47 protein-coding genes, 1 tRNA gene and 1 other RNA gene (1 of these 49 running past the window's edge) are annotated in these 57,671 nt (G+C 60.5%); 10 read left to right on the top strand and 39 right to left on the bottom strand.

Annotated features, from left to right (window positions below):
• From ACTNDJ_RS06275 to ACTNDJ_RS06265, 3 genes are all read right to left on the bottom strand, one after another.
• Positions 1–177: the start of a phosphoglucomutase/phosphomannomutase family protein gene (locus ACTNDJ_RS06275; protein ID WP_441063907.1), read on the bottom strand. The gene continues 1,224 nt to the left of window position 1, outside the view; the window shows 177 of its 1,401 coding nt (coding positions 1–177); its start codon is at positions 175–177; its stop codon lies beyond the left edge, outside the window.
• 175 nt (positions 178–352) lie between these two features.
• The gene (locus ACTNDJ_RS06270) at positions 353–1,246 is read right to left on the bottom strand and encodes a homocysteine S-methyltransferase family protein (RefSeq protein WP_154518399.1); all 894 of its coding nucleotides are present in this window, start codon (positions 1,244–1,246) and stop codon (positions 353–355) included.
• 12 nt (positions 1,247–1,258) lie between these two features.
• On the bottom strand, positions 1,259–1,681 hold the full coding sequence (locus ACTNDJ_RS06265; protein ID WP_441063906.1) for a metal-dependent transcriptional regulator: 423 nt from the start codon (positions 1,679–1,681) through the stop codon (positions 1,259–1,261).
• A 120-nt stretch (positions 1,682–1,801) separates the two neighbouring features.
• On the opposite strand from ACTNDJ_RS06265, the gene pepT reads away from it, so the two are divergent.
• Entirely contained in the window at positions 1,802–3,049 is a 1,248-nt protein-coding gene (pepT, locus tag ACTNDJ_RS06260; RefSeq protein ID WP_154518393.1) for a peptidase T, read from the top strand.
• 259 nt (positions 3,050–3,308) lie between these two features.
• Here pepT and ACTNDJ_RS06255 read toward each other — a convergent pair whose 3' ends face one another.
• The 21 genes from ACTNDJ_RS06255 to ACTNDJ_RS06155 all read right to left on the bottom strand — a co-directional run bounded on the left by ACTNDJ_RS06255 (position 3,309) and on the right by ACTNDJ_RS06155 (position 24,035).
• Positions 3,309–4,544: an LCP family protein gene (locus ACTNDJ_RS06255; protein ID WP_441063905.1), complete on the bottom strand. Its 1,236-nt coding sequence runs from the start codon at positions 4,542–4,544 to the stop codon at positions 3,309–3,311.
• A gap of 12 nt (positions 4,545–4,556) precedes the next feature.
• Positions 4,557–5,840 carry a UDP-N-acetylglucosamine 1-carboxyvinyltransferase gene (murA, locus tag ACTNDJ_RS06250; RefSeq protein ID WP_154518387.1) on the bottom strand — a complete coding sequence of 428 codons (1,284 nt, stop codon included), beginning with the start codon at positions 5,838–5,840 and terminating at the stop codon, positions 4,557–4,559.
• An 88-nt stretch (positions 5,841–5,928) separates the two neighbouring features.
• Positions 5,929–6,321, bottom strand: coding sequence for an ATP synthase F1 subunit epsilon (gene atpC, locus ACTNDJ_RS06245; RefSeq protein ID WP_441063908.1), 393 nt, complete (start codon positions 6,319–6,321; stop codon positions 5,929–5,931).
• A 5-nt stretch (positions 6,322–6,326) separates the two neighbouring features.
• Complete coding sequence (atpD, locus tag ACTNDJ_RS06240; RefSeq protein ID WP_427727748.1) at positions 6,327–7,781, bottom strand: F0F1 ATP synthase subunit beta; 1,455 nt, start codon at positions 7,779–7,781, stop codon at positions 6,327–6,329.
• A complete protein-coding gene (gene atpG / locus ACTNDJ_RS06235; protein ID WP_441049241.1) occupies positions 7,781–8,689 on the bottom strand; it encodes an ATP synthase F1 subunit gamma in 909 nt (302 codons plus the stop codon). The genes atpD and atpG overlap by 1 nt, the downstream gene beginning before the upstream one ends.
• Positions 8,690–8,694: 5 nt before the next feature.
• A complete protein-coding gene (gene atpA, locus ACTNDJ_RS06230; RefSeq protein WP_441063903.1) occupies positions 8,695–10,302 on the bottom strand; it encodes a F0F1 ATP synthase subunit alpha in 1,608 nt (535 codons plus the stop codon).
• A gap of 2 nt (positions 10,303–10,304) precedes the next feature.
• Positions 10,305–10,781: a F0F1 ATP synthase subunit delta gene (locus ACTNDJ_RS06225; protein ID WP_441049237.1), complete on the bottom strand. Its 477-nt coding sequence runs from the start codon at positions 10,779–10,781 to the stop codon at positions 10,305–10,307.
• The gene (gene atpF / locus ACTNDJ_RS06220; RefSeq protein ID WP_427727741.1) at positions 10,774–11,370 is read right to left on the bottom strand and encodes a F0F1 ATP synthase subunit B; all 597 of its coding nucleotides are present in this window, start codon (positions 11,368–11,370) and stop codon (positions 10,774–10,776) included. The genes ACTNDJ_RS06225 and atpF overlap by 8 nt, the downstream gene beginning before the upstream one ends.
• 21 nt (positions 11,371–11,391) lie before the next feature.
• Entirely contained in the window at positions 11,392–11,583 is a 192-nt protein-coding gene (locus ACTNDJ_RS06215) for an ATP synthase F0 subunit C (protein ID WP_427727739.1), read from the bottom strand.
• A 98-nt stretch (positions 11,584–11,681) separates the two neighbouring features.
• A complete protein-coding gene (gene atpB, locus ACTNDJ_RS06210) occupies positions 11,682–12,479 on the bottom strand; it encodes a F0F1 ATP synthase subunit A (protein WP_441032000.1) in 798 nt (265 codons plus the stop codon).
• Between the two features lie 45 nt (positions 12,480–12,524).
• A complete protein-coding gene (locus tag ACTNDJ_RS06205; protein WP_441031998.1) occupies positions 12,525–12,818 on the bottom strand; it encodes a hypothetical protein in 294 nt (97 codons plus the stop codon).
• Between the two features lie 468 nt (positions 12,819–13,286).
• Positions 13,287–13,934: a uracil phosphoribosyltransferase gene (gene upp / locus ACTNDJ_RS06200; protein WP_040359658.1), complete on the bottom strand. Its 648-nt coding sequence runs from the start codon at positions 13,932–13,934 to the stop codon at positions 13,287–13,289.
• Positions 13,935–14,055: 121 nt separating this feature from the next.
• Entirely contained in the window at positions 14,056–15,597 is a 1,542-nt protein-coding gene (gene glpK / locus ACTNDJ_RS06195; RefSeq protein ID WP_154518372.1) for a glycerol kinase GlpK, read from the bottom strand.
• Positions 15,551–16,354: an L-threonylcarbamoyladenylate synthase gene (locus ACTNDJ_RS06190; protein ID WP_441063901.1), complete on the bottom strand. Its 804-nt coding sequence runs from the start codon at positions 16,352–16,354 to the stop codon at positions 15,551–15,553. The genes glpK and ACTNDJ_RS06190 overlap by 47 nt, the downstream gene beginning before the upstream one ends.
• Before the next feature lie 201 nt (positions 16,355–16,555).
• A complete protein-coding gene (locus tag ACTNDJ_RS06185) occupies positions 16,556–17,806 on the bottom strand; it encodes a N5-glutamine methyltransferase family protein (RefSeq protein WP_441063899.1) in 1,251 nt (416 codons plus the stop codon).
• 630 nt (positions 17,807–18,436) lie between these two features.
• Complete coding sequence (gene prfA, locus ACTNDJ_RS06180; RefSeq protein ID WP_154518366.1) at positions 18,437–19,504, bottom strand: peptide chain release factor 1; 1,068 nt, start codon at positions 19,502–19,504, stop codon at positions 18,437–18,439.
• Between the two features lie 388 nt (positions 19,505–19,892).
• A complete protein-coding gene (locus ACTNDJ_RS06175; RefSeq protein WP_441063898.1) occupies positions 19,893–20,786 on the bottom strand; it encodes an aldose 1-epimerase family protein in 894 nt (297 codons plus the stop codon).
• A 114-nt stretch (positions 20,787–20,900) separates the two neighbouring features.
• The gene (locus ACTNDJ_RS06170; RefSeq protein ID WP_441063896.1) at positions 20,901–21,767 is read right to left on the bottom strand and encodes a hypothetical protein; all 867 of its coding nucleotides are present in this window, start codon (positions 21,765–21,767) and stop codon (positions 20,901–20,903) included.
• A gap of 125 nt (positions 21,768–21,892) precedes the next feature.
• The gene (locus tag ACTNDJ_RS06165) at positions 21,893–23,209 is read right to left on the bottom strand and encodes an ATP-binding protein (protein ID WP_441083453.1); all 1,317 of its coding nucleotides are present in this window, start codon (positions 23,207–23,209) and stop codon (positions 21,893–21,895) included.
• Positions 23,210–23,307: 98 nt separating this feature from the next.
• Positions 23,308–23,493, bottom strand: a complete 186-nt coding sequence (locus ACTNDJ_RS06160) for a hypothetical protein (protein ID WP_441083452.1) — start codon at positions 23,491–23,493, stop codon at positions 23,308–23,310.
• Positions 23,490–24,035, bottom strand: a complete 546-nt coding sequence (locus tag ACTNDJ_RS06155; protein ID WP_441083451.1) for an anion permease — start codon at positions 24,033–24,035, stop codon at positions 23,490–23,492. The genes ACTNDJ_RS06160 and ACTNDJ_RS06155 overlap by 4 nt, the downstream gene beginning before the upstream one ends.
• Positions 24,036–24,649: 614 nt before the next feature.
• Between ACTNDJ_RS06155 and ACTNDJ_RS06150 the strand changes: the two genes are divergently transcribed.
• Complete coding sequence (locus ACTNDJ_RS06150) at positions 24,650–25,096, top strand: low molecular weight protein-tyrosine-phosphatase (RefSeq protein ID WP_441083450.1); 447 nt, start codon at positions 24,650–24,652, stop codon at positions 25,094–25,096.
• A gap of 154 nt (positions 25,097–25,250) precedes the next feature.
• Here ACTNDJ_RS06150 and ACTNDJ_RS06145 read toward each other — a convergent pair whose 3' ends face one another.
• From ACTNDJ_RS06145 to ACTNDJ_RS06135, 3 genes are all read right to left on the bottom strand, one after another.
• A complete protein-coding gene (locus tag ACTNDJ_RS06145; RefSeq protein ID WP_432317693.1) occupies positions 25,251–26,612 on the bottom strand; it encodes an ATP-binding protein in 1,362 nt (453 codons plus the stop codon).
• 183 nt (positions 26,613–26,795) lie between these two features.
• Positions 26,796–27,125: a TIGR04076 family protein gene (locus ACTNDJ_RS06140; protein WP_441063893.1), complete on the bottom strand. Its 330-nt coding sequence runs from the start codon at positions 27,123–27,125 to the stop codon at positions 26,796–26,798.
• Positions 27,118–27,942, bottom strand: a complete 825-nt coding sequence (locus ACTNDJ_RS06135; protein WP_441048922.1) for a PfkB family carbohydrate kinase — start codon at positions 27,940–27,942, stop codon at positions 27,118–27,120. The genes ACTNDJ_RS06140 and ACTNDJ_RS06135 overlap by 8 nt, the downstream gene beginning before the upstream one ends.
• 675 nt (positions 27,943–28,617) lie before the next feature.
• On the opposite strand from ACTNDJ_RS06135, the gene ACTNDJ_RS06130 reads away from it, so the two are divergent.
• The 4 genes from ACTNDJ_RS06130 to ACTNDJ_RS06115 all read left to right on the top strand — a co-directional run bounded on the left by ACTNDJ_RS06130 (position 28,618) and on the right by ACTNDJ_RS06115 (position 35,335).
• Positions 28,618–29,124, top strand: coding sequence for a MarR family winged helix-turn-helix transcriptional regulator (locus tag ACTNDJ_RS06130; protein ID WP_441048921.1), 507 nt, complete (start codon positions 28,618–28,620; stop codon positions 29,122–29,124).
• The gene (locus ACTNDJ_RS06125; protein WP_441063892.1) at positions 29,117–30,931 is read left to right on the top strand and encodes an ABC transporter ATP-binding protein; all 1,815 of its coding nucleotides are present in this window, start codon (positions 29,117–29,119) and stop codon (positions 30,929–30,931) included. The genes ACTNDJ_RS06130 and ACTNDJ_RS06125 overlap by 8 nt, the downstream gene beginning before the upstream one ends.
• Positions 30,924–32,843 (top strand): ABC transporter ATP-binding protein, encoded by a 1,920-nt coding sequence (locus ACTNDJ_RS06120; protein WP_441063891.1) that lies wholly within the window; start codon positions 30,924–30,926, stop codon positions 32,841–32,843. Before ACTNDJ_RS06125 ends, ACTNDJ_RS06120 begins: the two co-directional genes overlap by 8 nt.
• 344 nt (positions 32,844–33,187) lie before the next feature.
• Positions 33,188–35,335, top strand: a complete 2,148-nt coding sequence (locus ACTNDJ_RS06115) for a Tex family protein (RefSeq protein ID WP_441063890.1) — start codon at positions 33,188–33,190, stop codon at positions 35,333–35,335.
• Positions 35,336–35,559: 224 nt separating this feature from the next.
• On the opposite strand, the gene ACTNDJ_RS06110 is transcribed toward ACTNDJ_RS06115, so the two are convergent.
• Both ACTNDJ_RS06110 and ACTNDJ_RS06105 read right to left on the bottom strand, forming a co-directional pair.
• Positions 35,560–36,264, bottom strand: a complete 705-nt coding sequence (locus ACTNDJ_RS06110) for a transaldolase (RefSeq protein ID WP_441041423.1) — start codon at positions 36,262–36,264, stop codon at positions 35,560–35,562.
• Positions 36,265–36,457: 193 nt separating this feature from the next.
• Complete coding sequence (locus ACTNDJ_RS06105; RefSeq protein ID WP_441063888.1) at positions 36,458–37,285, bottom strand: HAD-IIB family hydrolase; 828 nt, start codon at positions 37,283–37,285, stop codon at positions 36,458–36,460.
• A gap of 75 nt (positions 37,286–37,360) precedes the next feature.
• Here ACTNDJ_RS06105 and rlmKL point away from each other — a divergent pair, with 75 nt between their 5' ends.
• Positions 37,361–39,928 carry a bifunctional 23S rRNA (guanine(2069)-N(7))-methyltransferase RlmK/23S rRNA (guanine(2445)-N(2))-methyltransferase RlmL gene (rlmKL, locus tag ACTNDJ_RS06100; protein WP_441063886.1) on the top strand — a complete coding sequence of 856 codons (2,568 nt, stop codon included), beginning with the start codon at positions 37,361–37,363 and terminating at the stop codon, positions 39,926–39,928.
• Positions 39,929–40,023: 95 nt separating this feature from the next.
• Here the strand turns inward: rlmKL and ACTNDJ_RS06095 are convergent, their stop codons facing one another.
• The 4 genes from ACTNDJ_RS06095 to ACTNDJ_RS06080 form a co-directional block, all read right to left on the bottom strand.
• Complete coding sequence (locus ACTNDJ_RS06095) at positions 40,024–40,737, bottom strand: response regulator (protein ID WP_441063885.1); 714 nt, start codon at positions 40,735–40,737, stop codon at positions 40,024–40,026.
• Between the two features lie 4 nt (positions 40,738–40,741).
• The gene (locus ACTNDJ_RS06090) at positions 40,742–42,367 is read right to left on the bottom strand and encodes a sensor histidine kinase (protein ID WP_441063883.1); all 1,626 of its coding nucleotides are present in this window, start codon (positions 42,365–42,367) and stop codon (positions 40,742–40,744) included.
• Between the two features lie 188 nt (positions 42,368–42,555).
• Positions 42,556–44,583, bottom strand: coding sequence for a KUP/HAK/KT family potassium transporter (locus ACTNDJ_RS06085; protein WP_441063882.1), 2,028 nt, complete (start codon positions 44,581–44,583; stop codon positions 42,556–42,558).
• A 158-nt stretch (positions 44,584–44,741) separates the two neighbouring features.
• Positions 44,742–45,611 carry a nitroreductase family protein gene (locus ACTNDJ_RS06080; protein ID WP_154517858.1) on the bottom strand — a complete coding sequence of 290 codons (870 nt, stop codon included), beginning with the start codon at positions 45,609–45,611 and terminating at the stop codon, positions 44,742–44,744.
• 213 nt (positions 45,612–45,824) lie between these two features.
• Here ACTNDJ_RS06080 and ACTNDJ_RS06075 point away from each other — a divergent pair, with 213 nt between their 5' ends.
• Positions 45,825–48,125: an LTA synthase family protein gene (locus ACTNDJ_RS06075; protein ID WP_441063880.1), complete on the top strand. Its 2,301-nt coding sequence runs from the start codon at positions 45,825–45,827 to the stop codon at positions 48,123–48,125.
• 690 nt (positions 48,126–48,815) lie between these two features.
• On the opposite strand, the gene bilS is transcribed toward ACTNDJ_RS06075, so the two are convergent.
• The 5 genes from bilS to tadA form a co-directional block, all read right to left on the bottom strand.
• Positions 48,816–49,367, bottom strand: a complete 552-nt coding sequence (bilS, locus tag ACTNDJ_RS06070; RefSeq protein WP_441083449.1) for a flavodoxin family protein BilS — start codon at positions 49,365–49,367, stop codon at positions 48,816–48,818.
• Positions 49,368–49,477: 110 nt separating this feature from the next.
• Entirely contained in the window at positions 49,478–51,337 is a 1,860-nt protein-coding gene (locus ACTNDJ_RS06065; RefSeq protein WP_441063877.1) for an ABC transporter ATP-binding protein, read from the bottom strand.
• Positions 51,338–53,221, bottom strand: coding sequence for an ABC transporter ATP-binding protein (locus ACTNDJ_RS06060; protein ID WP_441063876.1), 1,884 nt, complete (start codon positions 53,219–53,221; stop codon positions 51,338–51,340).
• A gap of 341 nt (positions 53,222–53,562) precedes the next feature.
• Positions 53,563–53,658, bottom strand: an RNA gene (gene ffs / locus ACTNDJ_RS06055) — signal recognition particle sRNA small type.
• 176 nt (positions 53,659–53,834) lie between these two features.
• On the bottom strand, positions 53,835–55,616 hold the full coding sequence (gene tadA, locus ACTNDJ_RS06050; RefSeq protein WP_441063874.1) for a tRNA adenosine(34) deaminase TadA: 1,782 nt from the start codon (positions 55,614–55,616) through the stop codon (positions 53,835–53,837).
• A 51-nt stretch (positions 55,617–55,667) separates the two neighbouring features.
• On the opposite strand from tadA, the gene ACTNDJ_RS06045 reads away from it, so the two are divergent.
• Positions 55,668–55,757: transfer RNA gene (locus ACTNDJ_RS06045), tRNA-Ser, on the top strand.
• Between the two features lie 2 nt (positions 55,758–55,759).
• Here the strand turns inward: ACTNDJ_RS06045 and ACTNDJ_RS06040 are convergent.
• On the bottom strand, positions 55,760–56,344 hold the full coding sequence (locus ACTNDJ_RS06040; RefSeq protein WP_195838605.1) for a TetR/AcrR family transcriptional regulator: 585 nt from the start codon (positions 56,342–56,344) through the stop codon (positions 55,760–55,762).
• A gap of 211 nt (positions 56,345–56,555) precedes the next feature.
• Between ACTNDJ_RS06040 and ACTNDJ_RS06035 the strand changes: the two genes are divergently transcribed.
• Complete coding sequence (locus ACTNDJ_RS06035) at positions 56,556–57,107, top strand: LemA family protein (protein WP_427719860.1); 552 nt, start codon at positions 56,556–56,558, stop codon at positions 57,105–57,107.
• The last annotated feature ends 564 nt before the right edge of the window (positions 57,108–57,671 follow it).

Genomic DNA, 57,671 nt, shown 5'->3' with positions numbered 1-57,671 from the left:
TGCAAACTCGCGCGCCCGGGGACGGGTGTCATACCCGATATATACCGTCTTGCCGGGATATGTCTTTTGCCAGAGCTCGCCAGCGGCATCAGCGATACGGGCAACATTGTCAGCGTTAAAATCCTCGCCGACGCGAGCGCGCCAGCCATCAGTTCCAAAATGAATTATCGCGCACACACGCAGACACCTCGCAGTGTTTGGATCATGGTACGCAGGTGGTATACCCGCAACGAGCGCCCGGCAAGCCGCCGGCGCACGCATTCACCGTTTAGGCAAAAGCCGTCGAGGGCGCATATAGACAAAAAAACCGCCCCGGTTGGGGCGGTAATTCGAATGTGCTTTTCTTAGGACTCTATATATCGAGCGCGTCTGCCATAGCAGCCGTCGTGATCGCCGTGGTTCCGCAACAGCCACCAACCATTGCGGCGCCAGCCCGCTTCCACTCGACGCATGCGCGCGCGAAAGCTTCGGGGTCCTCGTGCCACACGGGCCCATCTTGCGTTTGGACCGGATTTCCCGCATTGGGACGTACAGTAACGGGCGTCGTGGCTATCTTGACCATTCTTGGTACCGCAGCGGTAGCCGCTGTCAGGGTGCAGCAATTGACCCCAACCGAGCTCGCACCGTGCTTCTCGGCATACAAGATGGCACCTTCGATGTTTAGGCCATCACCCAGCAGGTCGCCCTTGTCATCAATAGCAAAGCTCACCAGAACGGGCATGCCATCAGCGGCATCATGGACACCGGCGAGCACGGGCTGCAGATTGCGGATAGACGTGATCGTCTCGACCAGAATCCCGTCGACGCCGGCGTTGAGCAGGGCGGACGCCTGCTCGCGAGCATTTGCGCGAATCTCTCGATACTCGGAAGAATCCTCGACAAACCACTCAATCGCAATAGGCCCCATGGACCCCAGCAATAGCTGGGGATTTGCCTGGCGGGCATCGTCGACCGCCCCGCGATTGACCTCTGCCATAGATGGAGCGATTTCATCGCGATCGAGCGCAAAACCCGATGCCTGGAACGTATTGGTAATAAGCACCTGTGCACCAGCGGCGGCATACAGTCGGTGGATGCGAGAAACCGTCTGTGGTTCGGCGAGGTTCCAAAATGCCGGCGGAATATCGGCGGCACCGTATTCACTCAGCAGCACGCTGCCCATCGGACCCTGTGCCAGCAGCGTCTCGCTGGCAAGTCGGCGCATAAGCTCCTCGCCGCCGAAGCGATTGTAATAACTCGTATCCATATATATGTTTCGCTATTCCTCGATGCTGATTCCCTGCTTTTCGAGATAGGCGAGCCAACGGACCATTGTGTCCTCGGAAAGCGCGTGCTCCATCATGCAGGCCTCGGCATCGGCGCGCTCAAAGTCGGCGCCGAGCTCCTGGACCAAAAATGTGCGAATCAGGCGATGGCGATACCAGATAGCCAAACCGACCTCGCGCCCACGGTTGGTCAGGATAACCTTGCCGTAGTGAGACTGCTCGACAAGTTCGGATGCCTTGAGAGCCGAAACCGCCTTGTTGACCGATGCCTTCGAAACGCCAAGGCGCTGTGCGATATCGACCGACCGCACGCCATTAGTCTCCCCATCCTCGCTTTCGATGCGAACCATGCACTCCAAGTAGTCTTCGTTCGCCACCGTTAGATGTAGCTCGCGCGAGCTATTTGTCGTATCCATGAACATCCGTCCCTTCTGCATTCAATGGCTGATTCTACCCCATCCAAGCGTCGCGGTATGCCGCGGCATACCGTGCTAGAGTTCTTGTTGCATACGACAACCAAGATTGGAGCGGTCTCTATGGAAAACACCACCACGAACCCCGACGTACTCGAGCGTTTTTTGCGCTACGTCCAGATCAACACACAGTCCGAGGATGCCAACTGTGACCAGGTTCCGTCGAGCACCGTCCAGTTTGATCTTGCCAATGTGCTTGCCGAGGAATTGCGCGAGCTTGGTGCAACCGATGCCCATGTAACCGAAAACGCCTATGTCTGCGCTCACATTCCCGCGAGCGCCGGCTCCGAGAATAAGCCCGCCCTGGGCCTGATCGCGCACCTCGACACCACCGAGGTCGCACCGGGCGCCGGCGTAGCGCCGCACATTGTGCACTACGAGGGCGGCGACCTGGTTTGCGGCATCGTCGACGGCAAGCCCGTATCCATGAGCACCGCCAAGCTCCCCGCCCTCAACAACCTTTTGGGCGAGGACCTGGTTTGCACCGACGGCACCACGCTGCTGGGCGCCGACGATAAGGCCGGTGTCGCCGAGATTATGGCGCTCGTCGCACGCATTGCACAGGACCCCAGCCTGCCCCACCCCACGCTTGGTATTTGTTTCTGCCCGGACGAGGAAATCGGCCACGGTGCCGAGCTGTTGGATATCGAGGACTTTGGCTGTAAGTATGCCTACACAGTCGACGGCGGTCCGGTTGGCGAGCTTGAGTGGGAGTGCTTCAACGCCGCCGAGGCTACCGTTAGCTTTGAGGGCCAGTCCATTCACCCCGGCGACGCCAAGGGCCGCATGGTTAACGCGGGCAATCTGTTCTGCGACTTCAATGCCCTGCTTCCCTACGTGCAGCGTCCGGAATACACCGAGGGCTACGAGGGCTTCTATCACCTCGAGGGCGTTTCTGCCACAGTCGACCATGCCACGGCGCGCTATATCGTCCGTGATCACGATGCCGCCAAGTTCCAGCAGAAGCTCGATCTGATGGATGCTGCCGCCGCGCTGCTCAACCAGCGTCTGGGCGAGGAGCGCGTAACGGTCGAGATCAAGCACCAGTACCGTAACATGGCCGAGATTGTCCGCGACTACCCAGAGCTGATCGAAGTCGCCAAGGAATCCTTCCTTGCCTGCGATGTTGAGCCCCAGGTGCTGCCGATTCGCGGCGGCACCGACGGCGCACAGCTGTCGTTCCGCGGCCTGCCCTGTCCCAACCTTTCGACGGGCGGCTACTGCTACCACGGCGTCAACGAGTTTGTCCCGGTCAGCTCGCTCGTTAAGATGACCGACGTCTTGCAGGAACTCGTCGCCCGCTTCGCATAAGGAACTCGAATAATCTAGGTAAGCAAAATCGCCCCGTCCTCAAAACCGAGAACGGGGCGATTTTTTGGTGCAAGGGGAGTAGTCGGCATCGCTGGTTGAATCAACGTCAGCGAGCGACGTCCAGAACGAACAAGTTGGCATGAAAAAGGCAGGACATTGATTCTGGTCATGCCCTGCCTTTTGAATGACAAATAGTCGCTCTGGGCGGCGCGCAGCGTCAAGCCGTTGCGCGGGGGCGGCCCCCCCCCCCCCCCCAACCCTAGTAGTTGGCTTCGTAACCGTTGCCGTCGCCAGTGGGCTCCTCGTAATAATATGAGCTGTAATCCGAATCGTCCGAATAGCTCGAATCGTCCGAGCTTTCCAACGAACCGGCCGTACCGTAGGCGTAATCGTCAGAAGTATGGTTGCTCAAATCACCGATTGTAGAGCTGGTTCCGTCGGATAGGCCCATGGTGTTTGGTCCCTTAGGATCCTTGCCGGCATCGACGCGCGCCATCATCTCCTTAAGCTCGTCCTCGTAGACAAAGACATAGCTCTGGCCGTCGATCATGGTGGTTTCATCTGCGTAGGAGGGCAGATTCGCCGAATAGATGCCATCGACATCCATGCCGCGCATAGCATTGACCGTAGACACGATGTCCTGAACGCTCATATCGGTCACAAGCATATCGGACAGCGAATTAACCAGGTCGAAGACCTTCGTAGCATCAAAGTTGTTGAGAATCTGGTTGGCAAGGGCACCAAGCACCTGGCGTTGGTGACGCATGCGCGTATAGTCGCCGTCGGCATAGGTATAGCGGCAACGGGCATAGGTGAGCGCGGTAGCACCGTCCATGTGCTGCTGGCCTGCCGTAATCTTAATGTCCAGATGCTCGGGGTCATCGACATCATCGGTGGCGTTGATGTCGATACCGCCCACAGAGTCAATCAATGATTGCATACCGTCAAAGCTAACCTCGGCATAGTGGGAAATCTGCACGCCGCACAGCTCATTGACCGCTTGAACCATGGCCTCGGCACCGCCATAGGTATGGCAGGCGTTGACCTTCATGGTTTCGCCGTTATAGACAACCTTGGTATCACGTGGAATGGATATAAGCGTAGCCTGCTTTTGCGTAGGGTCGATGCGCGCCAAGATAATTGAATCGGCGCGATACGTGTCCTCGCCCGGACGACCATCGGTACCCAAAAGAAGCACGTAGAACGGATCCTTGGCCTCATTGGTATCCACCAAGATATGGCGCAGATTGTCGGTAATGACATTGGAATCGCCAAGCTTGCCCATAATGTTGGCGAACCACAGCCCGGCGGCAGTCGTAGCGCTCAGCAGCACGCCAAGCACGGCGATAAGCGCAACGCGACGGATTGTCTGGCCGCGGCGGCGCTGACGAGCGCGCTCGGAGTAGCGTGCAACATTATCGCGACTGTAGATCTTGGCCTGTGCGCCGGTTGAAGGTCTTCGAGTATCCGCTAAGGGCTTCTTATTATTAAACATAGGCAACCTGCATTAGTAGATGACGGGATCGGGAACAGTGGCGTGCTCGACGTTTGCACCAAGTGCCTGCAGTTTTTCGACAAACTGCTCATAGCCACGTTTGATGTGATGAATGGCCGAGACCTCGGTAACGCCGTCGGCGATAAGGCCAGCAACGACGAGCGCGGCGCCGCCGCGCAGATCAGGCGAGGTAACCTGTGCACCCGAGAACCCCTTGACGCCATGAATCATGGCGTGATGGCTTTCGATGCGGATATCTGCGCCCATACGGACCAGCTCCGACGCGAACATGAAGCGGTTCTCGAAGATATTCTCGGTAATCACAGAGCTGCCATCAGCGAGAGCGGAAAGCACCATGATCTGCGCCTGCATGTCCGTCGGGAAGCCCGGGAACGGAAGTGTCTGAATATCGACCGGCCTGATGTGCTCGACACGACTCACGTGAACGCCATTCTCGATTCGCTCACACTCGATACCCATGAGCTCCATCTTCTTGAGCACCATGCCCAAGTGAATGGGGCAAAAGCCCGTAACGTCGACACCGCGGTCATCGGCCATCAGGGCACCGGCAACGATAAAGGTGCCGGCCTCGATGCGGTCGCCCACCACGCGATGGGTAACGGGATGCAGCTCGTCCACACCTTCGATGGTCACGACGGGCGTGCCGGCGCCAACAATCTTGGCGCCCATCTCGTTGAGCATATTGGCAAGGTCGACGATCTCGGGCTCGCGAGCCGCATTATCGATAACCGTAGTGCCTTGCGCGCGCACGGCCGCCATGATGAGGTTCTCGGTAGCGCCGACGCTGGCAAACTCAAGCGTAACCGTGGTACCGCGCAACCCCTGAGGAGCGTTGGCATTGATGTAACCGTGTGCAGTGTCGAATTCTACGCCCAGCGCCTCAAGACCCAAGATGTGCATGTCGATCTTACGGGCACCCAGATTGCAGCCACCCGGCATGGCAATCTTGGCACGATGGAAACGGCCCAGCAGGGGACCCATCACGGCCGTGGAGGCGCGCATCTTGGCGACAAGCTCGTAGGGAGCCTCCCAGGAATCAACCTGAGAGGTATCAATCTCGAGCGTATGCTCATCGAGAACGTCAATCTTGGCGCCCATACCCTTGAGCACCTTGCCCATAACATGGACATCCGAGATATCGGGCACGTTCTGCAGCGTCGTCTTCCCCGGTGCCAGAAGCGTTGCCGCCATGAGTTTGAGTGCAGAGTTCTTTGCACCCGAAACGGGCACGGAGCCTCCGATGGTGTGGCCACCTTCAACACGGATAATATCCAAGGTCTACCCTTTCAAAAAGCATGCCCGGGATGGCTGGGCCATCCCGGGCATGATGTGTTCGCAAATGGTCGAACGCCAAATCGTTTGACTATTGGGCAAGCATGAGCTTACACCATGCGATTTCATTATAGAGGTAGGCGCGGCGTGCATCATCCTCCGACAAATTACCCAGCTTCTCTTCAAAACCTTGAATATCAGCTTTAAGCTTGTCGGCATCGACGGTCGCCAAATCGCAAGCGCGCTCGGCGAGGACAATCACGACATCGTCCGCAACCTGGGCATAGCCGCCGGCCACGGCAAACGTGTGGTCGACGGTGCCCATTTGCTTATCACAAACGCGAACGTAGCCGCGATCGATCGTGCAGATCTCGCTAGCGTGACGCGGAAGAATGCCGAACTCGCCGTCCGTGGAAGGCAGGGCGACAAATGCCGCCTCGCCTTCATAGGCGCAGCTCTCCGGACACACGATGCGGATTTGCATAGCCACTACTTCTCCTCCATCTTGGCGGCGCGCTCGCGCACGTCGTCAATCGTGGACGCATAACGGAACGCCTGCTCGGGCAGGTCGTCGCACTCGCCGTCGACAATGGCGGCAAACGAGCGGACCGTGTCCTCGACACGGATGTAGACACCGGGGTTGCCGGTGAACTGCTCGGCGACGTGGAAGGACTGAGACAGGAACTGCTGGAGCTTACGGGCACGGTTGACCGTAAGGCGCTGCTCCTCGGAAAGCTCGTCCATACCCAGAATGGCGATGATGTCCTGCAGGTCGGAGTACTCCTGGAGCAGCTCTTGGACTGCGACGGCCACACGATAGTGCTCCTCGCCGACAATCGAGGGATCCAAGGCATCGGAAGAGGAAGCCAAGGGGTCGATTGCGGGATACAGACCGAGCTCGGCGATGGAACGCGAAAGAACGGTCGTGGCGTCGAGGTGTGTAAACGTCGTGGCGGGAGCCGGGTCGGTCAGGTCGTCTGCAGGGACGTAGACAGCCTGAACGGAGGTGATGGAACCCGTCTTGGTCGAGGTAATGCGCTCCTGGAGGTCGCCCATCTCGGTAGCCAGCGTGGGCTGGTAGCCAACAGCGGACGGCATACGGCCCAGAAGGGCGGAAACCTCGGAACCGGCCTGGGAGAAGCGGAAAATGTTATCGATGAACAGCAGGACGTCCTGGCCACGATCGCGGAAGTACTCAGCGGTGGTGAGGCCGGCCAGACCGATGCGCAGACGCGCTCCAGGCGGCTCGTTCATCTGACCGTAGACCAAGCAGGTCTTGTCGATAACGCCAGACTCGCTCATCTCGAGGAACAGGTCGGTACCCTCACGGGTACGCTCGCCAACGCCGGTGAACACCGAGGTGCCGCCATGCTCCTGGGCGAGGTTGTTGATGAGCTCCTGAATCAGAACGGTCTTGCCGACGCCGGCGCCGCCAAACAGACCCGTCTTGCCGCCACGGATGTAGGGCTCGAGCAGGTCGACGGCCTTAATGCCGGTCTCGAAAATCTCGGTCTTGGTAGTGAGCTCGTCGAAATGAGGTGCCGGGTGATGGATGGGATAAAACTCATCGATCTGGGGCATGGGCTTGCCATCGACAGGCTGGCCCATAACATTCCAAATGCGGCCGAGGGTCTCGGGGCCGACGGGCATCTTCATGGGTGCGCCGGTGTCGACCGCGACGACGCCGCGCTGCAAGCCGTCGGTCGACGTCATGGCGACGGTACGAACGACACCGCCGGGAAGCTGAGACTCAACCTCCAGGATGGTGCTGATGTGACCCATCGGCGTATCGGCCTCGACCGTGAGCGCGTTGTAGATCGAGGGGACAGCGCCATCGAACTTAACGTCGACAACTGCGCCGATGATACGGACGATACGCCCCTCACCGGCCGTCTGACGTGCCGTGGCCTCCTCGACCGCCGCTTTAACGGTGGTATCTGCCATTAGTGTTCCTCCAATGCTGCGGCTCCGCCCACGATCTCGTTGATCTCCGTGGTAATGGAAGCCTGACGCACGCGGTTATACGTACGGGTAAGAGTCGAGATGATCGACGACGCGTTCTCCGTGGCGGAGTGCATGGCCTTACGGCGCGCACCCTGCTCGGCGGCGGCCGAATCGATCAGCGCCTGGTGAATGACGGTCAGGATGTAGCTGGGGACCAGCTCAGCCAACACATGCTGGGCGCTCGGCACGAACTTGAACGAGGACGAGACGCGCTCGGGGCCCTCGTCTGCGTTCTTGCGCGGGCCATGTGCCATGGCGATCATCTCGGGGTCGAGCGGAAGCAAATGCTCGGTACGAAGAACCTGATCGACGCGGTTGCGAGCGTGATGGTACACGATCTCGACGCGGTCGAGCTGACCCTTGGAGTACTCGTCGCAGATATAGCTCGCGATCATGCGGGCATCCTCGAGGCTCGGGTCGGCCGAGGAACCCTCGAAGTGCATGACCGTGTTGGCACGGCTGCGGAAATACTCGCTCGCCTTGCGACCGCATGCGATGATCTCGCACTCGGCGCCATCATGTGCCCATTCGCGAGCGATTTTCTCGCAGGTGCGCTCAACGTTGACGTTGAAGCCGCCCGCCAGACCGCGATCGGACGTGATCGCGATGATCAGACCGCGCTTGAACTCCTCATGCGTCTTGAGCATGGGGTTGTCGCCGGCAGTCTCTGTATCGCTCGCAACGGTGTGCATGACGTCGGTGAGCGCCTTCTTGTAGGGCTCAGCCTGCGTGGCTCGATCGAGCGCGCGACGGATCTTGGCCGTAGAGACCATCTCCATCGTGCGCGTGATCTGCTTGGTGCTCGTGACCGAGGAGATTCGCTTCTTAATGTCGCGAAGGTTAGCCATAGAGCTTAGTTCTCCTCTGCGCCCTCAGCTGCGCTCGCGGTGGAGGCATGCTTGGAGGCGTACTCGTTCTTGAAATCGGTGATGGCCTGAAGCAGCTGCTCTTTGGTCTCGCCGTCGATCTTGTTGGTACGGACCTTCTGCAGCAAGCCGCCAAAGCCAGCATTCATGTACTCGAGCAGCTCGGCGCGGAACGGCAGCACCTCGGAAAGGGGCAGGTCGTCGATAAAGCCCTCGTTGCCGGCGAACAGCGTAACGATCTGCTCGGCGACGTCGAACGGCTTAAAGCGCGCCTGCTTAAGAAGCTCGGTCATGTGCGCACCGTGGGTAAGCTGCTTTTGGGTGGCTGCATCCAGGTCGGAACCGAACTGGGTAAAACCGGCGAGCTCACGGTAGGCGGCAAGGTCCAGACGGAGGTTGCCGGCGACCTGCTTCATGGCCTTGGTCTGAGCGGAGCCACCGACGCGCGACACCGAGATGCCGACGTCGACTGCCGGGCGCTGGCCCTGGAAGAAGAGCTCGGACTGCAGGTAGATCTGACCATCGGTAATGGAAATGACGTTGGTCGGAATGTAGGCCGAAACGTCGCCGTCCTGGGTCTCGATGACCGGCAGGGCCGTCATGGAGCCGTAGCCGTTCTTCTTGGACATCTTGACGGCACGCTCGAGCAGGCGAGAGTGCAGGTAGAAGATGTCGCCAGGATAGGCCTCGCGTCCGGGCGGACGATGCAGCGTCAGCGACATCTGACGGTAGGCAACAGCCTGCTTGGACAGGTCATCGTAGATGACGAGCACATGGCCGCCGGGGTTGGTCTCGCTGGCGGGCTCGCCGTTCTCGCCGTTGTACATAAAGAACTCGCCGATAGCGGCACCGGCCATAGGGGCGATGTACTGCATAGGGGCCGAGTCGGCAGCGGTAGCCGAGACGATGATGGTGTAGTCGAGTGCGCCGTGCTGGGCGAGGGTCTCACGGATGTTGGCAACCGTAGAGGCCTTCTGGCCGATAGCGACGTAGATGCAGACCATGTCCTTACCGCGCTGGTTGAGGATGGCATCGATCGCGATGGCGGTCTTGCCGGTCTTACGGTCGCCGATGATGAGCTCACGCTGGCCACGGCCGATAGGAACCATGGAGTCGATAGCGAGCAGACCAGTCTGAACCGGCTCGCAGACCGGGGTGCGGTCGATAACGCCGGGGGCCTTGAACTCGATGGGGCGACGGTGCGTGGCGACGATATCGCCCAGGCCGTCGATGGGCTGGCCCAGCGGGTTGACGACGCGACCGAGCATGGCGCGGCTCACGGGAATATCCATGACGCGACCGGTGGTACGGCACTCGTCGCCTTCCTTGATGACGTTGACGGCGCCGAACAGAACAGCACCGACCTCATCGCGGTCGAGGTTCTGGGCAAGGCCGTAGACGGTCTCGCCGGTCTCGGAGCTCTTGAACTCCAAGAGCTCGCCGGCCATGGCGTTGCGCAGTCCCGAGACGCGCGCGATGCCGTCGCCAACCTCGTCAACATGGGAAACCTCTTGCGTGTCGACGGTAGCCGCCAGGCCATCGAGCTTCGCCTGCAGGGCGCGGGCGATGCTTTCGGCATTGAGGGTATCGGACATAACTAGGCTTCACCTCCGTTATTCAAAATCGTGGAACCGAGGGCCTCACGCGCTGCGCGCAGCTGGGTCTTGACGGTAACGTCGCGACGCTGGCCGCGGGCCTCGAGAATCAGACCGCCGATGATGGACGGATCGACCTTCTCGATCAGGAACACCTTGCGCTTTAGATCGGCCTCGCATTTCTCGGTAATCGTGCGGCGCAGCTCGTCATCGAGCGGGACAGCCGTGGTGACGGTGACGCCTACGACGTCCTCGTCGGTCGCGGTTACCATCCGATAAGCCGATGCAATCTGCGGCAGAAGATCGAGCTGGCCGCGCTCGAACACGGTACTGAGGACAGCAAGCACCTCGGGGCTGGCGTTCGCGATGACCTCAAGCTCGTGAAGATCGCGGAACACACGGCCCTCGGCCTTAGCGGCCTCCAGGAGGGTACGTGCATAGGTCTCGAGAACCCTGTTCTCCATGCGGCTGTTAGGCATTCAGGCTACCTGCTTCCTTGATGTAGCGCTCGATCAGACGACGCTGCTCGTCGTCGTTCTCGAGGGCCTCGCCGACAATCTTGGTCGCAACGGAGACGGAAAGATCGGCGATGGAGCCGGCAGCGGCGGCATAGATGGAGTTGCGCTCGTCCTCGGCGTTGGCGTGGGCCTTGGCAATGATGTCCTCGGCCTCCTCGTGAGCCTTGGCGATAATGCGGGCGCGCTCGGACTCGGCGTCCTGACGGGCGGCGGTCACGATGTCGGCAGCCTGACGACGGGCGTCGGTGAGGAGGGCGTCGGACTCCTTGCGGGCCTCGATGGCCTTGCGCTTGGTGGTCTCAGCCTCATCGAGGCTGTCCTTGATGCGCTTGCCGCGCTCTTCCATCGTCTGCAGAATCTGCGGCCAGGCGAACTTGGCCAAAACGATGAAGATGATGAGGAAGGCAATGAGTGCAGGGACGAATTCCGCCATCTTGGGGACGAGGATCTCGGCCTTGTTCTCAGACTCCTCGGCGAATGCCGACACCGGCATGGCGAGCATGGCGCCCGTCAGCGCAGCAGCGACTTTCGCGTGGTTGAAATGCTTCATGGCGACTACCTTCGTGCTCAATTACGAAATCAGCGTAACGACGAAGCCGATCAGGCCCAGAGCCTCGGTGAATGCAGATGCAAGAATGAAGACGGTGAAGGCACGGCCCTGGACCTCAGGCTGACGAGCCATAGCGCCCGTAGCACCGAGTGCTGCAAGACCAATTGCGAGACCGGCACCGATAACGCCGAGACCATATCCGATAACTCCCACGATTCCTCCTTTGTCGTGCGCGTGTGCGCAGGATAAATACCTATGTTGTAGAGGCGCACGCGGGTGCCGCGCCTCCGAACACCAAATAAATGCGACCGCTAGTGGGCGTCAGCCTCTGCGATCTGAATGTACACGGCCTCGAGGACCGTAAAAACGTATGCCTGAACAAAGGCAACGATCAGCTCGACGGCGTAGATTACCAAAAGAATCAAAACCCACGCCACGCTGGGCAGGGCGCCCACGGCGTTCATGGCCGTAAAGTGCTCCAGCATCGGCTGGGCAAAGAGCGTGGCCATGATGGCGAACGAACCCATGACGATGTGGCCGGCGAACATGTTGCAGAACAGACGGACGGCGAGCGTGACCAGGCGCAGGCACAGCGAGAAGAGCTCGATGACCCACACGAAGACGTTCATGGGGAAGGCGACGCCCGCAGGGGCGAGGCTCTTGAAGTACCCAAAGAAGCCGTGCTTCTTGATACCAAAATAGATGAAGTACACAAACGACACGAGTGCGAGGGCGGCGGTACAGCCGATGGCACCGGTGCCGGGCTTCATGCCGGGGATGAGGCCGATAAAGTTGTTGATCAGGATAAAGAAGAACAGCGAGGCCAAAAACGGGAAGTGCTTCTTCCAGTTGTCGCCAACGACACCCTTGGCGATATCGTCCTGCACGTACTCGATGACCCACTCGACGCCGTTAACGAAGAAGCCCTCGGGGACAACCTTCTGCTTCTTAGTAAACGCGAAAAAGACCACGAACATGACGACAGCGGCGATAAGCAGCCAGAACGAGTACTGCGTCAGGCCCGCGTTAAGGTCACCCACGACCGGAGCCGAGGAAAACTCAGCGACGAGCTCGGCGATCGCGCTGGGTAACTTGGCAAATGCGTCCAAGATTCCACCTTCCCTGTTTGCCCGCACCAAGGTGGGGCAACGCCTTTAATCCTTCATAATCACCATGCAGGCGATCACGATCCAACAAATCAAAAACCCGGCGAGCTCGCCGCACAAAAAGGCGATGAGCGCCACGGGGGCTACCAGGTGCACAATTACGACGCCCATAAAGAGCACCGCAAACGACACCATGATACCCAACATGCCTACCGTCATGTTGGCATCGCGTCGATGCGCCAGCACCGAAGCAAGCGCAAGGTACAACGGCAAAAATGCAACAAGACCGACGACGAATCCCGTTGCGATGAACGGCACGTGGCCTGCCAGCTCAACCGGCATGTGCGTTCCCTTCTCGCGACATATAACCCACATGGAGCCATACCCCGCTCACATCGTCCTAGTATTTTAGGGCGCGTGATTGCAAAATCAATGCACTGTCACCCAACCTTAATCGCGTCTTTAGCCCCTTGGGGTGTCAAACGGACAAAAGGCCGAGCACTGAGGACGAATGGGTCGCGATGGCCGACGAGCGTACTTGACAAACGCCGCCGCACCCGCGTAAGCGCATCACGACAGCGTTGTTGACTATTGTACGAACCGAATACGCGATGACAAGTGGGAAAACGTAAGTTAATACACAACTGTACATTTTCTTAAGACACTCTTTATACCGTACCTACGGTATAGCGCGTTTTGGGCCCTCGGTGGCTGCGACGACACTCATAAATATGCGTGCAGGCGTCACTCGTACACCCGCACGCACCAATCATGCACGAATGGGCACGTGCAGCTGCCCATGCCCAGCGACTAGAGCGTGCCGTAGATGCGGTCGCCGGCGTCGCCGAGGCCAGGAACGATGTAGGCAGCCTCGTTGAGATGGTCGTCGATGGCGCAGGTATAGATATGCACATCTGGGTCTTTCTCGGTCAGCGACTTGAGGCCCTCGGGGGCCGCGACGATGCACAGCATGCGGATGTCCTTGACACCGCGCTCGCGCAGGTAGCTGATGGCCATCTCGGCCGAACCGCCCGTGGCGAGCATGGGGTCGACAACCAGGCAGATGCGCTGGTCGATATCCTTGGGCATTTTGCAGTAATACTCATGCGGTTCGTGAGTAACCTCGTCGCGCTCCATACCGATGTGTCCCACGCGAGCGGAGGGCACCAGGTCGAGGATGCCGTCGACCATGCCAAGGCCCGCACGCAGGATGGGCACGATGGCGAGTTTCTTGCCGGCGAGCTGTTTGAACGTGGCGGTAGTGATGGGGGTCTCGACCTCGACGTCTTCCATAGGCAGGTCGCGCATGGCCTCGTAGCCGTCAAAAAGCGCGAGTTCGCGCACGAGCTGGCGGAACTGATTGGTGCCGGTGTTTTTGTCGCGCAGGATCGACAGCTTGTGCTGGACGAGCGGATGATCGACAAGCGTCACACGGGACGCATCGTAGGTAACGGTCATGGGTCTTTCCCCTTTCGTTGCGGCCACAAAATGGCCTTGCTGACAAGGCGCGCAGCAATGTTGCCGCTGCACGCCATGCATCAGTTTAGCGGTTTGTTGTATCGAGCATCCCATCGCAGCCCTACTGTGCGGTACTGAGCGAGCGCTTGACCGCATCGCGCCAGCCCGCAAGGTTTTGCTCGCGGCGCTCGGCGGACATGTGGGGAAGGAAGGTCCTAACGATCTGGGCATTTTGCTCCAGCTCTTCCAGGTCTTCCCAATAGCCGACGGCAAGGCCCGCCAAGTACGCGGCACCGATTGCCGTGGTCTCCACCGTCTCGCATTGCAGCACGGGGATATCCAGCAGGTCGGCCTGGAATTGCATGATGAACTCGTTGCGCGACGCGCCGCCATCGACAGACAGGCGTTCGATCGAAAGCCCCACGTCCTGCTCCATGGCGCGCAGCACGTCGTAGCTCTGATATGCCATGGATTCGCAGGCGGCACGTACGATGGTCGCACGGCTCGAGGCGCCGGTCAGACCGCACACGATACCGCGGGCACGCGGGTCCCACCAGGGAGCGCCCAAACCCGCAAAGGCGGGAACGAAGTAGCAGCCCTCGTTGTCGTTAATCGAAGCGGCGAGTTGTGCAGACTCGCTCACGCTCGAGATGATGCCCATGTTGTTGCGAAGCCAGTTCATGGTGGAGCCGGCGGCAAAGATGGAACCCTCGAGTGCATAGCTGATCTTCCCGTCCGCGGCGATACCGATGGTGGAGACCAGACCGTTCTTGGATTCGACGACCTCGTCGCCGGTGTTCATGAGCATAAAGCAACCAGTGCCATAGGTGTTTTTGGTCTGGCCGGGATGGAAACAGCAGTGGCCGAACAGCGACGCCTGCTGGTCGCCCGCCACGCCCATGATGGGTGGCATGTTGGTCATGATGTCGCTCGCGACGCGGCCGTAGTCGCCCGAGCTCCAGCGAACCTCGGGCATCATGGAACGCGGAACGTCAAAGAGCGCCAGCAGGTCGTCGTCCCAATCGAGCGTATGGATATTAAAGAGTGCCGTGCGGCTGGCATTGGTGTAGTCGGTGGCAAAGACCTGGCTGCCGGTGAGGTTGTAGATGAGCCAGGTGTCGATGGTGCCAAACATGAGGTCGCCCGCCGCCGCGCTCTCGCGTGCGCCGTCGACGTTGTCGAGAATCCACTGCACCTTGGAGGCCGAGAAATACGGGTCGAGCGTAAGCCCCGTGCGGGAGCGCACCAGCTCTTCTGCGCCCTGCTCAACCAAATTATCGATCAGAGACGCAGTGCGACGGCACTGCCATACGATGGCGTTATAGATGGGCTGGCCGCTCACGCGGTCCCAGACCACCGTGGTCTCACGCTGATTGGAGATACCGATGGCGGCGATGCGATCGGAATGAATCCCGCTCTTAAACTGAACCTCCATCATGACCGCAATCTGGCTGGCAAGGACCGCCATGGGGTCTTGCTCCACCCAGCCGGGACGCGGGAAGCTGGTTTTGACGCTGCGGCGCGCTTGGGCGACAATGCAGCCGTACTCGTCAACGATGGTCGCAAGTACCGAGGTGGTGCCGCAGTCGAGCGCCATGATGTAGGAACCGCCAAAGTCAAACGAGGCATCTTCCATGCCCAGGCTGCCCAGATTCAACGACATCGCTTACACCTTTCTGTTGCATCGGGTCGGACAGGACCCGCTCAATCTCTGACGCGGGAAGTGCGCCTTGGCGCAGGATCTGGAGCCCGCCGTGCTGGAACGACACGATGGTCGAAGCGTCGCGGCACGGCGTCTCGCCCGCGTCGACGGCCACGTCGACCCCTTCTAGAATGCGGTCTTCAACGTCGGCAAAGCTTGCCGGCGCGGGCGCGCCGTGTGTATTGCCGCTCGTACAGGCAAGTGGGCTGCCACAGGTGCGAATGAGCGCCTGTACCACGGGCGAGGCCGACGCGCGAAGAGCCACCGTGTCGTCGGCGGCACGCATAAAGGTCGGCACGCAGGGAGCCGCCTTGACCACAATAGTCAGGGCACCCGGCCAGCATCGTCGGGCAAGTATGCGTGCCTCTTCTGGGATATCCACGCCGTAGCGGTCGAGGGCCTCGGCATCATCGACCAGCCAGGCAACCGTTTGGGTGAGCTCGCGCTGCTTGAGGGTAAAGATGCGGCGGTAGCCGGTACCGAGCGCGGGCACCGCGGCGCCGTTGACGGTAGCCTGCGGATCGCGCGGCCACGGCAGAGATTCGCTTGTATCTTGGGGCACGGCGTCCGAGAAGGCGTTGACTGCCACAGCGACGCCATAGACGGTCTCGGTTGGGATCAGGGCCAGGCCGCCACGGCCGAGCACCTCGGCCGTACGCTCGACGGCGAGCCGATGCGGCTCGCGCGCTCCCTCGAATACCCGATAGACCGTCTGCATGTGTATGCCAGCCCCTTACGCTCTGGTGAAAGTTTGTTTACTGAGGGGCATTCTCGCACGAAACGTTTAACCTATTTGTCCACAGCGCATGTTGGTTTGGTGAGCGGCTATAGCAGTCGGTGAAAGTGAGGGGTAATTAAGCCGTGACAAGCCTCTTTACATTTCCGGCGCAGCGCTCCCGCCGCCAATACGCTTCGTACTTTACTGACGTTGTTTGGGCTCGGTGACGATAGCTCGAACGATGCGGGGACGATCGGTGAGGTCACGGACGATGCGTACGTCCGAAAGACCCGCCTGGCGGCAGAGCTCGGCCGCGGCGTCGAGGGCGCCCTCATAGAGCTCGCAGGCAAACAGGCCGCCGGCGCGCAGCATATAGGGCGCCGCATTGAGCAGGCGGCGGAAGATATCAAGGCCATCGGCTCCGCCCTCGAGCGCCAAATCGGGCTCAAAGTCCTTGACCTCGTGCGGCAGCGAGCGCATGACGTCAGTCGGGATATAAGGCGGGTTGGAAACGAGCACGTCGAAGGTGCCCCACTCCTCGCGGGGGATAGAGCTCACCAGGTTCGTGAGGCTGAAGGCGACCTCATCGGACGTCAGCCCGAGTGCATCGCGGTTTTTGGCGGCCAGGTCGATGGCGCGCGGCTCGATATCGGTAGCGGTGCAGGCGACATGGCCGCGACGCTCCCAAGCAAGGGAGAGCGAAATGCAGCCTGTGCCGCAGCCGACCTCGAGAACGCGGGCAATGCGGGGGTCGGCAGGCACAGACGCGGCGGCATCCTGCACTAGGGCCGTCTCTTGTTCGACGCCTTCGATGGCAATGCCGTATTCGTCGAGCTCGGGCTCAGCGACTTCCGCGGTCTCGGCCTCAGCTGCCTGCGCGGCGGCTTCCTCGGCCTCACGATCGGCCAGCTCCTCGGCATAAGCTCGGCTGCCCAGCACGTCTCCGCCCAACGCCGCCTCATCGGCAGCCGTGAGGTTGGCGGCACGGCGCTCGGCAGTCGCGCGTTCGTCAGCCAATGCGACTTCGGCTTTACGCGCCTGCTCGACCTCGTCGTTCCATGGCAACTCTACGCGCTGGCGGGTGGCAGCCTCGGGGCTCAGAACCTCGGCATCCAGATAATTGAGGACTTCCTCGACGAGCATCTCGGTCTCGGGACGTGGAATGAGCACGCCGGGGGCGCACGCGACGTCGATCATGCGGAACTGCGTGCTGCCGGTGATGTACTGCAGCGGCTCGCCCTTGGCGCGACGGACAACCGCCGCGTGCATGGTCTCGAGCTGCGCTGCATCGAGCGTGTCGTCCATACGCATATATAAGTCGATGCGCGCTAGGCCCGTGGCTGCGCACAACAGCCACTCGGCAGAAAGACGGGGGTGCTCTTCGCCGCGCTCGGCTAGGTACTCCTTGGTCCACTCGAGACAACGCCTGATGGTCCAGATCTCGTTTGCCATGGGTCCTCCCCTCTTAAGCGCCGGGCGGCGCGCGAATGTCGGAGCAGATTGTACGCGAGGGCGGCACGCGGCGAGAGACGATTGGAAGCGATTATCGAGAATCAGCCCAGAATTTTGCACCGGGCTCGCTCAAAGTGTTCATTCGCCGACGTCTAGATTTGCATTCGTCAAGCTTTTGGCAAGGTTGCCCCAAAACTGGCCAATATCTAACCAAGAACTTGCCAAATCACTTGACGTGCGACGCACCAAAAAGGGCCCCGCGACTTCTTGGACGATTTTTCGAGCAATATTTTCAATAGCAGATGAAGATTGTTAATTACTTTAAGCAGGCAGGCAGCTTAATTTCCAACAAAGTAGATTAAATAAACTCGAAAAGTGATTTACCCAACCTAGTCATTTAAGAACGTCCCCAATGACTACCTCTAGGCGCCGCAGGTTGAGCATAAGTCCCCAATGACTACCCGCCGCAGGTAGAGGACGGACAGCGAGCGGGTCGCATTTGAGACAAGGTGACGTGGAACGAAAGGGCGCTGACCTTCTGGTCGCGCCCTTGAAGTTGAACGTCAGATTGTACAGGTGCGGCCCGCGCAGCGTCGGCCGGTCCGCCGTTCGGTAGAACGGCGGAACCTACTACACGGCCTGTGCCAGCTTCTCGGCACGCTCGGCGGCGGCAAGCGCCTCGATGACGGCACCGAGTTGGTCGCCCAGAAGGACGCCGTTGTAGGTGGAGTTGAAACCGATACGGTGGTCGGTCACGCGGTCCTGGGGCTGGTTGTAAGTACGGATCTTCTCGGAACGGTTTCCGTGGCCAATCTGGCTCTGGCGCTCGGCGCCGAGCTCGGCCTGCTGCTTCTCGAGTTCCATCTCGTACAGACGGGCACGCAGCATCTGCATGCAGACCTCGCGGTTTTGAATCTGGGAACGCTGCTCCTGCGACTGCACCACGGTATTGGTGGGCAGGTGGGTAATGCGCACGGCGGAGTAGGTGGTGTTAACGCACTGACCGCCAGGACCGGAGGCACAGTAGGTATCGATGCGCAGGTCGGACTGGTTGATCTGAACGTCGATCTCCTCGGCCTCGGGAAGCACGGCGACAGTTGCCGTGGAGGTCTGGATGCGGCCCTGGGACTCGGTCTTGGGAACGCGCTGGACACGGTGCACGCCGGACTCGAACTTCATGACGGAGTAGACACGGTCGCCCTCGACCTTGAACTCGATGGACTTAAAACCGCCGGCCTCGCTGGGGCTGGAGTCGAGCACGGTGGTCTTCCAGCCACGCGACTCGCAGAAGCGTTGGTACATCTTGTACAGGTCACCGGCGAAAATGGCCGCCTCGTCGCCACCTGCGGCGGAGCGGATCTCGACGATGGTGTTCTTGTCGTCATTGGGGTCACTCGGGATGAGCATGTACTTGATGTCTTCCTCGAGCTGGGGAAGCTTGTCCTCGTTCTCGGAGATGTCCATCTGGAGCATCTCCTTCTCGTCGGCATCGGTAGTGTCACGGAGCATTTCTTTGGCAGCCTCGATGTCGTCGAGCGCGCCGATGTACTCGCGCGCAGCGGCAATGAGGTCGGACTGGTGCGCGTACTCCTTGTTGAGACGCGTGAACTCCTTGATGTCGGAGGCGACGGCCGGGTCGGAAAGCTTCTTCTCGAGCTCCTCGTAGGCCTTGATGATCTTTTCGAGCTTGTCGCGCATGGCGGAACTCCTTTATATGCGTGAAGGTGAAAATCGGCGGAATTGATGGGGCGCATGGCGCCGTTGCGGGGTAAGCCCAGCTAGAACATGTCGATTTTCAGATACATGCGCATCCCTTCGCGTATAGGGTACATAGTTGCGGTCTAACCCATATATGATAGCGTGCGCAGGCAAACCTGCATATAACCCGCACGGAATGAGTGGACGCAGTCGTTGGGGACGTCGATGATTCGGCAATGCCAGCGAGCGCCACCCAGAGCGAACAAGTTGGCATGAAAAAGGCAAGGCATAGACCTTCTGGTCATGCCTTGCCTTTTGAATGACAAATTGTCGCTCTGGGTGGCGCGCAGCGTCGACCGGTCCGCCGTTCGTTAGAACGGCGGAACCTCTAGAGCAGCGTAACCTCGAAGGCGCGCTTGTCGGTGGCGCCGGGAGCCAAGGTGATGGTGTTGACCTTGTGCTCGAAGACGTCGTCCTCGGTGTCCATGGTGGTATGTCCGGTCCAAGGCTCGAGCGCCACGAACGGGGCGTCGTTGGCGGCAGACCACACGCCAATGTACTTAAAGCCCTCAAAGTCAATCTTGACGCCGTGGCCCGACTTGCGACTGCGCAGCGTGAGCGTGGAGCCCGGGGTATCGGTGAACATAATGGCGTCGTTGTCGAAGCTACGGTGTGTGATGGGCAGCACGTCCGAGTTATCGGGAGCCTTGTAGCTTCCCTCGAACGTCATAAGGCCATCGGGCGTGATGATGGGCGCCTCGTTAGTCCAAGCCTCGGTAAACGCCAGCTCGTAATCCTCGAACGCCTCGTCCTCGGCACCGGGAACGGGCACGTTAAATGCGGGGTGGCCGCCCACCGAAAACGGCAGGTCCACGTCGCCGGTGTTGGTGACGGCAAAGGTCTGCGTAAGAGTGGCGTCGCCAGTCAGGGCATAGGTCATGTTGAGCTTAAAGTGGAACGGGAAGGCCTTGAGCGACTCGGGCGTATCGGTGATCTCGTAGGTGACGGACGAACCGTCCTCCGACACCTCGACCAGCTTGTGCTCCACGATACGCGCGATGCCGTGGCGCGCCATCTCGCAGCTGCCGGCCGCAGACGTCGCCGTGTTGTTGCGCAGCGAGCCCACAATGGGGAACAGGACGGGCGCATGCTTGCCCCAAAAAGCGGGATCGCCCTGCCACAGATACTCGTTGCCGTTGAGGGCAAGGCTCGTGAGCTGGGCGCCCATGGAATCGATGGCCGCGGTGAGGCCGCCGCGCCTGATGGTAGTGACGGTAGACATGCTACTTCCTCCAAAAGTAAACAATAGTGTCGAGAACTATTGTCCCACTCTTGGCGGCGGGACGGGACGGCAGGCGATTATTGAGTAGCCATAGCGGAAATGGGCGGCGAGCGCCTACTGGGTATCCACGTAAAGGTCAAACCCGCCCTGCGAGGTGGTGTCGACCGTATCGGGCGCCCGCGAGTTAAAGCTCGCGGGAACCATTCTTTTCGAGGCACGAAAACGCGTGCCGTCGGTGGCGACAGGTGGCTCATCGACCGTAAGTTCGTAGTCGCCGGGCTTGAGCTCGATACCGTCACCTTCGGAATTGACGTATTGGTGCTCGTCGATCGCTTGTCCCTTGAGCGTACGGCCCACGATATGAATGAGCATCTGGCTGTCGCCGCGCGCGGTATCCCACGTCGCGCCGTCCTTGACCTCGACCGACACATGCACCGAGCGCGTACGGTTGAGCGATTGTTCGACGGAGATCTCGACCTTGGCGGCGTCTTGGCGCTGCCGCTCAACATGGCTCCAAACGCTGCCGATTGCCGAGCAGGCGATAACGCCGGCCATGAAGGCGATGAGGATGGGGCCGAGCGGAGAGCGCCGGCCCGCGCCTTCCTCGCGAGCCAGATCGGGGCGATGCGTGGGCGCAGGCGCCTGGGCGCCCTGCGCGGGCACGTCGAGAATGCTAAAGGATGCCGTGCTGTCGGGGTCGATAGTGTGACGCGGCTGTGGGGTCCTTGCCGGCGAGATGGACATGTCGGCCGGCTCACCCAGTGTGGCCGTGGCGTCGGCCTTTGCCTCGTCGGCCTCAGCCTGGGCCCAGGCCTGTTCAAAGGTTAGGGGTTCGGCCGAGTCGGAAGCGGCGTCCGTCTCGACGGCATCGTCGCCGCTCTCGTCCTCGTCGCTCGACACGTCATGCGGCGCGGGCTCGTCCCACTCCTCGTCCGGAACCTCGCCCTCGCTATACCACCATTCAAAGTTATCGATATCCATACGGGGCGCCCCTTAGGCCTCGCAAATAAACACTTGCTAGCCTTATACCCCCAGACGGCACGAGGGCTCGCACGGAATGCGAAAAGAACTGCTCCTTTGTCGCATCGAAACGGATCTGTTTACGTTTAGCCGCGGGTAATCTTATTTCTCAACAAGAAGTCGACTGCCCCCACGATTCTGATGCCATCGATGTCCGTTGGATGGTCGCCATCCCTGACAATCAGGATCTTCTCATACGAATCAGGAATTTTTCCTAGCGTGCTTAGCTTGAGCGGTCGCAGCTCGCGTTCCCTCGTCGCCTCGGCATCGATCCGTTCGGTAACCTGGATATATTTGCGGTCTGATCCCTCGCCGATTGCGACAAAGTCGATTTCCCCTGCGCGTAGATGGCCGCAAAACACTTCGTATCCTTCAAAGACAAGCTGGTTGTAGATGACGTTCTCGAGCATCCTTCCGCTATCGCTACCTCTATATCCGTCAAGATAGCTGCGAATTCCCGTATCAGCTATGTAATATTTACCGCCTGTCTTAAGAAGCTTCCGCCCCTTGATGTCATACCTTTTTACTTTGGTAAACAGGTACGTCTCTTCCAGAGCGTCAATATATGCCGACACCGTCGATGCGTTGGTCTTACCGCCCGCTGATTCGTTGAGCGTCCCTACGATTTTGTTGACCGAGGTTTGGTTGGAGATGTTGTCTGCCAGATACGCACAGAGCCGCTCGAGAACATCGCGCTTGGTGATAGCTCCGCGACCCCTACGCGTCACACGCGACAGGATATCGCGCGCGACGATCGTCTGGTAGAGGCTACGGATATAGTCGCGACACAGCTCACGTCTCGGCTCATCATAGGCCAGAAACGGCATGCCGCCATAGGTTATGTACTGCTCAAGCACGGTATTTGAATTAAGGCGATCGCCCGTCTTGGAAACAAGTTCGACCCTCTCACCAAGCCCTTCAGCGGCGACCGCATCAATCGAGCGAAAATCAAGATATTCGCCAAACGTGAGAGGCTGCATCTTGACCTCGACATATCGGCCCGAGATAAGCGTTGCGAGCTCGCTCGATAGCAAAAAGGCATTGGAGCCCGTGACATAGATATCGCACGGCAAATCCACTCGGAGCGAGTTGACCGCCTTTTCCCAACCTTCGACATTCTGGAGCTCGTCAAAGAACAGGTAGGGATGATCGATGCCGTCGATGCGCTCCCGAACCATACGATAAAACGTCAGATAATCCGTAATTCCCGCGTACTCTAGAGATTCCATCTTAAAGGTCAGCAAACGCTCGGCTGGCACCCCCTGTTGCGCCAGATAGTCCCTCATCATGTCCAATAACGTTGATTTGCCACAACGGCGTATGCCCGTCACGATTTTGATGAGGTCGGTATCCTGAAAAGCAATGAGTCGATCAAGATAACGGCTTCGGCGAACGATATCCATAGAGTCTCCCTAGCGCCCGACCAGACATGAAATCTTATAAACTTGCATTTTTTGCAAGTTTATAAGGCATGGAATGTGACAAACGGACTGCCCCTTTGTCACATCTGGAGGGCGACGGGGATTTGGATGCAGCAGAAGTCCTCTTGGTGAGACTCGTCGTAGCTCGTGGTGTCCAAGTAGCAAAAGTCAAAGGCATTGCCGATGGGCTGGAGCGCGCGTCTGTCCATGCAGGCCACAATGGCACGAATGCCCTCGGGCTCGTACGGCATGCCCCAGCGGCTCATGCGGACTCGGCGATAACCGAGACGACGGCGAGGACGAGGAAGGCGCGGGGGAACGGATGCGGGATCAGCAGCGACAGCACAAAGGTGAGCGCGAAGATCGAGATGATGAGCGACTTGGCGTCGCGCACGAACTTGAGCATGAACGCATAGGCGATGCGCTCGCCCAGGCCCGACTCCTTGACCGCGCTGGCAATGAGGTAGGAGCCGATGACGAGCCACATGGTGGCCTTGGTCCACGGGCTAAACGTGGAGGCGACCGTCGCCGAGATGCTCGCGGCGCCCGTGTCGTCCACGCACACCTTGAACAGAACGAGCAGCGCGCAGTAGAGTAGGCCCACAAAGCCCGGCTGTGCCACGCCACATGCCCAGAACACCACCGTGGCGAGCGTCAGCGCCAGACAGGTCTGACCGCCGACCGTGAGCTCGACCGTCGAGCTCAACTCCGCCAAAGGAAGAAACTTCACCGGCAAAAAGACAACGATACCCAGCACAAAGCCAATTTCGCGCATGGTGATCTTAAACGCCTTCTTTTCCGCTCCCATCTCCCCACCTTTCTTGTTGGGGCGCTCCGGATTCGCAGCCACGTTGCCGGTTAAAAAGGGGCGCCCGTTATCGGACACCCCTTACGTTGCGCTGTGTTGCGGCAATACAGTCAAGCGGATTTTTTTGGATGGGGAGCGATCTCCTGGACAAAAACCGTCACAACATTCGACGCTTTTCCTCGTTTTCGAGATTTTCGCCGATTGTTGTGACGGTTTGGATGTGGCAACGGGACTGTCCCCATGGGATCCCCTGTCGCCCGCGATGTACCTGAGACCATCTTCGCCTGTATTGCGACTATACAGGCAAGCGCAGCCTGCGACAAAGGGACTGCCTCTTTGTCACATTAGCTTGGCGCTGCTCATGTGCCTGTTCTCGGTGTCATGCTTCAAGCACTTGCTTTTCTCGAAATTCCCTCTCGAAACTAGCTGACTACCCTATCTACACCGTGCAAAAAGAAATCCGCTTGGGCAGCATGGACCTCGACAGTCGATTGATGTTCTATTACGTTTTCGAATTGATATTTGAGCGCTACTTCAAACTGGCCAAGAAATAAAACTTGGCATGCGCCCGGCTTCGACTCTTTAGCAGCCTTCTATATGAAAGGTATCGCCCTATGCAACGCGTACTGTTTATCTGCCACGGCAACATCTGCCGCTCGACGATGGCCGAGTCGGTGTTTACCGAGCTCGTGCGCCGCGCTGGGCGCGAGGCGGAGTTTGTCATCGATTCCGCCGCGACCTCGACCGAGGAGCTTGGCAACCCGCCACACCACGGCACCGTTGCCAAGCTGCGCGAAGTCGGGATTCCCGTCGTTGCCCACCGCGCACGCCAGGTGCGCCGCTCGGAGTATGGCGACTGGGACCACATCGTCTATATGGACGACGAGAACGCGCGTGGCCTGCGTCGCATCTTTGGCGACGACCCCGACGGCAAGATTACGCGCTTGCTCGATTGGACCGAGCGCCCCGGCGACGTGGCCGATCCCTGGTACACCGGCAATTTCGATGCCACGTACCGCGACGTGCTCGCCGGCTGCACGGCCATGCTCGAGCAGCTGTAGGCAAGCGAGGTCGCGGGCCACGCCTTCGGCGCGAAACAAGCGCGGATAATCTTCCACATGAAAAATGATCGTGGGTTTTCTCCCACTTTGAGCGTTCAAGTGCGCTCTAAACGGGAGAAAACCCACGCTCATGAATGTGGCAAATGGACTAGCCCTAGACCGGTTTGACCTCCAGCTTTATCCCCTCGGCGCAGGAGTCGCCCAAAACATCCGAAAGGGCCCAGGTCGCATATAGCGGCAAATAGAGAACTGCTCCGTTGCGCTCAACGTTGCCTCTCGAGAAAACAATCCCGAGCCTTACGCCATATTCAGCCGTATCAAGCACATGACCGAGCGCTGCGTGCGCGTGGTAATAGGAGCCCGATTTAACCTCGATCGGAACAGCCGTCCCATCCGGTCCATCGACCACAAAGTCCACTTCACCGCGCTTTTTTGTCTGATAGTAGTAAAGCTGGCGATTTTGGGCAGCCAGCTGCTGGGCCACCACGTTTTCGTAAATGCCGCCCAGGTTGGGCTCCTTGCTATCAAGATACGCCGCTTGGGCGACTCCAACGGGATAGCGCGCCATCAACATACCCGTATCCGATTGATAGAGCTTGAACTGCGATGGCCGTGCCGTCTTGAGCAGGGGCGATTTTGGCTCGGTTACGATATCGGCTTTGAGAGCAACGCCGGCATCGACAAGCCATACAAAATCTCGCTGATACTTCTCGTAGTGAGCCTTGGGGTCAATGGAATTGAGCACGAAGCGCTTGTTTTCGCCCTCGAGCATAATAGGGAGCTGATCGTAGATGCTCTGCACCTGAAGGGCTCGCCCGCTTGCATACTTGGAGATATCCCGCCGGTACTGTTCATTGAGCTCTGACTGTAGCTGACGAACAGAGGCAAGGTCGCCCTGCGTGTCAAGGAAACGCTGCACGACCTCCGGCATTCCGCCGACAACGGTATAGGTCCTGAAGTTTGCCATCATCGCGTCATGAATGTAATCAGGAATGGGCCTCTCGCTGATACACGCGTCACGTATCGTTTGGCGAGCCCCCTCGCTCACCCCGATTGCCCAGCAAAACTCCTCAAAATCGAGCGGGAACATCCTAAGCTCGTGGACATACCCCACGGGATAGGACCTGACGCCCTTGAACTGAGTCCCGAGCATTGACCCCGAAAACGCCCAACGGCACCTCCCGTCCTCAACAAGGAACTTTGCCATCGTCATGATGTCGGGGGCCTCTTGGACCTCATCGATAAACACGAGTGTTTTGCCTGGCGCAATCGACTTTCCCGAAAGAAGCGTCACCCTGCTGATGAAATCATCGGCATCCCGCGCCTCGAGAAGAGCATCTTTTGCCTGGCGGTTTTCCATGAGGTTAAGCTCGATGTAGGTTGCATGGTTGGCTTTGCCAAATGCGCGAATCGAATAGCTTTTGCCAATCTGGCGAGAACCCGTAATGAACAAGGCCTTTTGCTCGGAAGACTTCAGCCAACGCTCCAGCTCTGCCGCTATTTTCCTGCGCAGCATAGGCTCCCCCTCAGTGTCATCAAATGAAATGCAAAGTTTTATACGCTTAATTATCGATGAAACGCAGAATTTTTAGAACCTAAAATCTGATGAAATGCAGAGATTTGAGATTATAAGCAAAAAAGAAGGGGCACCACCGGCGAATGCGGCAAATGGACTGTCCCTTTGCCACATTGCGCTCAACTACTCGTCGACGATCTCGGCAAGCCAGACGTTCAGCGTATCGACCTCGGGGCAGCAGAACTTTGCCGTGCCGGGCTCGTTGCCGGGCACAGTTCCGCCATAGCGCAGAATGTCGATATAGGGAAAGCCAACGTGACAGGCCATGGCGCACATCTTGCCGCGATCGCGGTCGAAGTCGAAGACGTCGCCCGGTTTGTGACCATGGTGGCAGCAGCACGTCCCCAGCTGGTCCACGCAGCTCACGCGGATACGCGGACGCTTGCCCCGCGGCGCACCGAGCGGCTTGTTCTCGCCCGCAGGCTTGATGCCGCCCTCGCCAGCATTACTCATGGTCAATCACATCCAGGCAGGCCTCGATGGGAAGACCGGCCGACTTGTCCTCTTGGTCGGCATTGCGCTCGATAAGCTCGGCCACCACACGCATGGCATCGGACGTCGCGCGCTGCAGACTCCAACCTGCCATAACGCGGCCGACGAGCACTGCCGAGAACGTATCGCCCGTGCCCGGGAAATAGACCGGAATAAGCTCAAAGGGAATCGTAAAGTACTCCCCCGCCACATGGTCGTAACCGATAACCGCGTTCGTGCCATTGACCACGGTGCTCGTAATGACCACCGACTTGGCACCCAGCTCGCGCACGGCGTCCACAAGGGCGCGGGCCTCTTCGGGCGTAATTTGCTCGGCAATAGGCCTATCGGCAAGCAGGCACGCCTCGGTGTAGTTGGGCACCGCGTAGTCTGCGCACTCCAGCAGGTGCCGCATAAGGCCAATCGTGGACTCGGGCACGCCCGCATAGAGCTTGCCGTTGTCGCCCATGATGGGATCGACGAACACCTTAGTGCCCTTTTGCGCACGGCGGTGACAAAAGTCCGAGATGATGCGCGTCTCTTCCTCGGTCACGATAAAGCCGGTCGAGATGGCGTCGAACTCAAAGCCGAGTTCTTCCCAGATGGCAAGACTCTGACGCACGTACTCCGTGGTGTCGTGGATGTAGAACTTGGGATAGTTGAGCGTATCGGACACAAGTGCCGTCGGCAGATTGTGGATACGGTAACCCATGTGCGACAGCACCGGCAGCATGGCGGAAAGCGCGACCTTGCCGTAGCCGCACATATCGTTGATCAGCAACAGCTGAGTGTTCTTCATGAGAGTCTCCCTTGTTTCGGGCGCAGCGCGGCAGCGCCACAGTGCGACTAAGTGTAGCGCAGGGGACGTTGCGAGCGGAGTCGAGCGGCACGAAGGGCAAATTGTTGCGGAAAGGTTTCGGAAACGAGGGGCTAGCTTGCTTCATTGCGGCTCATTTGCCGCCACTTATTCAGTGCCATTTCAAAACTATGCCGGATTACGGGGCTGAACCTGAATGAGCCAACCACACCCCTTATTTTCAAATCATAGCGAACCTTCTACCTGCGGTTTTCTTTTTACCAATTTCGGCATGGTCGGCAATCCGTCATTCAGCCCCGTAATCCGGCATAGTTTTTAAGTTAGTCGTTGGGGACGTTCTTAAACGACTAGTCAAACAAGAACGTCCCCAACGACTATCCCAACAAGGGCAACGCCGATGTTTTGGCGAAGTCAGCGAAAACCCGCCAGAGTGAGCAAGGTGCCTTGAAACGAGGCGGCATTGACCTTCTGGTCATGCCGCCGAAGTTGAAAGGCAGATTGCCGCTCTGGCGGGTTTGCAGCGTCGAGCCGTTACGGCGTTTGGCAAAACGCCGTAACTATAAGTTTGGTACCTTGACATTGATTTCTCACGCTCCTAAATTGGTTAGGCACAAAACAATTCCACTACCTAACTAAAGAAAGGAGCAGCACTAATTTATGTGCGATGAACCTCTTAGCCTTTGTTCGCACGAGCCCGGCGGCGACCCGTCACAGCCGGCGGATGTACCCGAAGCGGTTAGCTCGGAAGACAAGCTTGCCAAGCGCATCCTCAATAACCTGGGCTTTTGCGGCCATTACATGCATTTTCATGGCGGAGGCGTGTCCGGCAAGGCGCCCATCATCTGCCTACTGGCCAAGCAGCCCGGCGGCGAGATGTCGCAGCAGGAACTCGGCATGCACTTCGGCCTCAAGCCGGGGTCGCTTTCCGAGATCCTGTCCAAGCTCGAGCTCAACGGCCTCATTGAGCGCAGCCGTAACCCCAAGGATCGACGGCAACTCACCATTCGCCTGACCGAAACCGGCCGGGAAAACGCCCGCATCGACCAGGCGGCCCGCATCCGCTTTAGAGAACGGGCCTTTAGCGCGCTTACCCACGACGAGCGCGAGCAGCTCGCCGAAATGCTCGATAAAATCCGCAAAACCTGGGAGGAACTGGATGATTAAAACCCTCATGGGCAGCATCCGCGACTATATGAAAGTCACCGTTGCCACGCCGTTGCTCGTGCTTGGCGAGGTGCTCTGCGAGATGCTGATTCCATTTATCACCGCCAACCTAATCGACGCCATCAAAGACGGCGCCACCGTAGCCGAGATGCTTCCCACCGCGGGCTTTTTGGTGCTCATCGCGCTGACGTCGCTTGCCTTTGGCGCCGCTGCCGGCGTCACCTGCAGCCATGCGAGCTGCGGGTTCGCCAAGAACCTGCGTCACGACCTGTTCTACAAGATCCAGACGTTCAGCTTTGCCAACATCGATGAGTTCTCGACCTCCTCGCTCGTCACGCGCCTGACCACCGATATCAACAACGTGCAGCAGGCCTTTATGATGATCATCCGTATCGCCGTGCGCGCGCCGCTGGTATTGATCTTCGCCTTTACCATGGCGTTTATCATGGGCGGCAGCGTTGCCATGGTCTACCTGGTTATCATTCCGCTGCTGGGCTTTGGGCTGTTCTTTATCATCTTTAAGGTGCGCCCCATCTTCTCGCGTGTGTTCCACAAGTATGACGCCCTTAACGAGTCCGTCGAGGAAAACGTCACCGGCATGCGCGTGGTCAAGAGCTATGTGCGCGAAGACTTTGAGAAGGAGAAGTTCGCGACCGCCGCACGCGACGTCCAGATGGACTTCACCCGCGCCGAGAAGCTGCTCGCCTTTAACAACCCCATGATGAACATCTGCGTCAACGGCGCGTTTGTCGTCATCATCTACCTGGGCTCCAAGCTCATCATCACGAGCCAGGGCACGCTGTTCGACGTGGGCCAGCTCTCCTCGATCTTTACCTATGGCTTCCAGATCCTTATGAGCCTGATGCAGCTGTCGATGATCTTTGTCATGGTAACTATGGCCGACGAATCGGCGCACCGCATTACCGAGGTGCTGGCCGCCGAGCCCACGATCGCCGATCCCGCCGTGCCCGTACGCGAGGTTGCCGACGGCTCCATCGACTTTGACCACGTGAGCTTTAAGTATTCCGCGCATGCGAAGCGCCAGGCGCTCGACGATATCGACCTGCACATTACGAGCGGCGAGACCATCGGCATCATCGGCGGTACCGGCTCGGCCAAGTCCACGCTTGTAAACCTCATCGCCCGCCTGTACGACGCCACCGAAGGCACCGTGCGCGTGGGCGGCGTGGATGTGCGCGACTACGACCTGGACGCGCTGCGCCACCAGGTCGCCATGGTGCTGCAGAAAAACGTGCTGTTTAGCGGCACCATCGCCGAGAATCTGCGCTGGGGCGACCCGAACGCCACCGACGAAGAGGTTCGCGAGGCGGCACATCTGGCCTGCGCCGATGAGTTTGTCGACGGCTTCCCCAAGGGCTACGACACCTGGATCGAGCAGGGCGGCTCCAATGTTTCCGGCGGTCAGAAGCAGCGCCTGTGCATTGCGCGTGCCCTGCTGCGTCGCCCCAAGATCTTGATCCTGGACGACTCCACGAGCGCCGTCGACACCAAGACCGACGCCAAGATCCGCGAGGGCCTGGCGAGCTACCTGCCCAACACGACCAAGCTCATCATCGCCCAGCGCATCAGCTCCGTGCAGGACGCCGACCGCATCATCGTCATGGAGGGCGGCCGCATCGCTCAGATCGGCAACCATGACGAGCTGCTCAAGACGAGCGAGATCTACCGCGAGACCTTTACCTCGCAAAACAGGATGTCTGCCGAGGGCGAAGGGGCCGTCGAGACCGACACCGAGGCATCCGCAACGCAAGCCCAGAACCAGGAAGGAGGCGAGGCACATGAGTAAGGCAACCACCGCCGAGCGCGCGCTCAACCGCAAGAGCGGCACCATGTCGCGCCTCATCAAGACGCTCTTTGGCTTCTACCCCGTGCTTTTGCCCCTCGTCGTCGCCGGCGTGGTGCTCTGCGCCGTCATCAACTCCATCGGCGCGACCTTCCTTCAGAGCGCCCTGCAGATTATTAGCGAATCGTGGCAGTCGGGCGATTGGGAAGCCGCACAGCCCAAGATCGCGCAGCTCGTGACCACCCTCGCCTGCATCTACGGCGTCGGCATCCTGTCCTCGCTGTTCTGGAACCGCACCATGGCCATCATCACGCAGGGCTCGTTGGAAAAGCTGCGCGAGAAGATGTTCAACCGCATGCAGGACCTACCGATCCGATACTTCGACACGCACCAGCGCGGCGACATCATGAGCCACTACACCAACGACATCGACACGCTGCGCCAGATGATCAGCCAGTCGCTGCCCAACCTGCTCATGACGACCATCGTCATCGTCACGGTGTTCTTTATCATGCTGTACTACAGCGTGTGGATGTGTCTGGTGATTATTGCCGGCGTCGCCTTTATGACCTTTATGACCAAGCTGCTCGGCTCCAACTCCGCGCGCTTCTTTATTGCGCAGCAGACCGAGCTCGGCGTGGTCGAGGGCCATATCGAGGAAGTCATGAACGGCCAGAAGGTCGTCAAGGCATTCTGCCACGAGTCTGCCGCCGAGGCCGATTTTGACGAGCGCAACGAAAAGCTCTTCGAGGTCTCGCAAAAGGCCAACATGTACGCCAACATCCTCATGCCCATCCTTATGAACCTGGGCAACCTGCTCTACGTGCTGGTCGCGCTGGCGGGCGGCATTTTCCTGGCGCTGGGCGTGCCCAACCTGAGCATCTCGGGCATGACGCTGTCCATCGCCGTCGTGGTGCCGTTCCTCAACATGACCAAGCAGTTCTGCGGACAGATCGGTCAGATCTCTCAGCAGATCAACGCCGTGGTCATGGGTCTCGCCGGCGCCGACCGCATCTTTGAGCTCATCGACGAGGAGCCCGAGGCCGACGAAGGCTACGTGACGCTCGTCAACGCGCAGGTCAACCCCGAGACCTGGCAGCTCGAGGAGGCCGACCACCACACCGGCATGTGGGCATGGAAACACCCGCACCGTGCAACCGGCGAGATCGAGTACGTGCCGCTGCGTGGTGACCTGGTCATGGATAACGTGGACTTTGGCTATACGCCCGACCACGAGGTGCTGCACGGCGTGTCCGTATATGCCAAGCCGGGCCAGAAGGTCGCGTTTGTCGGTGCCACCGGTGCCGGTAAGACGACCATCACCAACCTCATCAACCGCTTCTACGACATTGCCGACGGCAAGATCCGCTACGACGGCATCAACGTCAACAAGATTCGCAAGTCCGACCTGCGTCGCTCGCTGGGCGTGGTGCTGCAGGACGTGAACCTGTTCACCGGCACTGTGATGGACAACATCCGCTACGGCAACCTGGACGCCACCGACGAGGAGTGCATCGCGGCGGCCAAGCTCGCGGGCGCCGACGACTTTATCACCCGCCTGCCCGACGGCTACGACACCATGCTCACCGGCAACGGCGCGCAGCTGTCGCAGGGCCAGCGCCAGCTGATTTCGATCGCACGCGCCGCCGTCGCCGATCCGCCGGCAATGATTCTGGACGAGGCCACGTCGAGCATCGATACCCGCACCGAGGCCATCGTGCAAGCGGGCATGGATAAGCTCATGGAGGGCCGCACGACGTTTGTCATCGCGCACCGCCTGTCCACCGTGCGCAACGCCGACGCAATCATCTGCCTGGATCACGGCCGCATCATCGAGCGTGGCAACCACGACGAGCTGATCGCCAAGCGCGGATATTACTACCAGCTCTACACCGGAGCGTTTGAGCTGGAGTAGCTCAAAACAGCCCCTACGCTCCCAACGGAGCTCCCCGAGGGAGACGGGGTGTTTACTCCGTGCTCAAACATTCTCGCTTCGCTGCGAAACTGCGCGCGGAGCAAACACCCCCGTCTCCCTCGGGGAGCGCCTGCGCACACGGTCTTTTCTCGCAGCCTGAAAAGAAGTGGTGAGGCCCTGGCCGTTTGGCCAGGGCCTCGTTTTGTAAGGAGGGACTCCACCGTCTCCCGTCCGCAGTCCCGTAGCTAAAAAAGCCCCGTCCCAAAAAGACTGCTTTGGCAGAACGTCGGGTGGTATCCTTGGTAGCCCTGTGCTGCAAACGCACCTTAAACGCAAGGAGTCCCATGAATCTTATCGCCCAGCTCGCCCGCGAGCTCAACCTTCAGGCCGCCAACATCGAGGCAGCCGTCAAGCTCATCGACGAGGGCAACACCATCCCCTTTATTTCGCGCTACCGCAAGGAAGCCACGGGCGGCATGGACGACGTCGCCCTGCGCGCACTCGACGAGCGCCTGTCCTACCTGCGCAATCTTGAGCAGCGTAAAGAGGACGTCATCCTGCTCATCGACGCCCAGGGCAAACTCACGCCCAAACTCGAGCAGCAGATTCGCGAGGCCACGCAGCTCCAGCGTGTCGAGGACCTCTACAAGCCCTACCGCAAAAAGCGCATGACTCGCGCGCAGAAGGCCCGCGAGGCAGGCCTTGAACCGCTCGCCAACATGATCATCATGCAGGCCTCGGCCAAGGGCAGCGCACTCGACGCCGCCGCGGCATACGTCAACGAGGAGGCCGGCTTCGACACGCCCGAAAAGGCGCTTGCCGGCGCGGCGGACATCGTGGCCGAGACGGTGGCCGAGGACCCCGAGAACGTCGCCGACCTGCGCGCCTTTACGCAGAACACCGCCGACATCGTCGTCGAGGCCACCGACCCCACCGAGAAGACTCCCTACGAGCCGTACTACAGCTATGACGAGCCGCTGCGCCGTATTCCCAACCACCGCGTGCTGGCTATCGACCGCGGTGAGCGCGAGGGCAAGCTCCGCGTGCGCGTGAACGTCGACGGCACTGCCGCCACGGCACGCCTCGGCAGCCGTTGGCCCCGACGCCAGGGCGTGTTTGCGCCCGTCTTTGATGCCGCCATCGCCGACGGTTACAAGCGCCTCATGGCCCCCTCGCTGGAGCGCGAGGCCCGCGCCAAGCTCACCGCCCGCGCGCAGACCGAGGCCATCAACGTCTTTGCCAAGAATCTCGAGGGCCTGCTCTCGGCACGCCCCGTACACGGCGCCCGTGTGCTCGCACTCGATCCGGGCTACCGTACCGGCTGCAAGGTCGCCGTCATGGACGAGACCGGCAAGCTACTCGACCACGGCGTGGTCTACCCCACCAAGCCGCGCCACGACGTCGCCGGCACCAAGCGCGAGCTCGCCCGCCTCGTCAAGAAGGACGGCGTCAACACCATTGTCATCGGCAACGGCACCGCCAGCCGCGAGACCGAAGAAGTCGTCTCGGAGTTCATCGCCGAGCAGGCGCCTGGACTGCGATACACCATCGTCAACGAGGCCGGCGCATCGGTGTACTCCGCCTCCGAGCTCGCCAGTCAGGAATATCCCGACCTGGACGTCACCGTGCGTGGCGCCATGAGCCTGGGCCGCCGCCTGCAAGACCCGTTGGCAGAGCTCGTCAAGATTCCGCCTCAGTCCATCGGCGTTGGCCAGTACCAGCACGACCTTGACCAGGCCGAGCTTTCGCGCACCCTGGGACATGTGGTGGAGGACGTCGTCAACCGCGTGGGCGTCGACGTAAACACCGCAAGTGCGAGCCTGCTGGGATACGTATCGGGCATCACGCCGAGCGTAGCCAAAAACATCGTGGCCTACCGCGAGGAGAACGGCGCCTTTACCGATCGCCGCCAGCTTAAGAAGGTCCCCAAGCTGGGGCCCAAGGCATATCTCAACGCCGCGGGCTTCCTGCGCATCAGCGGCGGTAAGAACCCGCTCGATGCGACGAGCGTCCACCCCGAAAGCTACGAGGTGGCCACGGCCGTCCTGGAGCGTGCGGGTGTGGCGGCAAGCGAGCTCAGCCGCGGCGGCGTGCCCGACATCGAGCGACGCATCGGCAGCATCTCGGCGCTGGCAAGCGACCTGGACTGCGGCATCCTCACGCTCATCGACATCGTCAACGAGCTCAAGAAGCCCGGCCGAGACCCGCGCGACGACGCGCCCGAGGTGGTCTTTAGCCGCTCAGCACTTTCCATCGACGACCTGGAACCCGGCATGGAGCTCAAGGGCACGGTGCGCAACGTCGTGGACTTTGGCGCCTTCGTCGACGTGGGTGTGCACCAGGACGGCCTCGTGCATATCTCCAAGCTGGCCAACCGCTTTGTCAAGCACCCCAGCGACGTGGTGCGCGTCGGCGACACGGTCAAGGTGTGGGTCGAAAAGGTCGATCGCGACCGCAAGAAAATCTCCCTCACCATGGTGCAGGGCAAATAGCCGCCAAAGCGGACGTCCCCCTCTTCGCGGCGTGCAAAATTGCGAGTATTCAGCATCTCCCGATAGCCCCGCGGCGCTTCAGAGGGCCATAAAAGCAAAAACGGCCCCCGTTTTGGCGTTTTAGGGCCAAAACGGGGGCCGTTCCGCGCTTCAACCAGATGGTAAAAGTCTTTACCATGCTGAAAACTCGCGATTTTGCACGTCGCTGCAGGGGGTACCCTTGCTTAGGGCAGAATATGGAAACCCAAAGCGGCGATATCCTTGGCAAAACCGCGTACGGTATCGAGCGAAACCTCGTACGGGTCACGGCCGATGTTCTTGCGCTTGGCCAGGATGCTATTTGGCACCGTGATAATCTGGCAACCGCAGGCCTCAGCCTGGTAAATGTTGATGAGCTCACGCGTGGACGCCCACAGGACCTCGCAGTTGGGCTTGGCGGCGGCCTTCTTGACCGACTCCGTCATAAACGGAATGGGATCGACGCCGGTATCGGCGATGCGGCCGGCAAAAAGCGAGATGATGGACGGCGTCTCGGCGTCAACGGCCTCGACCATCTCATCGACCTGCGTAGGCGTAAAGATAGTGGTGACGTTGACCTTGATGCCATCGGCCGAAAGCTTGCGGACCAGCTCGGAGGTGGACTCGCCCTTGGTGGTCACGCATGGAATCTTGACGTAGACGTTCTCGGCCCAGGTAGCAATCTCGCGGGCCTCGACCTCCATGGTCTCGACGTCGTCGGCAAAGACCTCAAACGAGACGGACACATCGGTGATGTGGGCCAGAACCTCCTTGGCAAACGCGCGGTAATCCGTCACGCCACCCTTCTTCATAAGGGACGGGTTGGTCGTGAAACCCTGAACGTTGCCGTTCTCGTACATGTCGAGCATGCCCTCGAGGTTTGCACCGTCAGCGAACACCTTGATTGCCATCTGCCTGATTCCTTTCGTTTGCATACGGCCGATAAACTGCTAAACACTTTACCTACGTTTATTAAGGCGTGAACTGCGGTTTTTTATCTTCTCGGCGAACGGTATAAACACCTCAGTGTTTGGATTGATAAATCGATTGAGCATGCATAAGCAAAGAGTCGCAGTTTGAGCAAACGTCAGAACGCGGGATTCATTAGATAAGGCCGAAATGCTGCATCGCTGTGACGGTGCCGTCGTGTGCGACATCGTCGGTCACGTAGTCGGCGACCGCCTTGACCTCGGGCATGGCGTTGCCCATGGCGACAGCCGTCTCGACCGCAGCGAGCATGCCCAGGTCGTTGCCCGAATCGCCAAAGCCAAAGGTGCGCGCATTTCCTTCGCGGCCCAGATACGCCAGCGCTCGCGCCACGCCCACGCCCTTGTCAATGCCCTTGGGGCTCAGCTCGCGATTCTGACCACCGGTGTTGCACAGCTCAAACTCGCGATCGATAAAGCCGTCATCGTTGGCTACGCGAGCCAAACTGGGCACACTGAGGCATACCTTGCCCACGCGCAGACTGCCGTCGACGCGCATTTCCTCGGTGCTGTGCACCACAGAAGTGCCGATCAGAGACGACTGCTCAACGCCCACAGGCTCCAGGGCAAAAGTAGCCACGTTGGTCTCGAAAAAGGCCTCAATCCCTGCCGCGGCCATACGGCGCGCAAGCTCCTCGATAACGTCCTCGTCAAAGCAGTCCTCGTGTACCACGCGTCCCTCGACCTCGAGCGTGGCGCCTGCCATGGCCACGACGCCCGCGGGGTCGAGCGCACGCAGGCTATCGGCGATAAGCCACAGGGGGCGACCCGTGCAGATAAATGCCTTGTGCCCTGCATCGCGCAGTGCACGGAACGCCTCAACCACCGTCTGCGAGGGGCGAACCGCCGAAAAGTCCTTATCGGTCATATCGTCGGGATCGAACGACGTCAGCGTGCCGTCCACGTCAAAAAAGAGCACGGCGGAATCGGGGCACGCATCAATCATATGGGTTCCTTTCGGGGATAAGGGCAAACGAAGCATCCATCATATAATGGAGCGACGCAACCAGAGAGGTCACCCATGGAATTTTACGCAAGCTGCCCCGAGGGCTTTGAGTCCGCACTCGCCGATGAGCTTAAACGCCTCGGGCTTTCGCATGTCCGCCGGCTGAAGGGCCGCGCTACGTTTGAGGGCGAGCTCGAAGAAGGCTACCGCGCCTGTCTGTGGTCGCGCCTGGCGAGCCGCGTGTTCGTGGTTCTTGGGCGCTTTGAGGCGCAGGATGCCGACGAGCTGTACGATAGCGTTTACGACATCGCCTGGGAGAACATCATCCGTCCCGGCGCCACCATCGCCATCACCGCCCGCGGCGTGACCGAGCAGCTGCGCAACACACGCTTCTCTGCCTTGCGCGCCAAGGACGCATTGTGCGACCGCCTGGCCGAAACCACGGGCCGTCGCGCCGATGTCGATGCCGCCGATCCCGATGTTCACCTGCTGCTTTCGCTGCGTCAGCGCCGCGCGAGCATAAGCCTGGACCTTTCGGGCGACCCGCTGTTCAAACGCCTGCCGCCCGCAGCGACCCGCGCCGGCGAGGGCGCGCACGTGCTGCGCCCCGACTACGCCGCCCTGGTGCTGGCGCAGGTCGGCTGGACCGCACTATGCGAGCGCAAGTTGACGGCCGACGATTACGAGAACGAAGCCCTGCCCACGCTGATCGACGCCTCGTGCGCCGGCGGCGGTCTGCTGCTGGAAGCCGTGAACATTCTGACCGACCGCGCCCCGGGCGCTGCACGCGAGCGCTGGGGCTTTGAGGGCTGGCAGCCGCACGACGCCGCCCTGTGGGAGCAGCTGCTTGCCGAGGCACGCGAGCGCGAGGCGGCGGCGCGCGAGCGCCAGGCGCGCATCGTCGCCGTGGACATTGACCCCGCTGCCCGCAAGACTGCCGAGCGCATGGTCAAGTGCGCCGGCTACAAGCGTTTTGTCGACTTTTGCGCTGCCAAGCCAGCCACCGTGCTGGACCATGCAGGCGCTGTCGCCGGTGCCGCCGTGGTCGCAGACACCACCGAGACACCGCTTTCGCTCATGCACGACGCCATGACGCTGGTCGGCGAGCTGCGCCGCGCGCCCGAGCTTGCCGCGGCGCCGGTCGCCGCGCTCACCCGCGATGGATTGCTGGCCCGCTCGCTCCACGCCGAGCCCGAGCGCTCGATCGCCGTCATGCCCAACAACGAGGAGGCGACCGTCGAAGTCTGGCCGTCGCTCGACCACGCCGCCGCAGCGTTTGAGGCTGCGACCAGCGCAGATGCCGAGGCCGAGGTTGCGGATACCAACGAAGTCAACGACAAAGCCGCCAGCACCCCCATGCCCGAACCTGCCGCCAAACTCGACCTGGGCGACGGCAAGCCGCTGCCCGTGCTCATCCCCGAGTCCGAGCAGTTCGCCAACCGCTTGCGCAAGAACGCCCGTCTGCGCCGCAAGTGGGCAAAGCGCGAGGGCGTGAGCTGCTACCGCGTCTACGATGCCGACCTGCCCGATTACTCCGCCGCCATCGATCTATACGAGGGCTGCCCGCAGACGCCGGGCCGCTGGCTCGTCATCGCCGAATACGCCGCGCCCAAGACCATCGATCCCGCGCTTGCCCAGGCCCGCATGCTCGACATTCTGGCCATCGCGCCGCGCATCCTAGATGTTCCCGCCGAGCACGTGCACGCCAAGGCCCGCATGCGTTCGCGCGGCGGCTCGCAGTACGGCAAGCAGGGCGCCGGCAAGGGCGGCTCGGGCGAGCGCGCCAATATCGCACACCGTCGTCTGCCGCTCATCGAGGAGGGCGGCCTTACCTTTGCCGTCAACTTTGACGACTACCTGGACGTCGGCATCTTCTTGGATCACCGCGTCACCCGCAACCTGGTGCGCGAGCACGCCAAGCAGGCGCGGCGCTTTCTCAACCTGTTCGCCTATACCGGCACCGCTACCTGCTATGCGGCAGACGGCGGCGTCGAGGAAACTGTGACGGTCGACCTCTCCAACACCTACCTGGACTGGGCCGAGCGCAATATGCGCCAGAACGGCTTTGTTGGTCCGCAGCATCATTTTGTGCGCGACGACGTGCTTGCCTGGATTCGCGTCCAGCGCCAGACGCGCAACCGCTGGGACCTGATTTTTGTCGATCCGCCCACGTTTTCGAACTCATCAAAGATGGGCCGCCGCACCTGGGACGTCCAGCGCGACCATGTTGAGCTTTTGGCCGGCGTATCGCGCCTGCTCGCACAGGGCGGCCACGCCATCTTTAGCTGCAACCTGCGCGGCTTCCGTCCCGAGACGCGCAAGCTCGCGCGCGCGGGCGTCGTGCTAGAGGACATTACGGCGCAGACCATCCCCGAGGACTTTGCGCGCAACCAGAAGGTGCACCATTGCTATATCGTGCGCCGCCTGCCCATCGAGGACGCCATGGCCGAAGTCGGCTTTAGCGCCGAGGAGATTGCAGAGCGAACCGAAGAGCTGCGCAACCCCGAGGCCCGCAAGCCCCGCGCAACGGCGCCCGCGCACGGGCAGGCCGGAGACCGAGGGTCGCGCGGCGACGGCAAGCCTGCCTGCGCCGGCAAGCCCAAAAAGAAGAAGTTATACGCCAGCAAGCCCAAGGGCAGATAAACCAAGTTGCGGTGGAATACGGACTGTTTTGCCTGGAATTAGGCAAATTTAGACCGTATTTCACCGCAACTCATATTGGGATGGTGGTTGGCGATCTAGCCTTGGGTGACCAGGCGATAGCCGATACCCACGTGCGTCTGGATATAGCGCGGATGCGCCGGATCGGACTCGATCTTCTTACGCAACGTGCCCATAAAGACACGCAGGCTCGCCAGGTCGCTCTTAGTTGCCGTGCCCCAAATCTCGTGCAGGATAAACTGGTGCGTCAGCACCTTGTCGGCGTTGTGCGCCAGCAGGCACAAGAGCTTGTACTCGATCGGCGTCAGATGCAGCTCCTCGCCATCCATCGTGGCGATGCCGGCATCAAAATCGATATGCAGCTCACCGGTATCGAACGAGCCCTCGGAGGCAACGCCGCCCGTTTGCGCATACGAAAGGCGCCTGAGCGTCGTGCGAATGCGCGCGAGCAGCTCCTCGACCGAAAACGGCTTGGTCAGGTAGTCGTCGGCACCGGCATCGAGTGCGCGAATCTTGTCCGCATCCTCGCTGCGCGCCGAAACCACAATGATCGGCATGCCCGACCATGCGCGCACCGACTCCACCACCTTGACGCCGTCCATATCGGGCAGGCCCAGATCGAGCAGCACAATACTCGGTGCCTGCGATGAGGCGGCGGCGATGGCGGCATGGGCGGTCTCCACGGCCATATGGCGCAAGCCGTGCGACTCGAGCGCGGCAACGATAAGGTTGCGGACGGCGGGGTCGTCCTCAACGACCAAGATGAGCGGTTTCATGGCAGAGTTCGACACAGCGTTACTCCTTATCAAACGAAACGTCGGCGGCGGGAAGCCCAATCGTAAAGACCGAGCCGTGCGGGTCCGCCGCGGCAACCTCTATGCTACCGCCATGCGCCAACATAATGGATCGACAGAGCGAAAGTCCCAAGCCCACGCTGCGATGGCTATCAGCCAAGCCATGGTTGACAGTGTAGAACGATTCAAAGATCCGGCCCTGCTCCTCGGGCGCAATACCGGGACCGTCATCGGCGACGGAACATGCCACCTGTCCATCGTTCGCCATAATCGAGATCACGATATGCGAGCCCGACGGCGTATAGGCAATAGCGTTGTTCACCAGGTTCACTACCAGCTGCACCATCAGGCGCGCATCGACGTTGACGAGCGCCGGCTCGTCGCACGGCACCACCTTAAGATCGTGCTCGCGTACGGCCGGATTCACGTGGCGCAGCGCCTCCTCGACGATATCGTCCATGAGCTCGAGCGTGGTCGACAGATGCATGCCGCCGCCCTCGAGCTTTGTGATGGCGAGCAAATTCTCGACGGTGGCGTTGAGCCATTGCGCATCCGAACGAATGGAAAGGAGCATGCTGCGGCGCGTCTGGCTATCGAGCACGGCCGTGCCGGTCGAACCCTGGTCGAGTAGCACGTCGGCATTGCCCGAAATGCTGGTAAGCGGCGTGCGCAGATCGTGCGAGATGGAGCGCAGCAGATTGGCGCGCAGCTGTTCGTTTTTGGCGAGCACCGCCGCCTCCTCGCGGGCCTCCATGGCGCGGGCGCGATCGAGTGCCAGCTCGCCTTCGCTCACGATGGCGTCGGCAAGTGTCCGTTCCTCGTGCGTCAGCACGTCGGGCTCGGCAACGATAGCCAGCACGCCCACCACCGAGGCGGGGTCGCCCGAGCGCACGAAGCCGTCGCCCGTGCAAACCGTCAGGTAGATGCCATAAAACGCCGAGCCGCCATAGGTGGCATCGAGCGGCGTTCCCACATAGGCGGACGCCGAGAGCCGCGGCGGCATCTGGGGCGTCAGCTGGTGCACCGGCGAGGCGTCACCCACGGCCGTGTACGTCGCACGCGGCAGCAAGTCATCATCGTCGGCGTCGGCGCTGTACCACACGACCGGACAGCCCGAAAGACGCGCCAGCTGCGTTGCCATGGCATGCACAATCTGCTGCTGATCGGGACACCGCTGCAGCATGCGGTTGGTCTCGAGCACCATATGCGTGCGACGGTCGCTGGCGGCAGCCTGTGCCAAGGCGCGGCGCAGGGCCAACGCAATCGAGCTCGACACAAGCGAGACCACAAACATGATGAAGAACATGCCGGGATAGACGCGGTCGATAAACGATAGCGAGCAGCGCGGGTCGACAAACAAGAAGTTGTAGAGCGCTACGGCGGCAGCCGAGCTCAGCAAGCAATACAGGCGGCTCCAGGTAAAGAATGCGCACAGCTGCACGGCGAACACATAGACGATCATGATGCTCGGCGCGAGACCAGGATGGTCGAGCAGCGCACCCACAATCGTCGCCGCGACCAGCAGCCCCGCCGATACGCAGGCGTCATACAGAGGGCTGCGACGTGTCAGCGTTGTGCGCCGCCACCAAAAGCTATCGGCAATATCGCCGTCCGCACGGACGTCCATCGGCACCCCGCCCCTCTCTTAAAAACAAAAACCACCACAGAGGGGACAGCACCTTTGTGGTGGTTTCCCTTGTGGTGGTTCCAAGTGTATAGCCTTTGCAGTCTGCGGTCGTTAGACAAACAGCACGTGCGCGAGCAGGGCACACACTCTTGTCCATCGAAGGCCAACTCCATGCAACCTGTCGGCGACTACGGGCGCTCGTTGGGGGCCAGGCGCCGCATCTTGTTCACAGCCTTGAACTTGGTGAACAGCGGCACATACTCAAAGCTCACGTTGGAGTTCTCCAGGCCATACCAGCGCGCCGGCGTACCGGCAAAGCGGCGGATGATGTACTTGAGCGTGATGGCCGTGCGCTCGCTCGGCTCCACGTCACTCTCGGGCGCCAGGAGCTTGCGGATCATGACGAACTTAAACGTGCCGATGTTGCCCGGATCCTTGTAGACCGAGTAGTCATGCATCTGCGGCGGCAGCTCGCCAGTGGCGGCCAGATCCTGAACAACCTGGCGCAGGTAGGCGTTCACGCGCTGGTTAACCTTGTAGCCCAAGTACAGATGCACGCGGAAAACATAGTCGGTGCCAAACGTCTCGACCGAATAGGCAAAGGTATGCGGTTCGTCCATGGTCTCGACGTTCACGAACCACCAGGCGCGGGCGCGCTTGGGATGCTTGTCCAGAATCGAGTAGACGATATCGCGGTCGATGTAGTCGGTATTGGTGTCCTTGGTCAGGTACACGATGTTGTCGCTCATAAGCTCATAGCGATCGTCGTCGCGCAGGCGCTTGAGCTGCGGCAGATAGCTGCGCAGCGGCAGCAGCGTAAACTGACGCCGCTCGACCGCCGTGCCGTTGTACCAGCACAGCATAACGCCCATGATGAGCATGGCCATAAGAATAGTGAAATAGCCACCGTGGAAAAATTTGGTGAGCGAACTCACAAAGAAGAAGCCCTCGAGCATAAGGAAGAACGCAACGAAGATATACGGGACGACCTTAAGGCCGCGATCAACATGCAAGTAGAAGAAGAGCAGCAGCGTCGTGCACATCATGGTCAGGGTGATCGCCAAGCCGTAGGCGGCCTCCATGTGCGCCGAGCTCTGGAACAGCAGCACCACGATGACGCAGCCCACAAGCATGACGTTGTTGACCATGGGAATATAGAGCTGGCCCTTGGTCTCGGCAGGGTAGAAGACCTGCATGTGCGGCATGAGGTCCAGGCGGCTGGCCTCGGACACCAGCGAGAAAGCGCCGGTGATGAGCGCCTGCGAGGCAATGATGGCCGCGACGGTGGAAAGGCCGACGGCAAAGGGACGCAGGCCCGGGGTAAGCATCTGGTAGAAGGGGTTGAGGTCGGCGATACCCATGAGCTCCGGGTTGCCGGCGTTGTTGATAAGCCACGCGCCCTGGCCCATGTAGGACAGCAGCAAGCAGCACTTAACGAACGGCCAGGTTGCGTAGATGTTGCCACGGCCCACGTGGCCCATGTCGGAGTAGAGCGCCTCGGCACCGGTGGTGGCGAGGAAGCAGCTGCCCAGAATCATGATGCCCGCATGGTTGTTGGGGCTCAACAAAAAGGCGATGCCGCGCACCGGGTTGAGGCACAGCAGCACGGCGGGGTGCTGGAAGACAAAGAACAGACCCGTGCCGCCCAGGAACAGGAACCACAGCGTCATGATGGGGCCAAAGGCGTGGCCGATCTTGGCCGTGCCGATGCGCTGCACCAAGAAGAGCGCAATGATGATGGCAAGCGTGATGGCCACGACGCGGGCCTGATCGTCGCCCAGCACGGCATGGACTGCCGGAATGGTGCGCAGGCCTTCGATAGCCGTAGTCACGGTAACGGCAGGCGTGAGGATGCCATCGGCGAGCAGTGCCGCGCCGCCCAGCATGGCGGGGATGATGAGCCATTTGCCGCAGCGCTTAACCAAGCTGTACAGAGCAAAGATACCGCCCTCGCCATGGTTGTCGGCGCGCAGCGAGATGAGCACGTACTTGACGGTCGTCAGCAGCGTGACCGTCCACACGACGAGCGAGAGCGCGCCGAGCACGAACTCCTCCGTGACGCTTCCGATGCCGCCGTTGCCGGCAACGAGCGCCTTGGTTACATACATGGGGCTGGTGCCGATATCGCCATACACCACGCCCAGCGTGACGAGCATCGCCGAGATGCTCACAGGAATCGCAGCGTGCGAGGCTGCCTCCTTGGCCTTTTGTTCCATAAGCCGGTTTCCTCCCAACTTTAACGTTCGAGGGGATTATAGATAATCGTCCCATGTTTTAATGCACTGTTTTCCCAGCTAGATAAACATTTATACGGCCTTTAGGCCACCGCGGCGATATGGAATGCGACAAAGGGACTGTCCCTTTGTCACATTCGTCATTTTCCGAGCCAGTTTTTGAACCACCACTCCATGGATCGGCTCATCTCGGCCATAAAGGGGCTCGTGTGCTTGCGGGTGTAGATATCCACGACGCGCTCCCCCACCTCGCGGGCATGCGGACGGAACATCGCGTCCATCTCGGCCACCTGCGCATCCATGGTCGCGGCATCGGCGCGGCGATAGCGCTCCTCGTGCACCAGGTTCACCACGGGATGCGCAATCGCCGGGCGCTCCTTGCGGGGCGTGCCGATGATGAGCATCGACAGCGGCATGGTATAGGGCGGCAAGTCCAGCAGCGCAGCAACTTCCTCGGCGTTCTCGACGACATCGCCGATATAGCAGCTCCCCAGCCCCAGGGCCTCGGCGGCGACCACGGCGTTTTGGGCAGCGATCACGGCATCCTGCGCCGCGATGGCAAAGTCGCCTAAACCCGGCGCGCGGCGGGGCGCCTTGCCCGTGCGCTCGACAAACTCGGGCTCAAAGCAACCCACGTGCTCAAACAGATCGATCCACTTGGCATAGTCGACCACAAATATAAGTGCCCAGGGCGCCTTGGCGATCATGGGCTGGTGGTCGCACAGGTCGGCCAGGCGATCGAGCGTTGTCTGCTCGCGGATACTCACGATGGAATACATCATCATGGCGCCTGCCGACGGCGCGCGGCTCGCCGCATGCAGAATCGCCGCCCGCTGCTCGTCGGTCACCGCTACGGGACGGTCGTTGTCATCGCGCGCAAAGGCACGCGTGGACGAACGGTGCTCCAAAATGTCCAGCACCGCATTGCCCGTGGTCTCGACCGGATAGCCGCCCGCGCCCATGCCAGCGCCCACGTCGCCCGCACTCGTCATACAAACCTGCTCGTTCATCGCCTTAACCTCGCCATTTCTTTAGGAAGCCTTTACGTTTCCGTGTAATTCCCGTCCATTATCGCGCAGGTCGCCACTACATTGCGCCACACCGCCACACATGCGCGCTAATATGGCTGGTTGTTGTGCGCAGCCACCAATCGCAGCGCATATCTTGGTAACAATCGGGTAAACCCCCGCTTTCGTAGTTTTAAGTTTGTGAGGAGTCTCAGCATGTTCGCTGCCGCCATCTCGCTCGTCGGTCTTGCGGCGACCGTCTTCCTTGTCTTGCGCGAGGCCAAGGCCATTCGCGCGCAGTTGGGCACCGTTGCCAAGGGCGCTCTTGGATGGAGCGTCGCCTTCGGTCTGTTCCAGGTCTTTTTGACCATTTGGGGCGCCATGGGCCTCGTCGCCCAAAACGAGCCGCTCGCCTTTGTGATGCTCATCCTGACCAACGCCATCCTCACCGGCTGCGCCTGGGCCAGCATCGCACGCGACCGCATCGCCCCGCGCGTCTTTGCGTTCGCCGCGCCCGACGCCCCCGCCCCCACCGGCAAGCTCGCCCGTCTGCGCGGCGCCTTTGTGGGCAAACCGCTCGTCGCCGCCGTGCTGTGCCTGCTGCTCGCCGGCGTCTTTGCGCTGCTGGGCATGGAGGTCTCGTCCAACCACGACTTTACCTGGGTCTACCCCCTGTGCATACTGCTCGAGTGGGCCATCATCACCACGCTCATGGTCGGCCTGTTCTTCCTGTTCCAGCGCCGCGGCGCAGCTCCCGCCGTCCTGACCTTCGCCCTCTTTATCCTGGGCATTGCCGAGTTCTTCGTCATCACGTTTAAATCCATGCCCATCCAGCCGGGCGACCTTTCGGCCATCTCCACCGCCGCCGCGGTCGCCGGCAGCGGCTACACCTACTCGATCTCGCTGTTCTGCGTGCTGTCCATGGGCTTTACCGCCATCGCCATGCTGCTATGCGAGTACGCCGGCCTGGTAGCACCGCACCGTCAGAAGGGCGCCGCCAACGCCAAGCGCATGCTGCTCACCAACCTGCTCGTGGCGGTGCTGTGCCTGGGCGGCGTGACCGCGCATGTCACGCTTATTGACTACTACAACACCCTCGGCATCACCGTCTACACCTGGCGCCCGCTCGAGAGCTACTGGCGCGAGGGTTATCTGCCTGCCTTTATTAGTGCGGCACAGTCCATCAAGCCGCCCAAACCCGCCAACTACTCCGCCGACGACGCCAAGGCAACGCTCAAAAAGTATGCCAAGGCCTATGACAAGTCCGATGCCGCCACAAGCGACGCCCGTACCGCCGCCCAAGAGCAGTTCGATAGCGAGAAGCCCACGGTCATCGCCATTATGAACGAAACCTTCTCGGATCTTTCGATCTATCAGGAGATGCACGCCGGCTACGAGGGCCCGCAGTACTTTAAGAACCTGTCCGACTGCCTCAGCCGCGGCAAGCTCTACGTGAGTGCCTACGGCGGCGGTACCGCCAATACCGAGTTTGAGTTTATGACCGGCAACTCCATGGCCAACCTGGGCTCGGGCGTGTACCCCTACACCATCTACAACATGGAAACGACCGGAAACCTGGCAGAGCAGTTCAAGTCGCTCGGATATTCCACAACGGCCATGCACCCCAACCACGCAACCAACTGGAACCGTGAGAACGTCTACAAGGACTTTGGCTTTGACCAGTTCCTGTCCATCAACGACTTCCAGGGAGCCGACACCTTGCGCGGCATGGTGACCGACCAGGCAACCTACGACAAAATCCTTGAGCTGCTCAACCAGAACGCCGACCCGCAGTTCATCTTTGACGTGACCATGCAGAACCACTCGGGCTACGATACGGGCCTGCTGCCGGCAGATAAGCAGATGCACCTGAACATCGACACGACCGATCTGGACGCCAAGACCATCGAGGACGGCACACTCTCCGATGTCGACGAGTACGTCTCGTGCATCGAGCAGTCCGACCAGGCGCTGCGCTACTTCCTCAATGCCCTGCGCAATCTCGACCGCAAGGTGGTCGTGGTGTTCTGGGGCGACCATCAGCCGTTCTTCCCGTCCAAGTTCAACGATAAGTGGTTTACCGGCGAGGACGACGCTACGCATCAGGAGCGCCTGTGGCAGACCGACTACATCATCTGGGCCAACTACGACGTTGCCGGCTGCGACCAGACAAGCGAGGTCGACGACCTGTCCACCAACTACCTGTCCACCCAGCTGATGCAGCTGATCGGCGCACCACTGACCGACTACCAGAAAGCGCACATGACGCTGCGCAAGTCGCTGCCCGCCATTAACTCGGTGGGCTACGAGGACGCTAGCCTGCGCTGGGCGCTCTCCTCCAACGTCACCGGTGACGACGCCGTCGCCGCAGCGGCCACCAAGGCGCTCGAGGATTACGCCAAGATGCAGTACTACGAGATGTTCCGCGACGGCAAGAACGTGTACACCGAGCACCTCCAGACCGAGGCCAACGAGACCGACCCCAACCTGGCGCCGGGTACGACCAAGATCAAGTAGCGGGGATCAAGTAACGGGGTCGGGGGCCCGAATCGGCGGCAGGCGGAGGCACGGGAAAGGTCTGCTGCTCAAACAGTCCTGCGCAAGACGGGGGCCACATTAAGTGGCCCCCTTTGCGTGCGGAACTCGCGACAGACCTTTCCCGTGCCTTCGCCTGCCGCCGCCCCTCACCCGTTGCGGGTTGAGTGGGCTGATAAAGAAACTGCGCTCACCTCATGGTAGAAGCGTGGCCTGTCATGCGAATCGCGGAAACTGTGTCCCAGAATTCACGTCCGGAATGGGACGCAGTTTCCGCTTGAGGGCCTGTTGGGAAAGCGCATCCCACTTCAAGAGTAAATTCCGGATCGCACTTTCCGCTAAGGCTCTCAACCGGAAAGTGCATCCCATTCCAAGCCTTAATTCCGGGACACAGTTTCCGGACAAGGCGTAAAGCGGAAAGTGTATCCCAGTCTGAGCGCCGATTCTGGGACACACTTCCCGAAACCCTGCCCATCTGGAAAGCCCGTCCCACGCTCAATACATCCAGCGGACGCAGGAGAGCGTGTCTTCCAGGACGGCCTCGTCATCGGGGTGATGGAAAATGTCGCCCCACACGCTTGCCACGGTTGCTCCCGCGAGTGTCAAGAAAAAGCCTCGAGAATTTCGGGGCTTACGCTTCTGTATTATTTCGCACGCACGACGGCGATAGACCTACTCGCCCAGCACGGCCTTCTTGGCGGCTGCCGCCATGTTGTCCAGATCTTCCTTGGTCGGATGGTCCTTCGCGGCAACCCAGTTGTCGAGCAGCAACTTAGCGCGGGCGTTGTCGGAATCTTGCTCGAGCATGGCCTCGTAGCGCTGCTTGACCGCAAGGCCCATCTTGCCCTGGCACATCGCCCAACCTACAAGCTCGGCATCATTGGCCAAATTGGAGGTCACGCGATCGATAATCTGCTGATAATAGCTCTGGTCGGCGCCAAAACCGCAGGTGCCAAACAAAAAGACGCGCTTGCCGTGCAAGGTGGAGAGCAACGCCGCGACCGAAGGCGTGCACGCGCCCTTGTCACACCAAAAACCGACGAGCACCGTGTCGGCCGCGCAGGCGCCCTGCGCCTCGAGCGCAACCTGATCTACATCCGCATCGTCGCTCAACGCCGCGGCATGGACAAACTCAACACCCGCAGCCTGCAGAGCGCGCTTGATCGCGCCCGAAACCATCCTGGTATTGCCGCTCTTGCTGTTAACCACCAAAGAGCACGTCATAGTCACGTTGCCTCGTTTCCCCAAAACTAAAGCCACTAATGCAATTTATTAGATGAATATCTTAGTACCAACGTGACAGATGTAAACCACCTGCCGCTAATCGGTGGCCCCTACTGGGCAAACTGGCTGCGGTAAAGATCGGCATAGAAGCCGTCTGCCGCCAGCAGCTCGTCGTGTGTGCCGCGCTCGATAATCTCGCCGTCGCGCATCACCAGAATGCAGTCGGCGTTGCGAATGGTGCTCAGGCGGTGCGCCACCACAAAGCTTGTGCGACCGGCCATGAGCTCGTCGAATGCCGCCTGCACCTGCAGCTCGGTGCGGGTGTCGATGCTCGAGGTCGCCTCGTCCAGCAGCAAGATCGCCGGGTCGGTGAGCATGACGCGCGCGATGCACAGCAGCTGTTTTTGACCCTGGCTAAACGTGCCGCCGTCCTCGCCAATCACCGTGTCGTAGCCCTGCGGCAGCTGCACGATAAACTTGTGCGCATGCGCGCGCTTGGCAGCTTCGATAACCTGCTCGCGCGTGGCATCGGGACAGCCGTAGGCGATGTTATCTGCCACCGTGCCCTCGAACAGCCACGTATCCTGCAACACCATGCCAAAGGCACGGCGCATGCTTGCGCGCGTGTAGTCACGCGAGGAACGGCCATCGACCGCAATGCGGCCGGCATCGATATCATAAAAACGCAGCAGCAAATTGATGAGCGTTGTCTTGCCACAGCCCGTAGGGCCGACCAGGGCAAAGCGCATGCCGGGCTTGGCCTCGATGCAGATATCCTGCAGCAGCTTGCGGTCGGACACGTAGCTAAAGTCCACATGCTCAAAGGCGACCTCGCCCTGCGGTGCGGCAAGCTCTACAGCGTCCGACGCGTCGGGCTCCTGCTCGCGCGCATCGAGCAGCGCAAACATGCGGCGCGCCGAGGCATACGCCGACTGGATCTGCGTAATAACGTTGGTGACCTCGTTGAACGGCTTGGTGTACTGGTTAGCATAGGACAGAAAGATCTGCACGCCGCCCACCGTAAGCGCCGCGGGCACGCCCGTGATCACGCCCACGCAGCCGATCACAGCGACCACGGCATAGATGATGTTATTGATAAAGCGCGTGCCGGGGTTGGAGAGCGAACCCATAAACTGCGCGCGCTCGCCCGCGGTGTAGAGCTCGGCATTGAGGGCATCGAAGCTCGCTTGCGCGTTGGAGCCATAGGCAAAAGCGTCGACAAGCTTCTGCTCGCCCACGTACTCCTCGATATGACCACCGAGCTGGCCTTGGATGCGCTGCTGTGCCGTAAAGCTCTTGTTGGAGAGCTTGGCAATAGCACCGGCTGCAAAAATGGAAAGCGGCGTGACGAGCACCACCACGAGCGTCATGGTCAGGTTGATGGAAAGCATAAACGCGAGCGTGCCCACGATGGTGATAACGCCGGTGAAAAGCTGGGTAAAGCCCTGCAGCAGGCCATCGCCCACCTGATCGACATCGTTGACCACGCGGCCCATAAGGTCGCCGTGGGCATGGCTGTCGATAAAGCTGAGCGGCATGCGGCTGAGCTTGTCGCTCGCCTCCACGCGCATGTCGCGCACCGTCTCGTAGGACAGGCGGTTGACGCAGTAGCCCTGCAGCCACTGGAAAGCCGCAGCACCTACGACGACAATCGCGAGCTTGGTGACAAGCGGCAGCAGCGCATCGAAGTCCACCTGCCCGGCGGCGACGATCAGGTCGATGCCCTCGCCGACGAGGATGGGCGTGTAGAGCTGCAAGATCACCGAAGCGGCGGCACTCACAAACGACGCTACAAACGAAATGCGGTGCGGACGAACATAGCCCAGCAGGCGGCGGGTCACCGCACCCACGGGATAGCGCTCGGGATCGCCGGGCTGGCGCGGACCGTCGCCCAGGTCGTTGAGGTTATCGTTGCCGGACACGTTGGCCGTCATCGTGGCAACCGAACCGGAGGAAGTGTAGGGATTCATTTAGCAGCCCTCCCTTGCGCAGACGGATGCGGGGGCGGTCGGGGCGCCTGAGGCGGACGCGGGGCTTGGAGCGGGCGTGGGCGCCGTACTCCCCTGCTGACCCTCGAGCTCCTCGCGGCGAAGCTGCGACTGGCAAATCTCGCGGTAGAGCTGGCAGCTTGCATACAGCTCATCGTGCGTGCCCAAGCCCGCGACCGAGCCGTGGTCGAGTACGCAAATCACGTCGGCGTCGCGCACGGTCGAGACGCGCTGGCTCACGATGATGGTCGTCAGCGGCAGCCCGCCCTCGGCAGCACCGCACACGCTTCGTTCACGAATGGCACGGCGAAGCGCTGCGTCGGTCTTAAAGTCGAGCGCCGAGGCGGAGTCATCCATGATCAGAATCTGCGGAGAGCCCACCAGGGCACGTGCGATGGTCAGGCGCTGGCGCTGGCCACCGCTAAAGTTCTTGCCGCCCGCCTCGACCGGGGCATCTAAGCCCTGCGGCTTGTTGCGCACAAACTCGCTGGCCTGCGCCATATCGAGCGCCGCCCACAGCTCCTCGTCGGTTGCCGCCTCGTCGCGCCAGGTCAGGTTGCTGCGGATAGTGCCGCTCACCAGCGACGCGCGCTGTGGAACGGTCGCGACCACGTGGCGCAGCTGGTCGAGCGGCCAGGTGCGCACGTCGGCACCCATCACGCTCACGCTGCCCACGCCCGCATCGTACAGGCGTGGGATAAGCGAGACGAGTGTGGACTTGCCGCTACCCGTGCCACCGATAATGCCGAGCGTTTTGCCCAGCGGCAGTTCCAGGGTCACATCGTTGACGGCGTTGACAGCGCCGGCGCCAAACGAAAAGCTCGCATGGCTCAAGCTCAGCGCGGGGACTGGAGCCGAGCCACCCGCCAGGTCGCTCGGCTTGGGCAGCGCGACCGGCTGGTTGCCCTCGTCGGTGATGCTCGGCTCACAATTGAGCACCTCGTTGATGCGCGAAGCGCTCGCGCTCGCCTTGGTAAAGACCACGACCAGGTTGGCGACGTACACGATGGAGGTGAGCGTCTGCGTCATGTAGTTGACGAACGCCATAACCTGGCCCTGCGTAAGCTCGCCCACGTTGACCTGGATGCCGCCCACCCACAGGATGGCGCACACGCCTAGGTTCATCATCAAAAACGTTACGGGGTTAAGGATCGACGAGAGCTTGCCTACCGCGATGGCGGTATGGGCCTGGTCGTCGGCGGCTTGGGCAAAGCGCTCGCGCTCGTGATCCTCGCGCACAAAGGCGCGGACCACGCGGGCGCCCGAAAGGCCCTCGCGGCAGACAAGCGCGATGCGGTCGAGCTTTGCCTGCAGCTGCTTGTAATACGGAATGCAGCGCGCCATGACAAACCAAAACACCAAGCCGATGGCGGGCGTGCAAATCAAAAAGATGATGCCGAGCTTAAGGTCGATGGCAAGGGCCGCGCACATAGAGCCCACCGCCAAAAAGGGCCAGCGAATGAGCATGCGCACGCCCAGCGCCACGGCAAGCTGCACCTGGTTGACATCGTTGGTGATGCGCGTGATGAGCGACGGCGTACCAAAGCGATCGAGTTCGGCATAGCTCAGCTTATTGATGTGCTGGTAGAGTGCGCCGCGAATGTCGGTGCCCATGCCCTGCGAGGTGAGCGCCGCCATCTTTTGGCAGACGAGCGTAAACGAGATGCCGATCACAGCCATGGCGGCGAGCACCATACCGTAGTGGACGACGGCGTTGACATCGCGTGCGCCAATACCCTTATCGATCATCTGGGCAATCACGAGCGGCGTAAGCAGGTCAAAAATCACTTCGATCAACTTACACGCAGGGCCAATCACCATATACCGGCGAAACTTACCACCAAAACGCCTGAGCAGCTCAATCATAGAAGGCGCTCCCTATCATCATCTCTCTTCAATCTGATTCATGATAGTACGGCGAGCCCTGGAGATGCGTAAGCAACTCGTTACAGATGTAAGGGCGACGGTCACTAGCGCCCAAGGCATGTAGCAGCCGATGCTTTGGCAACGCCAGCGAGCGCCGCAAGACACGGGATTCAATTCTTCAGATAAATGCGCCCTCTACGGGTGATTTTTGGACGAAGTGGTCCCGGTGCCGGCGGGCTGTTTGGTAGTCGAGCGATCCCGCAGGCAAAGCCGAGGACCAGCGAGACACCAAACAGCCCGCCGGCACCGGGACCGCATCGCGGCACCAAAAAGCGCCCGTGCGCTCGATGGATTCGGATGCCCGACAGAGGCTCCTTATGGCTGCTTCCTTCCGGACCTGACCAGATTCGGAACATGTCGTCATCCGAACCCATCGAGCGCGCTTGGCGCTCGGTATATCTTACCCGCTCCCGCCCGATGGGGCAAGGTAGCTAATTTGGGACGGGGCCAAAAAGACTACTTTTGAGTTGCGGTGGAATAGTTCCTGTTTTACGGCCAAGGCCAAAAACAGGAACTATTCCACCGCAACTTATTGAGACTTGCCTGGATAAACTCAAATACGGCCGAGGTCGTAGGCTCGAGCGGCTGCCTCGCCGGCACAGATGAGGTTGGTTGTGGCTTCCTGGGGGTCGAGCGCTTGGTCAAGGGGCATGGGCCTGCGGCAAACCGGCAGAACCAAGTCGATACCCTGTCCATACACCGCATCCAGGTTGTCGGCACGACCGCCTACGGCGGCGACCACCGGCTTGCTATATCGCTTCGCACGACGGGCCACGCCCACCGGCGCCTTACCGGCGGCGGATTGCTCGTCCATATTGCCCTCGCCCGTTATGACCAGATCGGCATTGCGCACGCACTCGTCAAACCCAATCAAATCGAGCACCGTCTCCACGCCCGAGCGCAGCTCCGCACCGAGCGCCAGCAGCGCGGCACCCAAGCCACCCGCCGCGCCCGCGCCGGGCACGCCGAGCACCGAGCCAAATGCCCGTGCGCCCTCGGGTGTGCGCAACAACCCCTGAGCCCGCGCCCTAGCAATCGCCGCATCGAGCAGGCGGCCATAGCCGACCATCCATCCGTCGTACCCGCGCAGCGCCTCGACGTCACCCGTCGGCAGGCCTTTCTGCCCGCCAAACACCGTCAGGGCTCCTCGGCGCCCCACGAGCGGATTCTCAACATCGGAAAGCACCACGATACGCACGCCATTCAGCGCCCGAAGCGCTGGCGCCAAATCGATACTCACCACGTGTTCGAGACCCGCAAGACCGGGGGCGATATTGCAGCCACACTCGTCGACAAGATGCGCGCCCAGCGCCTGCAGCATACCGGCGCCGCCATCGTTGGTAGCGCTGCCGCCCAAGCCAATATAGATAGTCTTTGCCCCAGCACGGACCGCGCGAAGCATGAGCTCGCCCACGCCATAGGTCGAAGCCGCGATCGCCGCCGATTCCGTGCAGGGCGAATACCCAATACCCGCCGCCTCGGCCGTCTCAACTACAGCCGACTCGTGCTCGCCGTCCACCAGCATCCGGGCAGACACGCGATCGCCCAAGGGCCCTGCAACCTCGCAGGTCAAAAGCTCGCCGCCGCGCGCGGCGACGGCATCGAGCGTTCCCTCGCCACCATCTGCCAGCGGCAATGTGCACACATCGGCATCGGGCCAAGCGCGGCGTACACCCTCGACAACCGCCGACTCCGCCTGTGCACTCGAAACGCTGCCCTTAAAGGAGTCGATCGCCAGCAGCACACGGCGGGGCCGGCGGCACGCGACACCAAAATCGACCGCCTCAACGGCAATATCTTCGGCACACGTGAGTGCCTTGGCATGAGCGGCATGCGTCTCAAGATCGGCCCCACAACCGCAGACAGCACCATCGGTGTCACGCAGCCCACTAAAATAGCCGCTCAACACCTCACGACACTCGTCTGCCAGCACGCCGGCGGTCACATTAAACCGATGGTTCAGGCGCGAATCGGCATTGAGGTCATACAGCGAGCCCACCGCGCCCGCCTTGGCATCAGCCGCACCATACACGCAACGCCCCACGCGCGCGTTAACCATAAGCCCCGCGCACATGCAGCAGGGTTCGAGCGTCACGTAGACCGTACAATCGGAAAGGCGCCAACGCCCAAGCGTCTGAGCGGCGGCGCACAGGGCCAAAAACTCGGCATGTGCCGAAGGGTCCTGGTCGAGCTCACGGCGATTATGCGCCCTCGCGACAATCTCGCCCGCACGCACCACCACAGCACCAATCGGCACCTCGCCCACTGTCGCAGCGGCGCGCGCCTCCGCCAGCGCCTCGCGCATGAACTTCTCGTCGATTTCGGTGATCGTCATCGTTCGCCTTCCCTGTTGCAAATTCAAAACGATGCTATCATTACGACTCACGGAGAGATGGCAGAGCGGTTGAATGCGGCGGTCTTGAAAACCGTTGAGCGCGAGAGCGTTCCGGGGGTTCGAATCCCCCTCTCTCCGCCACCTTAGTGATTCACCGGCGTCATGGTGCGCTCAAACAGCGCATCGACCACGTCGGCCATCTCGGGTCGACGCTCAAGATCGTGGCCCGATTCCCACCAATTTGTGAACACTCGAATAATGCCACCGGCGATAAATTCCGATGTCGTCTCAAGCGAAACGGGCGCCAGGGCGTCTTCGGCAAGCGAGCTCATCACGCGCTCACGGATGGAATGCGCGATGCGGTCGCAAATCATGCCGGTCAGCATGCCCGACATGCTGCTCGCCAAAAGGTTATCCATGAGCTGCTCATGCGCCAGTACCATATTCATGGCATCGTCAAAGACCTCATGGCGAAGCGCCTGTACATCCACAAGCGGCTCCGCGTCCGCTGCGTCGGTCTGGTTTTGCGGCAAGCCCGTCATAAGCTCATCGATATAGAAGGCAAAATAATCGTTTTTATCGCGAAAATGCTTATAGAACGTCGTGCGGCGAATCAGGGCCCGGTCGCAAAGCATGGCAACCGTCAAATCCTCAAACCGATACTCTTCCAAAAGCTCGGTAAAGGCGTCGAACAGGGCACGATAGGTTTTCTTGATGCGAAGGTCCATCCGTATCGCCATCCTCAAGGCGTAGACAGCATTCCGTAATTTGTCGCATATCTTACACCTGTACCAACCGTTCGATATTGGCGCCCCCTCCCTGGTTGAAACAAAACGCTTACCGGAAAGTTCGGCACCGCCAAAGGTTGCGGGTATACTAGATACGTTATACCAACAACGGCCGGCGCAAAACGCCGCTGCCATTCGAAACGGAGACATCATGCTTCCCGTCATCATCGGTATCGTTGTTGTCGTTGTGATCGTCTGCGCCATCGCTGGCATCTACAACAACATGGTTACCAAGCGCAATCGTATCGATAACGCCTGGCAGAACATCGACACGCAGCTGCAGCGCCGCAACGACCTGATCCCCAACCTGGTCGAGACCGTCAAGGGCTACGCCAAGCACGAGCAGGACACGCTCGCCGCCGTGATCAACGCGCGCAACACCGCCGTAAGCGCCACCACCCCCGAGGCCAAAATGGAAGCCGACAACGTGCTGACCGGTGCGCTGCGCCAGCTCTTTGCCGTGGCCGAGGCCTACCCCGACCTTAAGGCGAACACCAACTTTATGCAGCTCCAGGCTACGCTCGAGGACACCGAGAACAAGGTGAGCTACGCGCGCCAGAGCTACAACGACTGCGTGCTCAGCTACAACAACGCCATCCAGACGTTCCCGGCCGTTATCTTTGCCGGCATCTTCCAGTTTAAGGAGCGCCAGGGCTTCGAGGCCGCCGAAGCTGCCCGCCAGGCACCGACCGTCAAGTTCTAACAGATCCGCAGCGTATCCTTAATCGGGTATATGCATAAACCGTCCCGTCGAATGCATACTTCGGCGGGACGGTTGCTTTTTGCCCACAGGTACCCCAGAGGGCGGCGTGCAAATTTTGGAGTTTTCAGCATCCTGGAGCCCAAAGGAACAGGAACGGGCCCACAAAACCGCGTTGAAAACCCTGATTCTGAGCCCTCAGCACCTCAGGGATCACTCATTTTCTACAGGATGCGGCTCACGGCGCCTGACTTTCGCCCAAAATCCCGTATGCATGCGCACCCGGCTGCTGAAAACTCCCAAAAATGTACGCCCCGTCCCACCCCAGGCGAGCGGCAACCGGAAAACCGCGCACGCACCTCTTCCTGGTGCGGGTTTTCCTACAGAACTGCGCGGGGTCACTAGGGCCAAGCTCCTTATGGAGCCCACACCCAGGCGCACTCCGCAGGACGAAAGAACCCCCGCCGCACGTAGTGTGAACTGCCTCCCATTTCTTGGACATGAGAAATGGGAGGCTTTTTATGCGTGTCGACTTGAGGGTGAAGCACGACATCGAGGCCAGGAAGG

This window comes from Collinsella sp. HCP3S3_D1, from assembly GCF_052064015.1.
In the GTDB taxonomy this organism is placed as follows: domain Bacteria; phylum Actinomycetota; class Coriobacteriia; order Coriobacteriales; family Coriobacteriaceae; genus Collinsella.
This window is presented reverse-complemented; position numbering and strand designations above follow the sequence as displayed.

What these genes read in the sequence shown, in the direction of transcription:
- rlmKL (WP_441063886.1), top strand. Translation starts at nt 37,361, where the DNA reads ATGGAATTTTACGCAAGCTGCCCCGAGGGCTTTGAGTCCGCACTCGCC.
- ACTNDJ_RS06040 (WP_195838605.1), bottom strand. Translation starts at nt 56,344, where the DNA reads ATGGACCTTCGCATCAAGAAAACCTATCGTGCCCTGTTCGACGCCTTT.
- ACTNDJ_RS06125 (WP_441063892.1), top strand. Translation starts at nt 29,117, where the DNA reads ATGATTAAAACCCTCATGGGCAGCATCCGCGACTATATGAAAGTCACC.
- ACTNDJ_RS06255 (WP_441063905.1), bottom strand. Translation starts at nt 4,544, where the DNA reads ATGTTTAATAATAAGAAGCCCTTAGCGGATACTCGAAGACCTTCAACC.
- ACTNDJ_RS06085 (WP_441063882.1), bottom strand. Translation starts at nt 44,583, where the DNA reads ATGGAACAAAAGGCCAAGGAGGCAGCCTCGCACGCTGCGATTCCTGTG.
- ACTNDJ_RS06270 (WP_154518399.1), bottom strand. Translation starts at nt 1,246, where the DNA reads ATGGATACGAGTTATTACAATCGCTTCGGCGGCGAGGAGCTTATGCGC.
- ACTNDJ_RS06150 (WP_441083450.1), top strand. Translation starts at nt 24,650, where the DNA reads ATGCAACGCGTACTGTTTATCTGCCACGGCAACATCTGCCGCTCGACG.
- ACTNDJ_RS06060 (WP_441063876.1), bottom strand. Translation starts at nt 53,221, where the DNA reads ATGATTGAGCTGCTCAGGCGTTTTGGTGGTAAGTTTCGCCGGTATATG.
- ACTNDJ_RS06185 (WP_441063899.1), bottom strand. Translation starts at nt 17,806, where the DNA reads ATGGCAAACGAGATCTGGACCATCAGGCGTTGTCTCGAGTGGACCAAG.
- ACTNDJ_RS06135 (WP_441048922.1), bottom strand. Translation starts at nt 27,942, where the DNA reads ATGAAGAACACTCAGCTGTTGCTGATCAACGATATGTGCGGCTACGGC.
- ACTNDJ_RS06160 (WP_441083452.1), bottom strand. Translation starts at nt 23,493, where the DNA reads ATGAGCCGCTGGGGCATGCCGTACGAGCCCGAGGGCATTCGTGCCATT.
- atpG (WP_441049241.1), bottom strand. Translation starts at nt 8,689, where the DNA reads ATGGCTAACCTTCGCGACATTAAGAAGCGAATCTCCTCGGTCACGAGC.
- tadA (WP_441063874.1), bottom strand. Translation starts at nt 55,616, where the DNA reads ATGACGATCACCGAAATCGACGAGAAGTTCATGCGCGAGGCGCTGGCG.
- ACTNDJ_RS06115 (WP_441063890.1), top strand. Translation starts at nt 33,188, where the DNA reads ATGAATCTTATCGCCCAGCTCGCCCGCGAGCTCAACCTTCAGGCCGCC.
- ACTNDJ_RS06225 (WP_441049237.1), bottom strand. Translation starts at nt 10,781, where the DNA reads ATGCCTAACAGCCGCATGGAGAACAGGGTTCTCGAGACCTATGCACGT.
- ACTNDJ_RS06140 (WP_441063893.1), bottom strand. Translation starts at nt 27,125, where the DNA reads ATGAGTAATGCTGGCGAGGGCGGCATCAAGCCTGCGGGCGAGAACAAG.
- ACTNDJ_RS06035 (WP_427719860.1), top strand. Translation starts at nt 56,556, where the DNA reads ATGCTTCCCGTCATCATCGGTATCGTTGTTGTCGTTGTGATCGTCTGC.
- ACTNDJ_RS06155 (WP_441083451.1), bottom strand. Translation starts at nt 24,035, where the DNA reads ATGGGAGCGGAAAAGAAGGCGTTTAAGATCACCATGCGCGAAATTGGC.
- ACTNDJ_RS06105 (WP_441063888.1), bottom strand. Translation starts at nt 37,285, where the DNA reads ATGATTGATGCGTGCCCCGATTCCGCCGTGCTCTTTTTTGACGTGGAC.
- ACTNDJ_RS06145 (WP_432317693.1), bottom strand. Translation starts at nt 26,612, where the DNA reads ATGCTGCGCAGGAAAATAGCGGCAGAGCTGGAGCGTTGGCTGAAGTCT.
- ACTNDJ_RS06205 (WP_441031998.1), bottom strand. Translation starts at nt 12,818, where the DNA reads ATGCCGGTTGAGCTGGCAGGCCACGTGCCGTTCATCGCAACGGGATTC.
- atpA (WP_441063903.1), bottom strand. Translation starts at nt 10,302, where the DNA reads ATGTCCGATACCCTCAATGCCGAAAGCATCGCCCGCGCCCTGCAGGCG.
- atpC (WP_441063908.1), bottom strand. Translation starts at nt 6,321, where the DNA reads ATGCAAATCCGCATCGTGTGTCCGGAGAGCTGCGCCTATGAAGGCGAG.
- ACTNDJ_RS06130 (WP_441048921.1), top strand. Translation starts at nt 28,618, where the DNA reads ATGTGCGATGAACCTCTTAGCCTTTGTTCGCACGAGCCCGGCGGCGAC.
- ACTNDJ_RS06110 (WP_441041423.1), bottom strand. Translation starts at nt 36,264, where the DNA reads ATGGCAATCAAGGTGTTCGCTGACGGTGCAAACCTCGAGGGCATGCTC.
- ACTNDJ_RS06175 (WP_441063898.1), bottom strand. Translation starts at nt 20,786, where the DNA reads ATGTCTACCGTCACTACCATCAGGCGCGGCGGCCTCACCGCGGCCATC.
- ACTNDJ_RS06090 (WP_441063883.1), bottom strand. Translation starts at nt 42,367, where the DNA reads ATGGACGTCCGTGCGGACGGCGATATTGCCGATAGCTTTTGGTGGCGG.
- ACTNDJ_RS06120 (WP_441063891.1), top strand. Translation starts at nt 30,924, where the DNA reads ATGAGTAAGGCAACCACCGCCGAGCGCGCGCTCAACCGCAAGAGCGGC.
- ACTNDJ_RS06170 (WP_441063896.1), bottom strand. Translation starts at nt 21,767, where the DNA reads ATGGATATCGATAACTTTGAATGGTGGTATAGCGAGGGCGAGGTTCCG.
- upp (WP_040359658.1), bottom strand. Translation starts at nt 13,934, where the DNA reads ATGACCGTTACCTACGATGCGTCCCGTGTGACGCTTGTCGATCATCCG.
- atpF (WP_427727741.1), bottom strand. Translation starts at nt 11,370, where the DNA reads ATGAAGCATTTCAACCACGCGAAAGTCGCTGCTGCGCTGACGGGCGCC.
- pepT (WP_154518393.1), top strand. Translation starts at nt 1,802, where the DNA reads ATGGAAAACACCACCACGAACCCCGACGTACTCGAGCGTTTTTTGCGC.
- bilS (WP_441083449.1), bottom strand. Translation starts at nt 49,367, where the DNA reads ATGACGTGCTCTTTGGTGGTTAACAGCAAGAGCGGCAATACCAGGATG.
- ACTNDJ_RS06075 (WP_441063880.1), top strand. Translation starts at nt 45,825, where the DNA reads ATGTTCGCTGCCGCCATCTCGCTCGTCGGTCTTGCGGCGACCGTCTTC.
- ACTNDJ_RS06165 (WP_441083453.1), bottom strand. Translation starts at nt 23,209, where the DNA reads ATGGATATCGTTCGCCGAAGCCGTTATCTTGATCGACTCATTGCTTTT.
- ACTNDJ_RS06265 (WP_441063906.1), bottom strand. Translation starts at nt 1,681, where the DNA reads ATGGATACGACAAATAGCTCGCGCGAGCTACATCTAACGGTGGCGAAC.
- glpK (WP_154518372.1), bottom strand. Translation starts at nt 15,597, where the DNA reads ATGTCGTTGAATCTGGGCAGCCTGGGCATGGAAGATGCCTCGTTTGAC.
- atpD (WP_427727748.1), bottom strand. Translation starts at nt 7,781, where the DNA reads ATGGCAGATACCACCGTTAAAGCGGCGGTCGAGGAGGCCACGGCACGT.
- ACTNDJ_RS06065 (WP_441063877.1), bottom strand. Translation starts at nt 51,337, where the DNA reads ATGAATCCCTACACTTCCTCCGGTTCGGTTGCCACGATGACGGCCAAC.
- prfA (WP_154518366.1), bottom strand. Translation starts at nt 19,504, where the DNA reads ATGCGCGACAAGCTCGAAAAGATCATCAAGGCCTACGAGGAGCTCGAG.
- ACTNDJ_RS06080 (WP_154517858.1), bottom strand. Translation starts at nt 45,611, where the DNA reads ATGAACGAGCAGGTTTGTATGACGAGTGCGGGCGACGTGGGCGCTGGC.
- ACTNDJ_RS06190 (WP_441063901.1), bottom strand. Translation starts at nt 16,354, where the DNA reads ATGCAGACGGTCTATCGGGTATTCGAGGGAGCGCGCGAGCCGCATCGG.